Genomic DNA, 57,671 nt, shown 5'->3' on the forward strand with positions numbered 1-57,671 from the left:
ATCGTGGCTCACGACAACCAGTGCTGCGCGCGTCTCGGCGACAAATCGCTCCAACTGCTCGAGACCGCGTAGGTCGAGATCGTTGGTGGGCTCGTCCAACAAGAGAATGTCGTAGCGCGAAAGCAACAGTGACGCGAGGCCGGCGCGCGCGGCCTGACCGCCGGACAATGCCGTCATATGTGCATCGAGTGGAACTCCGAGACCGAGTTCTTCGACCACCTTCTCGGCGCGCTCGAGCAGGTCGGCGCCGCCGAGAGCGAGCCAGCGTTCCAGTGCCGGGGAGTACAGATCCTCTTCGGCTTCGGCCAGGGTTTCGGCTGCGGCGTTCATGACTTCCTCGGCGTGGGCGACGCCGGTGCGGCGGCCGAGGAACTCGAGGACGGTCTCACCCTCGATGCGATCGGGTTCCTGCGCGAGGTAACCGACCGCAGCATCCGGCGGGCTGAGGATGATCGAACCTTCGACGTCGGCGGTTCCGATTCCGGCCAGTGCGGTGAGAAGCGTCGACTTGCCGGCGCCGTTCGCGCCGACGAGGCCGATGACGTCGCCGGGGGCAACGGTGAGGTCGAGGTCGGAGAACAGGGTGCGTTCTCCCCGGGAAGCAGAGAGGCCGCTGATGCGCAGTGTTGCAGTCACCTGAGAAGTATCCCCGGTGCTGTGCGCCTTTATTAACCGCGGGCGGTTAATAAAGGCGCACAGCAGTCAGCCACGGACCAGGTGATACCAGCACGGATGTGCCGCACGGACCGGAAGTGGCGATTCACTCACGTCCGCGGCCATGCTCGAGGCCATCGACCAACCGTCGAATGCTCGCATGACGTCCTCCTCCGAGACGCCGTGTGGCATCGGCCAACGGTGCCCCGGTCCGAATGCGAACATCACCATGGACGCCCCGGGTGCGGTGATCGCGTTTACGGATCTCCCGTAGTCCCGCCGTTGATGATCGGTGAGCCCGTGAAAACAGCCGATGTCGAGCACCAGCATGTGCCCGCCGTCGACGGCAATGTGCAGGTCTGCCGCGTCCTCGTGGAGGAACCGGACGTCGACGTGTGCTTCACGCGCGTGTATGCGCGCTTTGTCCAGCGGTTCCTGTTCGGCGTCGACGCCGGTGACGTGCCACCCGCGTTGCGCCAGCTCGATGGAATGGCGTCCGGTGCCGCAACCGATATCGAGTGCACGGCCACCTTCCGGGACGGGAATCGCATCCAGAAGGCCGGACAGTTGAGCGTCGAACCCGTGCCCGGTGTGCTCCCACGGAGTGACGCCGACCTTGTAGGCGAGACGATATCCGAGATTCATCGCTCTCTCTTTTCTCGAGGCGATTCGATTACTTGTATTCCAAGGTAGACCGGCATTTCGGGTGCGACAAGGGTGCGAAGAGGAGGTTCGGTGGGGAATGCCTCCTGGCACCCGTGCGTTGGATCCACATATGACCGAGACCAACGATGTGACCTCTGTACCGACCATTGTTCTGAACGACGGTAAGACGATCCCCGCACTCGGATTCGGTGTGTTCCAGGTTCCGGACGACGAGACGCAGGAAGCCGTCTCCACAGCCCTGAAGACCGGCTACCGCAGTATCGACACCGCCAAGATCTATGGCAACGAGGTGGGCGTCGGCCGCGCGATCGCCGAATCCGGCATCGCCCGCGAAGACCTCTACATCACGACAAAACTGTGGAACGACGACCAAGGCTACGACTCGACGCTTGCGGCATTCGACGCGAGCCTCGACAAGTTGGGTCTCGAGTACCTCGACCTGTACCTGATCCACTGGCCGGTTCCGTCCAAGGACCTGTACGTCGAGACGTTCAAGGCATTCCAGAAGCTCAAGGCCGACGGACGGGTTCGATCCATCGGCGTCTCCAACTTCACCATCGAGAACCTCGAGCGCGTCATCGGCGAAACCGGTGAGGTGCCGGTCCTCAATCAGATCGAGCTTCACCCCAAGTTCAACCAGGCAGAACTGCGCGCCTTTCACACCGGCAAGGGAATCGCGACGGAAGCGTGGAGCCCGCTCGGACAGGGAACCGTTCTCGGCGACCCCGTCATCACCGCTATCGCCGACGCTCATAGCGTCACCGCGGCTCAGGTGATCATTCGCTGGCACCTGCAGATCGGAAACGTGGTGATTCCGAAGTCGGTGACCCCCGAACGTATCGCCGCCAACTTCGATGTCTTCGGATTCGAACTGACACCGGAACAGATCAACGCAATCGGTGCTCTCGACGACCCGGCCGGCCGCATCGGCCCCGACCCGGTCACGCTCGGCAGCTAGTACTTCCGGCAGACCCACAAACGGCACTCCCACAATTGCGGGAGTGCCGTTTTGTCGTGCGAGGTCAGTTCAGGTGTGTGCGATGTTCTGCGGTGAATGCGATGTGCTCGTCCGCGCGTCCGGTGCGGAGCTTCTCGACCCACTCGGGATCGGCGAGCAGCGCGCGCCCGATGGCAACCATGTCGAATTCACCCCTCTCGTACTGAGCTTCGAGACGCTCCAGTCCGGTGACAGCAGATGCAGCTTCGCCGGTGAATGCCGTCGTGAACACGGAATCGAGTCCGACCGAACCGACGGTGATGGTCGGCAACCCGGTCAGCTTCTTCGTCCAACCGGCGAGGCCGAGTGTGCCGTCTTCACCGTCGAGTTCAGCGAATGCCGGTTCCCAATGACGCCTCGTGGACGGATGCAGAACGTCGACGCCGGCGTCGACCAGGGGAGTGAGGATGCGGCCGAGTTCTGCCGGGCTCTGGGCGATACGAGCGTCGTAATGGCCGGACTTCCACTGCGAGAATCGGTAGACGATCGCGAACTCGTCCCCGACGGCCTCTCGGATTGCGGCGACGACCTCGGCCGGGAAACGGGTGCGGGCCTCGAGTGATCCGCCGTATCCGTCGGTTCGGACATTGGTTCCCGCCCAGAGAAATTCGTCGAGCAGGTAGCCATGTGCTCCGTGCAACTCGAGACCGTCGAAGCCGGTGTTCTTCGCGTTGAGTGCGGCGTCGACCCACGATTGCTTCAAGTCGTCGAGGTCAGAGGTGGTGAATTCTCGTCCCAGGCGGGTGCCGTCCAGTGCCAGGCCGGAGGGGCTGACGGTTTCGACCTCGGGGTTCAGGCGCGAGTTCTCGCCGCGTTCGACTCCGAGGTGCCACAGCTGAGGAATGATCGATCCGCCTTCGGCGTGGACGGCGTCGACAACCGACTTCCAGCCACCCAGGCTCGAATCGCCGTAGATGCGCGGTACGCGGGTGTGCGGGCCGGCTGCCGGGTCCGGGATGTACGTGCCTTCGGTGATGATCAAGCCGACACCACCTGCTGCGCGACGACGGTAGTACTCGGCTACGTCGGCGCCGGGGATTCCGTCCGGCGAGAAGGCGCGCGTCATCGGGGCCATGGCGAAACGGTTACGCAACGAGAGTGATTTGACCTCGAAAGGCTCGAAGAGGCCGCGCAACGCGGAGGCCTCGGGTGCTGTCGATGTGTCGGGAAGAGTCACGGGTTTGTTCAACGCGGCGGACCCTCGACCTATTCCGCCGCCTGACTTTATCTCACCGAAATCTGCAAAAGGTTGCGTACGTTCGGTTTTCGATAGATGCTCACGTCGACCACACTTAGTTTGTGCATTAACTATTAACATGCGATATGGTCGTGCGGAAAGTTCTTGAGGCGGTATCGAGCACGAAAGAGGACGCGCGAGCATGACGACAACGGTGCCGGACGAGCGGACCGGAGAGTTGGAGCCGATTCCGGAGCGGCCGTACCCGAAGCGCCGTGATCCCAAGGGGTCGTGGATGTTCGACATGATCAAGACCACCGATCACAAGAAGATCGGGATCATGTACATGATCACGGCTTTCGTGTTCTTCCTGATCGGCGGCCTGATGGCCCTGTTCATGCGTGCGGAACTGGCTGTCCCCGGGATGCAGTTCCTCTCGAACGAGCAGTTCAACCAGTTGTTCACCATGCACGGCACGATCATGTTGCTGCTGTACGCGACGCCCGTCGTTTTCGGCTTCGCGAACTACATACTTCCGCTGCAGATCGGTGCCCCGGACGTGGCGTTCCCGCGTCTGAACGCATTCGGGTTCTGGCTCTTCACTTTTGGTGGTCTCATCGTTCTCGGCGGATTCCTCACGCCGGGCGGCGCTGCCGACTTCGGTTGGACCGCGTACACCCCGTTGTCGGGTGCGGTGCACAGTCCCGGCGTCGGCGCCGACCTGTGGGTCTTCGGTCTGACGGTCGGTGGCCTCGGCACCATTCTCGGTGCGGTCAACATGATCACCACCGTGATCTGCCTGCGCGCACCAGGTATGACGATGTTTCGGATGTCCATCTTCACGTGGAACATCTTCATCACCAGCATTCTGATCTTGATGGCGTTCCCGTTGCTGACCGCTGCGTTCATGGGTCTGTTCGTCGACCGTCACCTCGGTGGACACATCTTCGACCCTGCGTCGGGTGGAGTTCTGTTGTGGCAGCACCTGTTCTGGTTCTTCGGTCACCCCGAGGTGTACATCATCGCGCTGCCGTTCTTCGGCATCGTCTCGGAGATCTTCCCGGTCTTCAGCCGTAAGCCGATCTTCGGGTACACCGGATTGGTCTATGCGACACTGGCGATTTCAGCTCTGTCGATCGCGGTGTGGGCTCACCACATGTACGCGACGGGTGCTGTTCTCCTGCCGTACTTCTCGTTCATGACGTTCCTGATCGCCGTGCCGACAGGTGTGAAGATCTTCAACTGGATCGGCACGATGTGGAAGGGGCAGTTGACCTTCGAGTCGCCGATGCTGTTCTCGGTCGGCTTCCTGATCACCTTCCTCTTCGGTGGTCTGTCGGGTGTCATTCTCGCGAGCCCGCCGATCGACTTCCATGTCACCGACACGTATTTTGTCGTCGCCCACTTCCACTACGTGGTCTTCGGTACGGTCGTGTTCGCCACGTACGCCGGTATCTACTTCTGGTTCCCGAAGATGACCGGTCGCATGATGGACGAGCGTCTCGGCAAGTGGCACTTCTGGACCACGTTCGTCGGTTTCCACGGCACGTTCCTCGTTCAGCACTGGCTCGGCGGCGAGGGGATGCCGCGTCGCTATGCCGACTACCTGCCCTCGGACGGGTTCACGGTGCTGAACTCGGTGTCCACGATCTTTGCCTTCGTGCTCGGTGCCTCGACGCTTCCGTTCATCTGGAACGTTTTCAAGAGCTACCGCTACGGCGAAGTTGTCACCGTCGACGATCCGTGGGGTTACGGAAACTCGCTGGAGTGGGCAACCACCTGCCCGCCGCCGCGTCACAACTTCACCGAGTTGCCGCGCATCCGCAGTGAGCGCCCGGCGTTCGAGCTGCACTACCCGCACATGGTGGAGCGAATGAGGGCGGAAGCGCACGTGGGTCTCACCGGGCAACCCACGTCGACGTTGGAGAAGAGTGACGATCATCGCCAGATTGATTAGTGCAATAATAGTTGCTGCACTAATTAATCTGATAACATCGGATTCATGACGACGAAGGCTCCGCAGACGCAGATGGATGATCCGCTGGCTCTCGACCGGCAGGTGTGCTTTGCACTTGCGGTCGCGAACCGGGCGGTGCTGTCCGTCTACCGGCCACTGCTCGAGCCGATGGGCCTCACGCATCCCCAGTACCTGGTGATGCTGGCACTGTGGGGAAAGTCGCCGATGGCGGTCAAGGAAATCGGGCAGGCACTGCAACTCGATTCGCCGACGCTGTCGCCGCTCCTCAAGCGACTCGAGGCGTCCGGGCTGATCACGCGAACCCGTAGCCGCGCCGACGAACGGCAACTGGACGTGGACCTCACCGAAGCCGGTGTGGCACTGCGCGCGGAGGCGGAGAAGATCCCGCCGGCGGTTGTCGCGAAGCTCGGCGTCAGCCTCGCCGAACTCGAAGAACTCCACAATGTTCTGACGCGGGTCAACGAGGCCGCGCTCCGCGCCGGAGCCTTGGACCAATGAGAGAAATGTGATGACTGCATCCGAAAGAAACGTGATGACTGCGTCAGTACCGTCGATGCGTACCGAACAGGTGACTTCCGTGACTTCCAAAAAGCAACGTACGAGCCCGAATCCTCTTCAGTGGTTGGGTTATTCAGTGGGGCGCAAACTGCCCGATTCGATGCAGGACTGGGTACGAAACGACCTGATCGGTGACTGGGCCGTGCCGCGTCACCTGATCCGAAGCATGGTGCCGTTCATTCCAGTGTTCGCGGCCTTCATGCTCTTCCCCGGACCGTGGGCCCTGCGGGCATCGATGGTGCTGCTCGGAGTGCTTCTGGCACTGTTCTATTCGGTCTCCTACATGGCTCAGAACAGGTCGCGCCGCCTCGAGCGTCACGGTTTGCCTTCCGACCTCGAGAACCCGAAGAAGATCTCGCGCCACGACGCCGAGAAGGCCGCCTACGAGAAGTTGCACGGCGGCCCCGCGACGTAGACACCTCGGTCACATGCCGTGGAGGGTGCTGCCGCCGTTCATCTCACAGACGCGTTGCTCCACGGTCGCCGAGAAGCCCCCTTCTGGCTCGGTCGAACGAAGAGCCGATTCGACATTTTGCTCGACCAGATATCCGTTGATCGCGATTGCCGCGGTCGAACCTGCCGCCGCAGCATTGATTACCTGAGCGCGAGGGTCGACGACGTTGCCGGCGCCCCAGACGCCCGGAACGCTGGTGGCGCCGGAACGATCGACAGCCACGAATCCCGTGGGGCTGGTTTTGCAGCCGAGTCGCGTCAGATGTGCGTCGTTCGGAACGAAACGTGGCGCAACGAACAATGCTGAGCGAGGGACCAACTGGCCGTTGTCGAGTTCGACGGCCCTCAGTTCGCCTCTCTCACCGATCAATCCAGATACCGATCCGTCGGCAACCGTCACCCCACGCGCAGCCAGTCGCGCGCGTTCGTCGGGGGTGAGCGAGATCTTGTGGGGGAAGAACGTCACATCCGACGACCACTGTCGGAGTAGAAGCGCCTGGTGAAGTGACATCTCCCGAGCGTCTGCGCCGAGAATGCCGATCGGTTGGTCGCTGATCTCGTACGCATGGCAGTACGGGCAATGGAGCACGCTTTGTCCCCAAAGCTCCTGGATGCCTGGTATTTCCGGGAGTGAATCCCGTAGACCGGTGGCAACCAGCACAGTACGAGTTTCGAGCGTCGTGCCTCCTGAAAGTTCGACGACAAAGCCGGGTTCGATACCGCGCCAGGAGATGTCGACTACGTCATCTTGTGTCAATTCCACTCCGTACGTCTGCAATTCGCTGCGTCCGACGGCGAGCAACTCACGTGGCGCCATGCCGTCGCGCGAGAGGAAGCCGTGCATGTGTGCTGCCGGTGCGTTGCGCGGTTTGCCGGAATCGATGACGGCGACCGAGCGCCGAGCACGACCCAACACCAGGGCTGCGCTGAGTCCGGCGGCGCCACCGCCGACGATCACGGCGTCGAGGATCTCAGTTTCAGTGTGTGTTCGCATGAGCACAGATTGCTCGCGGAGGGGGTTCTTCAGCAACTAATGTTGCCATTTCTGGGAATCGCCGTCAGACTCGGCACCATGAATGTCAACGGTCCGCACATCGATGCCGCCATCTCGCAGATCGGCGCGCGCCTCAAACGCATTCGTACACAGAGGAACGTCACACTCACAGCGCTGTCCGAGTCCACCGGTATTTCGAAGAGCACCCTGTCGAGGCTCGAAGCGGGGGAGCGTCGCCCGAGCTTGGAGTTGCTGCTTCCGATCGCGCTTGCCCACCAAGTGCCGTTGGACCAACTGGTGGCGGCACCGCAGGTCGCCGATCCACGCATCCAGAGTGCGCCTCGAAGCGTCAGTGGGCGAACGGTATTGCCGCTGACTCGGCAACCGGGTGGGTTGCAGGCATTCAAGATGACCATCCCGGCAAGCCAGACGGAACCGGATCCCCAAGTGCACGACGGCTACGAATGGCTGTACGTGTTGTCGGGGAGGTTGCGGTTGGTGTTGGCCGATCACGACATCGTGATGGGTACGGGTGAAGCTGCTGAATTCGACACCCGAAACCCGCATTGGTTCGGCAGTGACGGGCGCGGCCCGGTCGAGGTACTGAGTCTGTTCGGCCCCCAAGGAGAACGCATCCACGTTCGGGCCAGGCCTTCGGCGAAGTGACGGACAGTCATACTTTCATTCGATGCTGCCGGAAGCGAAGAGGATAGTGAGGGTCTGTGCGAATCGAAATTGACGACCTGAGTCGGGATGCGGTCCGTGCTCTACTCACCGAACATCTCGCCGACATGCACGCGACCTCGCCCTCGGACAGCGTTCACGCGCTGGACGTCACGGGGCTGATGGATATCTCTGTGACCATGTGGACGCTGTGGAGCGAAGGTGACGAGCTACTCGGTTGCGTCGCACTCAAGGAACGGTCGTCGGCGGGCGGCGAGATCAAGTCGATGCGAACGTCATCGGCAGCAAGGGGGCGTGGCGTGGGAACGCGACTTCTTCAACACGTCGTGGACGAGTCGAGACAACGAGGTTACCGGCAACTCGAATTGGAGACCGGTACGCAAGAGTTCTTCGATCCAGCTCGCCGGTTGTACGCGAAATTCGGGTTCGTGCCTTGTCCACCGTTCGGGAACTACCGCGAAGACCCGAACAGCGCATTCTTCGTTCTCACCTTGTGAGCAGCTCGCACGCTACAGCATCTTGGCTGTGATGCGTCGTACTGCACTGTCGGAGTCCATGATTGCGGTGTCGAGCACCAGCCGTTCCGTAGTCCACGGCTCGTAGTCTCGATCCAGAATTTCCTGCCACGTCGGTAGTACGAGATCCGGGATGTCGACGACTCGCCGTTCAGCGCGTCTGCGATGCTCGTCGGGATCCGAACAGATGACCTCGACACCGAGCAGGCGCGCCGAATTATGTTGTGCGGTAGCGGACCAGGCGTTTCGTGTCGCCTCGACGGGGTTGACGCATTCGACCACGACCGAAAGTCCCAGTCGCAATTGTTCGGCGGCGAGCGCGTACCCGGTGATGTATCCGGCGGTCCCGGACCCGTCAGCGATACCGCTGCGGATCAGCGCCTGTTCGATGGTATCGATCCGCACGAAGGGGATTTGGTGACGCTGCGCAAGCGCCCGCGCGATCGTCGACTTGCCGGTGGCCGGCAAACCACCGATCACGACCAGCGTTGCGCGAGTCGATGGCTGGGGGTTGTGTCCGGCATCCACCATCCCCGAAATGTACGGGGCGTTGTCGATTTACGTGAACTCGCCCCGTACTCTGCTCAGTTCGAGATCGCGAACTCTCGTGCTTCGAACGCCAGATCGTCGGCGGCGGATTCCATTCGTGCCGTCGCGCGGTTGGGTGCTGTCAGCACTGCGACAATCGGAACTGCCAACGCCAGCAGGCCGAGAACGAAGACAGGGAAGAGGAACGAGAACACTTCGAGTCCCTGTGGCGCCGGGGCTGCCGCGTCGTGAACAACCTCGACAGCGGCCATTCCGGTGTAGTGCATACCGACGACAGCGATGCCCATGATGATTCCGGCGACAAAACGCAGAATCGTGGACTCGAGCACCATGGTGAACCACAGTGCAGCGGTTCCGGCGACGACTGCGATGAGAACCGACAGTGCAACGAAGAGCAGGTCGTAGTGGATCTCGCCCTGAAAGCGCAAGGCGCGCATGCCCGTGTAATGCATGATGTTCACGGCGAGACCGGTTACCACGCCCCCGATCAGAAGCCGCGTCCAGCGAAATTCGGTCCCGATGATCAGCAGGCCGACAAACACGGCCCCTACTGAGATGATCGCGGAGATCACGGTCCATCCGAGGTTGTATCGAATGGGACTGCCGGGGACCGCGAAGCCGAGCATGGCGATGAAATGCATGAGCCAGATGGCGACGCCACCGATCGACAAGGCAGCCATGGCGAGCCATCGCATGCGTGTGGCGGTTGTCGTCGCCGACGCTGAATGCCTGGTGCACGCCAGGCCGACTACCGACCCGACCACGGACACGACGTAGGCGAGTCCGAGCAGCCAGATTCCCATCGAGAAATGGTGCATTTCATCCGACATGCCAGTTCCTTTCGGCGACGATTCGCATCTGGTGATTCATCTAGACGACTGCTTCAGCTGCAAGTCGTTCGAGGGAGTATTCGGTGACGGCGATCAGCGCGCGTTTGGCTGATTCGCGGTTTCGGGCGTCGATCTCGATCATGGGAACCCGGTTGGGTAGAGCCAACGCCTGGCGGAGATCGCTCGCCGAATGGATTGGTGCGCCGTCGAAACGGTTGACCGCCACGATGAACGGGAGGCCTCGCGCCTCGAAGAAGTCGACTGCGGCGAAGCTGTCTTCCAGGCGACGCGTGTCGACCAGAATGACCGCACCGATCGCACCGGTGATCAGGTCGTCCCACATGAACCAGAAGCGGCGCTGTCCCGGGGTTCCGAACAGATAGAGGACCAGGTCGTCGGCGAGAGTGATGCGCCCGAAGTCCATCGCGACGGTCGTGGTGCTCTTGTCGGGAGTGGATCCGAGATTGTCGATACCGTCGCTGGCGTCGGTGACCATGGCCTCCGTGCGAAGGGGGACGATTTCGGAGACGGTCCCCACAAGTGTTGTCTTGCCAACACCGAAACCCCCGGCGATCACGATTTTTGTCGATTTCACGCGAGACGATGAGTCAGAGTGCCCGAAGTCCACTGAGGGTCCTTTCGATCAGTTCGCGTCGCTCGACTCGAGATGCGTCGCTTCGCAGAGTGGCATGTATTTCCAGTGATCCGGCTACTACGAGGTCGGCGACCAGTACCCGCACGACTCCGATCGGAACACCCAGGTGGGCAGCGATCTCGGCAACCGAGATCCGCTGCTCGCAGAGTGCGACGATCGATGCACGAATATCCTGCGGTGCAAGATTGTTCGAGACCGCGTCTTCGATCGTCGCGATGATCGCTTCGAGTGGGAGGTCGATGGACGGCAGGGTCCGACCTTCGGTGAGCGCGTACGGCCGGACCAAGCTCGGTTCGGCGTCGTCGTACTCGGATTGATGGTGAGGCATCGAACTCAAATACCCTGCGATGTTCTCGGGGCAATGTCCATGGTGGTGCCGACGCGATCGACGAGAGTCGCCATTTCGTAACCGATCTGGCCGATGTCGCATCCGGCGACAGCGAGAGCAGCAAGGTAAGCGCCACTACCGACGCCCATGAGAAGCAGGTAGCCGTTCTCCATCTCGACGACGGACTGCATGACGGCTCCACCGTCGAAGAGGCGTGACGCCCCCGCGGACAGGCTGGCGAGTCCGGAAGTGACAGCGGCTAATTGATCGGCCCGGTCGAGCGGAAGATGCGTGCTCGAGGCCGTCAACAACCCGTCGGCTGAGACGATGATCGCGTGACTCACACCCGGCACGTCTCGGGCAAAAGCCGATACCAGCCAGTCGAGTGCGCGGGGAGTCTCTTGGGCTCCGACAGTGTTCACTGTTCTCCTTCATCGTTGTGCAACATCGTGGACGATTCGAAAGACTGTCCGCCATCGGGCTCATGGTCGGCGGCGCGCCGACGCCCTCGTTGTACGCCGGATTGGTAACTGCTCCAACCACGTTGGACGTCCGCCGGATTGGATGCATGGCGCTGTGTCGTTCCGCCTCTCCCGACGGCACCGGGAACCAGGCGGGCTCCGCGGTCTCGAATGGGAAGTCCGGAATCGGCGATCTTGGTGACCGGCATCTCGAACGAGGTCCGAGCGGCCAGCCAGCCTTGATCCGCGTCGGTGGTCCAAGCACTGCCGGTGGAAGCAGCTGACGTCTCCGCCGTCGGGTCCACGAGCCACTCGGACACCATCCGGGCGAAAATCGGCATCGTGGTCGGGGCAGCGAGTACGCCGTTCGAGTTGCCCTCTCCCGCGCCGTCAGCGCGCGCCGATGCGCGAGCAGAGAGCCCGTCACGGGTGCGCGAGGAGAAGAACGCCGCAGTATTTGTCGGCGTCGGGGCTGAGAGCCGGTGCCGTGGCGGCGGGGTTGTCGACGGGTGTGGACCCACCGGGATCTCGGGACCCTGTGCCGGCGAGGTGAATTCCGGCGAAGGAGTACGCACGGGAAGGGACGTCGATGCGCTTGTGCCTTCGGGATCGGGCAGAGGAGCGAAGGACGACACGGAGGTGGCGGGTGCAGCAGTGGTCGGAGTCGAGGTACTGACCGCCGGTACTCCACTTGTGCCCGGAGTGCGACGTGGCAACCCCGAAGGCGCTGTTGTCGTGGGAATGGATTGCGGTGTGATCGGGGCGAACGTCTCAGTCCGGTCGGTGCTGTTGCTGGGCGTTCGACGCGGGAGATCTGCGAAACTTCTGGTCGCAGGCTGCGGGGGTGCCAATTCGGTCGGGACGGGCTTTGACCAGGACGGTTCAGACGGTGCGGGCGGCGGAGTCCGATCGAGCGTGGGCACGGGTCCGGTTCGCGGCGTGCGGATCTCGGGTCCCCGAGAAGAATCGAGTATCGACGTCGGTAGGAGCACCGTTGCGGTGATGCCGCTGTGCGTCGACGACGTTGCCGTCGGGCGCAGGCGCACAGAGATGTTGTAGCGACGACTGATTCGGCTCACGACGAACAAACCCATGCGACGCGCTGTATCCGCGCTCATCTCGCCGCCGGCGGCGAGGCGCTCGTTGGCATCGAGGATTTCGGCAGGCGACATGCCGATACCGAGATCTGCGATCTCGACGATCATGGAGCCGTCGATGGTGCGGGCAGCGTTGATGGAGACGGTGGTCTCCGGCGGGGAGTACCGCAGAGAATTGTCGAGCAGTTCAGCGATGAGGTGAACGACGTCCGGGGCAGCATGACCGGTGACGACTCCGGGCGGTATCTGCCCGAGTTCGACGCGTCGATATTCCTCGACGCCTGATACCGCCGCACGAAGGATATCGCCGAGAGCGACGGGGGCGGTTCTGGCGCGGCGTACATCGGTTCCGGCGAGAACCAACAAGTTGTCGCCGTTTCTACGCATTCTCGCGGCGATGTGGTCGAGCCGGAACAGATTCTCGAGGCGACGAGGGTCGTCTTCGTCCTGCTCCAACTGTTCGATCAAACCGAGTTGCTGGTCGACGAGGGACTTGTTACGCCTCGACAGCGTTTCGAACATGTCGTTGACCTGGCGCCGCAGGGTGGCCTGCTCGCCGGCCAGCGTGATGGCCTGACCGTGCATGTCGTCCACCGCGCGTGCAAGCTCGCCGATTTCCTCGTGGGTGCGGATCGGTACACGGGCGAAGTCGACGTCGTCGATACTGGCACCTGCGCGAATTCGTTCGATCGCGTCGGGGAGTCCGCGTCGTGCTGCTTGCAATGCGGCAAATCGCAGCCGACGGATCGGATCGATGAGCGATCGGCTGATGACGAGGGCGATGGCCAGTGCCAGCAGGACCGCGCCGAGCACGATTGCAGTGTCACGAAGTGCTGCGGTTCGTGCTGCATTGGATTCAGCGGTGACGGTATCGCCGAACTCGGTGACGGTGGTGTCGGTCAGGCTGTTGTACTGGTCGTTTCCGGATTTCAGATCGGTACCGACGCGGCTCCCCAGAGGAGAGGTCGACGGGGTTGATCCGAGTGCGTTGATCCGGTTCTGAGCGGAGTTGCTGAGGGTCCGGACGGTGTCGTTGCTCCCGTCGATGGCGAGAATGTTGTTCAGAGCGACCAGTTCGGCACCGGCGGCACTGACCATCGAGGTACGAGCCTGCTGGTCCGGATCACCTGAGCCGAAGAGGATTCGTTGTTCGGCCAGTGCTCGTCGCGCATCCCAGAGTGCTGAGAGTCGGCCACCCTCTTCGCGCAGCGCCGGACGCTGAGAATGCTCGACGACGCTGGTGAAGGTGCTCGAGAGTGCGCGAGAGACTTCGCCGACCCGCGAAACCAAGCGTGCGGGAGCCACCGCGCCGGCGGCGACCTCTTCCATGATGGAACGGCTCTCTGCGAGCGCCGAAGTCACTTGGTCGTTGAGGTCGTCGTCGGACTGGAACGCGCGCGCGGCGTCGACCAGTTGATCCATTGCGTCCGAAACCGCTTGTGTGGCGGGGCCGGTGTCAGTGCGTGCCGATGCGGCTTCGGCGAGCTCGTACAGCGCGGATTCGAGATTGATCGCGGCGGGCACAGCGAGGGCGCGCTCGGACGAGGAACTCAGCTGTGCGGCTTCTTCGAGTTCCGTCTGAACGCGAAGGGCTCCGAGGACGACGGCGACGATCATCGGCAATGCGAGAACGGCGATGACCTTCCATCCCAGGCGCCATTCGCCGATCGACCACCAAGAGGTTGTCGTGTGTGAATCGTGTTTCATGCGGAACATGGCCCCTTCACGTCAACCCCCCGTGGGTCATTGCCCGAACCCCTTCGATCCGGTTTGACCAGAAGGGGTAGTTAGCTGAACGGTAACAGACTGTTCGCTGGCTCGCTACATCCCAGTTGGCTTCTTGGATCGCCGATGACTATATCCGGATTGTAAGGCCAGGTGAAAGGGTAAACGGACAAGTGCGGCGAATGGGATAGCCGGAAAGTCCAATTTGGTAGCTCGGCGAGCGGTGTTGCCCGGGAATTCGTGGAACTCACGGCAAGCATCTGGCTCGTGTCCCGACATCGAGGACACGTCCGAACGAGGCGCACACGCATGTCAGAATGTGGAAACCGCACCGATGACCGAATTGAACTTGGAGCCATAGTGAGTGGAACTGCTCGCGACGCGTTGCGCGCGATCGCCGAACTGCTCGCCCCTGACAGCGCTGTTGTCATCGATCGTGTGACTCTCGCGATCGACCAGCCGGAACGGTATGTCGAAGTACAGAACGAGTTGTACTCACAGACGCTCGAGAAGCCGCACCCGGAAATGGCGTGGTTTGCTCTCGTCGACGCATTGCACGAACAAGAACGCCTGGTCTGGGTGGATTGGAACGAGGGCGCTGCCGAGGTTCTGGGTCAGCTGCGAGTGCTCACGTCGGCGCCGGCAGGATCGTGGGAGTGGGCGGACAGTCTTGCCATGGGCTTCGATCGAGCTGCTGGACTCGAATCGCTTCTCGCCCGTATCGTCGACAACATCACCGATACGGGCGTTTCACTTGCCTGGCTCGACAGCGACAGCGATACGTTTCTCCTCGCGCTCGTCCCGAGTGTTCACGGTGCAACGCTCGTCGAACTCGCGCTGGCAACCGGGCACTGCGTGCGCGTGTTCTAGAGTCTCAGCGTTTGCCGAGCAGGCGGCGCAATCCTTCGATTCGATCGCTCAGTCTGGGTGGCGTGCGCTCGGGATCCATCAGTGCATTTTCAGCGAGCACGTGGTCTTCGCCGTCGACTGTGTTCCGGTCGAATTCGCGCAGACTGCGAGCGTCGGAGGTCGCGAGAGCGCGAACCGTCGACAACAGTGACTGCTCGCCCAACGCGTCGTCGACTTCTTCCTCGGTGACGTCGAGGTGCTCGCTGAGTAGGCGGCGCCTCAATCCGATGATCGAGGCGCGCAACTCGACATCTGCGTCGTCGTCGGATTCGACGGCGATGTCGCACTCGGTGTCGAAGCCCATCGAACGGTTGTTGAGATTCGACGACCCGATTCGCAGGAGGCGATCGTCCATCACGAGAACCTTGGCGTGGACGTAAATAGGTGCGCCAGAAGAGGTCACGGGATAAAACGCCCCGAACCGGTCGTGGATATCGGCGGACCACAGCAGATGCAACAGGTCGTGGCGCGCCCCGTCCATCGCCTTTTGTTCCAGCCAACCGTCGGCGTTGCGCGGAATGACCAGAACGATCTCCGGTCCGTCGTCCTCACGCAGGCGCGCGGCAATCGCCTCGGCCAGAGTGCGTGAGGCGAGGTACTGGCTTTCGATGTACAGCGTGTGCTCGGCCCCGGCGATGGCCGCGAGATACAGCGCCTCGATCTCACGCACCTCCGTGCGTTCGCCGAGCTCCGGCAATGTTCTGGCGACGGCTACGTCGACAACCCGCAAGGTGGGCGCCAGATTGACGGGCCACGGAGTCGCGGTGCTCTCGACCGGTGTGAGATCCTCGCCGGTTGCGGATTTCCAACGTGCCCGCGCCAATTCGCCGATGGCCGCCGCCGCATTGCCGTCGACCGCCGTGGTCGCGTCATGCCAAGGGCCGTAACGCCTTCCACTCGGAGTGATTCGGTAATCGTTTCGGTCGACGTGATCCGAGGTGTCCCAGCGGTCCACAGTCATGTCGATGCCGCCGCAGAACGCCAGGGCGTCGTCGATGACGATGATCTTCTGATGGTGCGCCGCGCCCACCGGATGGGCGCCGTCGATCTCGAACCGAAGGCGCTCGTCGGTCAACCAGTTGGACACGAAGACGGGAGTCATACCGCGGCCGATTGCGGTGAACGCGCCGATGTTCCATTTGAGTACGAGGATTTCGAGGTCGGGTTTCTCGCGGACGAGCCAGCGGAGGAACATTCCCAACCGGTTGGGGCCGTCGAGAGTCTGCTTGCCTGGTTCGAGTTTGATGCGCGTGTCGAAGTCCCAGCCGATCAACATGATTCGCTTCTCAGCTTGCAGCATTGCGGACTTCGCATGATGAAAGTAGTCAGCGGCGTCGACGATGCAGGCAAGATTGTCCGCCGGTTCGATGCGCCAGCAGGTTTCGCCCGGAACAAGGATTCTGTTCATTCGCCGATTCCCAGGTACGCGGTCAGTTCGCGCGCTGCCGCTTGGCCAGCGCGGTTGGCTCCGATCGTCGACGACGACGGTCCGTATCCCACCAGGTGCACGCGAGGGTCGGCTTCGACCTGCGTGGCGAGGCGCCCGGTCATCGGGATTCCGCCACCCGGTCCGCGCAGGTGCAACGGCGCCAGGTGATCGAGTGAGCTACGAAAACCGGTGCACCACAAGATGACATCGGCGTCGGCGACGGTACCGTCGGCCCACTTCACGCCGTTCGGAAGAATTTCGGAGAACATCGGCAGTCGATTCATCACACCACGCTCTCGCGCTGCCCGGATGGCAGGCGTTACCGGGAGGCCGGTCACCGAGACAACGGATCCCGGTGGCAGGCCGCGTCGTACACGATCTTCGACCATGGCAACCGCAGCGCGGCCGATGTCCGGCGTGAACGGCTCGTCGCGGAACTCGGGTTCGCGCCGCGTCACCCAGGTAGTGGTCGTGACGCGTGAGATCTCGTCGAGCAGTTGGACGGCCGAGATCCCGCCGCCGACCACGACGACATGTTTGCCTTCGAACTCGGCAGCGGTTCGATAGTCCTTCGTGTGCAGTTGTCGGCCACGGAACGACTCGGCCCCGCGATAGTGGGGGATGAAGGGCCGCTCCCAGGTCCCCGTCGCGTTGATCAAGCCTCGCGCCGCGAATACTCCCTGGTCGGTCTCGATCCGCAGGCGCTCTTCCCTCGGACACACCACTCGCGTGTGTACCGGGCGGTGGACGGGAAGTTCGAATTGCTTTTCGTACAGTTCGAAGTAGTGGGGGACCGCCACCGATGCAGGCACCTGTTCGGCGTCTGTACCGGTGGTTTCCGCGAAGGACATTCCCGGGAGGTCATGGACGCCGTTGACGGTGCTCAGTGTCAGGCTCGGCCAACGGAACTGCCACGCCCCGCCCGGCCCCGACGCATGATCGAGCACCACGAACCCCGATTCGGGCTCGATTCCGAACTTGCGCAGGTAGTAGGCGGCGGAGAGTCCGGCCTGTCCGGCGCCGATCACCACCACGTCAACCGGGTGTGGTTGCTGTGCGGCAAGGTCGTCTGTACTCATCGGTAATCTAACCTCCTGATGTACAGAACTTAGCTGCAGAGAAGTATGCGGACGGTATCGGCGCCTCGGAACATCCCTGTGTCGAGCCTTCCAGAAACGAAAGTGAGCGGACATGATCGGGTTCTCCCGTGACGGCAACGTCGTGACCATCGAGTTGCAGCGTCACGAGCGTCGTAATGCGCTCAGCGCGGAACTCTGCATCGCAATACGGGACGCGATGAACGCGGCGGTAGCCGAGCACGCGCACGTCGTCGTCATCACCGGTGAGGGATCGGCGTTCTGTGCAGGCGCGGACCTCTCCGGCGACGTCTACATGGAGGGCTTCACCGATCGCCTGTTCGAGATGCTTCGCTCTATCGACACGGCGCCCATCCCCGTCATCGCTGCCGTCAACGGTCCGGCTATAGGCGCGGGCACGCAACTGGCCATCGCGTCGGATCTTCGCGTCGTGGCGCCGAGCGCTCGCTTCGGAATCCCGGCCGCCACCCTCGGTGTCTCGGTGGACAAGTGGACGATGCGTCGGCTCGCGTCGCTGGTCGGCGGCGGTCCCGCGCGCACCATTTTGCTCGGCATCGAACAGATCGGCGCCGAAGAAGCCTTCACTCGCGGCCTCGCCAACAAAATCGGAACCCTCGACGACGCTCAAGAATGGGCACACCGCATCGCGAATCTCGCACCGCTGTCGTTGCGGCACATGAAGATGGTTCTCAACGACGACGGCACCATGGAGGAGCAGTCTCCCGAGCAGCTCGACGCGCTTCACGCCGCCTGGCTCAGCGAGGACGTCCAGGAAGCCCGCGCTGCCCGCATCGAGAACCGCCCTCCCGTATTCAAGGGTAAGTAAAGCTGGTTGCAGGGAAAACAGGCGCCGGGCACGCAGGGCAGATAGTGGCTACGCTCGTCTGAATGAAGAAGACGACGGTTCTCGGAGTTGCTGCTGTTGCCGCGGCGACGGGGTGGGTGGCGCGAGCCGCATGGGGCATCCCGACGCAGATCGGGGCCTCGCGAAACACGGTGCAACCGTATGCGGCGATGTCCCCGCGATACCGGGACCGCCAGTTCCACAACTCGGAGCCCAGCAGCACACTGGTTCCGGGCACCGATGTCGGAATGTTCAAGTCGATGGCCACGCGAGGGTCGACGGGTCGGCCGCGTCGGCCGATTCCGTTGGCCACTCCGCTGGCACCGGCGGCAGCCGGCGACGCGGCGGTGACGTGGTACGGCCATTCGAGCGTTCTCGTCGAGGTCGACGGCTACCGCGTTCTCGCCGATCCGGTGTGGAGTGAACGCGTATCACCCTCGGCCACAGTAGGTCCCGCGCGCATGCACCCCACTCCGGTGGCTTTGACCGAACTGCCTGCAGTGGATGCGATAGTCATCTCTCACGATCACTACGACCATCTCGACATGGCTACGGTCAAGACCCTGACTCGTACACAGACCGCTCCGTTCGTCGTGCCGATCGGTATCGGGGCTCACCTGCGGCACTGGAAGGTGCCCGAGAACCGGATCGTGGAATTGGACTGGGACGAGTCGACAAAAATCGACGACCTGGTCCTCACGTGCACGGAGGCTCGTCACTTCTCCGGTCGTGGCCTCGTCCGGAACACGACGCAGTGGGCGTCGTGGGTATTCGCCGGGCCGAAGCACCGGGTCTTCTTCGGTGGTGACAGCGGATACACATCGCGTTTCGAACAGCTGGGTGAAACCTATGGGCCTTTCGATCTGACGCTTCTCCCCGTCGGTGCGTACGACGTGCGCTGGCCGGACATCCACATGAATCCGGAAGAGGCAGTGCAGACGCACATCGACCTCAACAAGGGCGACGGGTCGCGCGGTGTCTTCGTCCCGATTCACTGGGCGACGTTCAACCTCGCGTTTCACTCGTGGTCGGAGCCGATCATTCGCCTCGACGAGTCGGCTGCAGATGCGGGCACAACAGTGTCGGTCCCGATGCCGGGCGGCAGGATCGACGCGTTGTCACCGACACCGCCGTCGAAGTGGTGGATACCGCTGGGCTGAGCGGCGAAGTGTCGCGGACGTGGTTGCCTGTCGAGTCGCACCCTGATTAGTTGCTCCGGGTGCGTAATCTTTGACCATGGCTCACGAGCACACCAGTTCAGAAGAGACAGCAGTGGCGGTAGCGCCTGAGCGATTGCCGGACGACGTCGACGTCGCCCGCGGTCTGACCGCCGATCAGGTTGCAGCAAGGATCGCGTCGGGACAAACCAACGATGTACCGGACCGGGCGTCCCGCTCGGTCAAGGACATCATTCGCGGCAACGTCTTCACTCGCATCAACGCGATCCTGACCGTGTTGTTGGTGATCGTGCTCGCGACGGGTTCGATCATCGACGGCATGTTCGGACTGCTGATCATCGCGAACAGCGGTATCGGCATCATCCAGGAGATCCGCGCCAAGCGCACGCTCGACGCTCTGGCCATCGTGAGTCAGGCCAAGCCCATGGTCAGGCGTGACGGCGTCGCCGTGGCGATGGCGCCCAAAGATGTTGTGCTCGACGACATTATCGAACTCGGATCCGGTGACCAGATAGTAGTCGACGGTGAGGTGGTCAGTTCGGCTGCACTCGAGGTCGACGAATCGCTGCTCACCGGTGAGGCCGATCCGGTTCACAAGGCGAGTGGCCAGCAAGTGTTGTCGGGCAGTTTTGTTGCCGCGGGCAGCGGTGCATACCGCGCCACCAAGGTCGGCGGCGATGCATACGCGGCCAAGCTGGCCGAAGAGGCGAGCAAGTTCACCCTCGTGCATTCCGAACTGCGTAGCGGCATCGACAAGATCCTGAAGTTCATCACCTACCTGATGATTCCGGCGGGTGCGCTGATCATCTTCAATCAGCTCTTCACGATCGGCCTGCCGATCCGACCGGCACTCAACGGCATGGTGGCAGCTCTGGTTCCGATGGTTCCCGAAGGCCTTGTGCTCATGACGTCCATTGCATTTGCGGTCGGTGTGATCCGGTTGGGCAAGCGCCAGTGCCTCGTTCAGGAGTTGCCGGCGATCGAGGGTCTGGCTCGTGTCGACGTGGTGTGCGCGGACAAGACCGGAACGCTGACCGAGAACGGTATGCGGCTGTCCGAGGTCGACGTCGCACCGGGTGGATCGGGGGAGACTGCGGTCAAGTCCGCGTTGAGCGCGATGGCCGCGTCCGACCCTCGCCCCAACGCGAGTGTCCTGGCGATTCGCGAGTCTCTCTCCGACGACTCCGGGTGGGGCGAAGCGACAGCGGTGGCGCCGTTCTCCTCGGCGAAGAAGTGGAGCGGCCAGTCGTACGGCAGTCACGGCAACTGGGTACTCGGTGCCCCGGACGTGCTGCTCGATCCCGACTCGGAAATGGCCCGCAAGGCCGAGGAAGTGGGTTCGAGCGGACTTCGTGTCCTCATGCTCGGCAGCAGCGACCTCCCCGTCGACGACGCCGACGCCCCTGGCACCGTCACCCCCGAAGCTCTGGTCGTGCTCGAGCAGAAAGTGCGCCCGGACGCCCAGGAGACGTTGGAGTACTTCGCCAGCCAGAAGGTCGCGGTCAAGGTCATTTCCGGCGACAACGCGGTTTCCGTCGGCGCCGTTGCCGGATCCCTCGGACTCGAAGGCGGCGACCGTCCCATCGACGCGCGAGAGCTGCCGAGCGATCAGGAAAAGCTGGCGGACACTCTCGACGGAGCAACGACGTTCGGTCGAGTGCGACCGGATCAGAAGCGGGAAATGGTCGCGGCCTTGCAGTCTCGCGGACATACCGTCGCGATGACCGGTGACGGCGTCAACGACGTGCTCGCCCTCAAGGACGCCGACATCGGAGTCTCGATGGGTTCGGGCAGCCCGGCTACCCGAGCCGTGGCCCAGATCGTGCTGCTGGACAACAAGTTCGCGACGCTCCCGTACGTCGTCGCGGAAGGCCGCCGAGTGATCGGCAACATCGAGCGTGTGTCGAATCTGTTCCTGACCAAGACCGTCTACTCGGTGGTGCTTGCGTTCCTGATCGGCATCACCGGCGTCCTGTCCCAGGTCTTCGACTTCGAACCGCTGCCGTACCCGTTCCTGCCCCGCCACGTCACGATCGCAGCGTGGTTCACGATCGGTATCCCGGCCTTCATCTTGTCTCTGGCACCCAACAACGAGCGCGCGCGAACCGGTTTCGTCTCGCGCGTGATGCGTCTGGCGTTGCCGTCGGGCCTGATCATCGGCATCACCACGTTCATCTCCTACGTATTGGCTTACCAAGGCCCGGACCAGACGGAAACCCAGAAGATCCAGGCCGGAACCAGTGCGCTCATCACGTTGATCATGATCGCCGTGTGGGTTCTGGCCGTCGTGGCTCGGCCGTACGTCTGGTGGAAGCTCGTTCTGATCGGCGGGTCGGTGGCCGGATACCTCATCCTGTTCGCGCTGCCGTTCACCCGCGAGTTCTTCAAACTGGATCCGAGCAACGTCGCTGCGACGACGCTCGCGATCACCCTCGGCGCGATCGGCGTTGTACTCGTGGAACTCTCGTGGTGGATCAGCGCACGCCTGCACGGGGAGAAACGAAAGATGTTCGCGACACCCGACGACCTGCCCGGCGAGCATCACCATGCCCACAGTGAGTGAGTAGTTTCAGCGCCTGAACATCTGCACCCAGGCAATGCGATCGCCGCCGCGCTTCTTGGCTCGGTACATCGCATTGTCTGCGTGCTCGATCAGTTCGTTTACAGCTCGATCCGGTAAGTCCGTCTCGGGACTCAGATAGACGCTGACGCCGGTACTGGCGGACACAGGATAGGGATCGGAGTCGGACGAGACCGCCGAATGTATCTCGGTGGCGACCCGCTCGATATCTCCTCGATCGACTCCGCGCAGGACGACGAACTCGTCTCCACCGATTCGAGCCACCACCGCATCGGGTCCGGCGGCAGCGAGGAGGCGGTCGGCGACAGCGGTCAACGCGTCGTCGCCCGCGACGTGGCCGTGTGTGTCGTTGAGGTTTTTGAACGAGTCGACGTCGATGAGTAGTGCGATCAGAGCCTGCGTTCGATCACTGCGCAGCAGATGCTGTGCCTCGTCCTGGAGTCCGCGGCGATTGAGTGTCGCGGTGAGGTAGTCCCGGTGGGCGTTGCGTGCGTCGTCGGTCAGGCGCAGCCAGACGATCTGCAGAATCCATGCGGTGGAGAAAACCACACCGGCAACCATCAGATAGAGATTCACGACCACCCAGTCGTCGTTGACCGGCTCGGACATCGCCATGGCAGCGAGCGTCGTGCAGACAGCAAGAGCCCAACCGATGTGGCTGATGGCAACGCGAGGGCTGTGAACTATCGCCGCATAGAAGCCGATCATGATGAACAAGATGCAGCCGATGGTTCCGACGAAAGCGGTGCGCACGGCGAAGAAGAGAGTGACGGCGAGCCACAGGTCGGCCCAGACGACAAAGGCCACGGATTGTCGCCAAGTTGGCCACGATTCATTACGCGCCCAGCGGTAGCCCGCATAGGCGCCACTGATAGTTCCGAGGGCGAAGATCGACCGCGCCAGGGCGGTGTCGGAACCGAAGCGGCTCAACTGCATGGTCGCCGCGATCAGGGCGAAGAGAAAACACCACACCGCGACTAATTTGCGTCCGGGAACGGTCAGCCCGCGAGTGTCGAGGAATCGGGGGAGCCAGGTGTAATCGGTGCGATCCGACCACCACCGGGACAGCAGTTCACGCGTGGGGTAGGGGTCGCTCCCCGTCCCGCGCAGTCCTGCATTCAAACCGGGCACCTGTCGATGTCGATGGGTGGTCAATCAGCTATTGGCGGGTTAACGCTACCTCGAGTTGCGCACGGCTCGAACGCACGGACCTGCTTTCTGGCGCAGAGGCCGTCGACCTGTGAGAATCGAAGGGCGCGGAGGAACGATTCCGCCGAAGGATGTGCGTCAGCACCGGGAGAGGACACGGACATGGGTTTCTTGGACAACGTCAAGGGATTGGTCGAAAAGGGCCAGGAGCTCGCAGCGGAGAACTCCGACAAGGTTCACGACGCTATCGACAAGGTCGCCGACATCGCCGACGACAAGACCGGCAACAAGTACGGCGATCAGATCGACAAGGCAGCTGAGGCCGCCAAGAAGGCTGTTCCCGAAAAGCAGTAATATCGGATTCGGCATACCGTTTTTCGGTAGCACCGTTGCTCAGGGGCCCGTCACCGAAAAGGTTGCGGGCTTCTGTGCGTCCGCTGGGTGAACTCCCAGGGTCGGCGGGCAGAATGAACGCGTGAACTTCACCTGGATTCTGCTGGTCGTCATTGCCGCCATCGCAGTCACCGGGCTGTCCAATCGACGAAACCTGCAGGCTCCGCTGGTTTTGGTGACGGTAGGTTCGGTCGCATCCTTCATACCCGGTATGCCGCGGCCGGAACTCGATCCCCACGTCATTCTCGGTGTGGTCCTGCCGCCGCTTCTCTACTCGGCCGCTCTGAAATTCTCGGTGGCGACCTTCAAACGCAACTTGGCCCCGATCTTGCGCCTCGGCGTCGGAATGGTGTTGGTGACGGCGTTCGTGGTTGCCTTCTTCTCCGAATGGATGGTGCCCGAGTTCACGATCGGCGCCGCCCTGGTGCTCGGGGCCGTGATCGCGCCGACCGACGCCGTCAGCGCGGTGGCGGTCGGTCAGAAGCTCGGGCTCCCGAAACGGGTGATCGCCATCCTGACGGGCGAGGGGCTCGTCAACGACGCCACCGCGCTCACGCTCTTCACCGTCGCCGTCGCAGCAGTGACCGGAACGCGAATTGCCACCGATTCGCCCCTGTTGTTCTTCGCGTACGAAGTGATCGGCGGCGTTGTCGTCGGCTTGGTGCTCGCGTTTGTCGTCAAGTTCGTTCGTGCCCGCATGTACGACTCTCCACTGGAAACCGGCTTGGGGTTGGTGCTTCCGTTCGCTGCCTACCTGGCCGCCGAAGAACTACACGCGTCCGGTGTTCTGGCCGTTGTGGTCGCTGGTCTGGTGATCGGGCACTATTCGACGGACGCGTCGATCATGACGCGATTGCAGGAGCGCTCGGTGTGGTCGAGCCTGGACACTCTTCTCGAGATGTTCGTCTTCGCATACATGGGGCTCCAGCTGAGCTTTGTGATCGACGATGTTGTCGCCGACGGACTTCCGGTGCTTCACGTGTTCGCGTACGGTCTCGCAGTCCTGGCCGTTGTCATCGTGATTCGGCCGGTGTGGCTGTTCCTGAGCTACTCGCGTGTGCGATTCGGTGTAACCCTGCGCCGTGATCGCGAGAATCAACTGACGTGGAAACAGAATCTGGTGGTCTCGTGGGCGGGAATGCGCGGCGTCGTCACTCTTGCTGCGGCCGGCGGTATCCCGTTTGCACTCTCGTCAGGCGAGCCGTTCCCCGGACGCGGCGTCATCCAGGCGATCGCGTTCATCGTCGCGGTCGGGACATTGCTCATCCAGGGATCTACCTTGCCGTTCATGATCCGTCGCCTCGACGTCGCGGATCCTTACGAGCAGTTGCGCACGCAGGAACAGATGGAGTTGGCCCGCAACATTTCTCGCAAGGCGGGAGAGAAGGCGTTGGCAGACGCGGCCGCGCACCCTCCGCCGGGGATCGACGGGAAGGAACTGCAGGCGATCGTCGAACGCGTACGACGCTCGATGCAGGCGAGGCTTCAACTCCAGGAGGTCGACGAGGACGCCGATCGCGAGGCCGCCTTGTGGAATGCGGGAGCTCTGTTCGACAAGTTCCGGCATCAGTCACTGCGCTCGCAACGAGTTGCGCTGATCGCCGCACGTGACGACGGAGATCTCGACGACGAGGTATTGCGTACCGTATTGGAAGGACTCGACATCGAAGAGGCCGCAGCAGAGGAACGTGTCAGGCGTCGCCGAGCAGGTAGCGGTGCGGGCAAATAGAGGGGAACACTGCGTATGACTGTTCGGAGTTCGAGGGTTCGCGCAGTCTGGGGAGTCGTGGTGGCGAGCGCACTTCTCGTGAGCGTCGGCTGCGGATCGGATGCCTCGCCGGATGTCTCCGTCACCGACACCTCGACCACGACAACCCCGTCGGTCGAGAGCAGTGCGCAACGTGGCGTCGTGTTCGACAGTGAACCCTTCACCAGCACAGCCGAAGTGGCGGCGTCCGGAGCAAGCGCGGTGAAAATCCTGTACGGCTCCACCTCCGGTATCGACGGCCGAGAGACTCAGGTGTCGGGAACGGTGTTCACGCCGCCTGGAACTCCGCCGGAGGGCGGTTGGCCGATCGTCTCCATCGGCCATGGCACGACGGGTATTTCGGACGACTGCGCGCCGTCGGCCTCGCCGACCCTGTTCGGCACGATCGGCCTGGTCGCGCCGTTCCTCGACTCGGGATACGTGGTCGCTGTCTCCGACTTCGAGGGCCTCGGCACTCCGGACCCGCATCCTTACCTGCAACCGGACACCGCGGCGTTCAACGTCATCGACGCGGTTCGAGCGGCGCGCAACGTCGTTCCGGACACCTCGACTCGTTGGGCAACTCTGGGGCTGTCCCAAGGCGGGCAGGCATCCTGGGCAGCAGCCGAGGAAGCCGACACCTACGGCGACGGACTCGAATTCGTCGGTGCAGCAAACCTGTCCCCGGCAGCGGACATCTCGCCGATCATCTCGAGTGATTCCGAGGTGAATCTGTCACTGCCTCAGCAACTGCTGCTGCCCTATGTACTCGAAGGGCTGTCCCTCACCCATCCGGACCTCGAACGAACCGACTACGTGCGCGGCGCATTCGAGCAGAACTACGACCTGCTCACCTCGTGCCTGACCGCTCGGGCGACGGAGAAGTTGGGTCTGGTCGGAAAGGTGACGCCCGCCGACACGCGGCCGGCCACCGCCGAGGATGCGGACCGAATTCACGCGTGGCTCAGCGATGTTGCTCTTCCCCGTCAACGCGCGAGCGGTCCGATGTACGTAGTCGTCGGTACCAACGACAACCTGATCCGTCCGGAATGGACCGAGGCGGCAGTCGAACGCGCCTGCGCCGACGGTGACGTCATCGAATTCCAGGCGCGACCGGGTGAAGGTCATGCGGACGGCGCCGCTGTGCCGGGAGCTGTCGCGTGGGTGAAGGATCGATTTGCAGGTGTTCCGGCACCGAATACCTGCGGGTCGTGAATCGATGACGCCGTTGGAGCGAATCCGCGCTCTTGCACTGGCATTGCCGGAGGCGACCGAGCGGGTCAGCCACGGTGAAGCGTCGTGGTTCGTGCGCAAGGCGCCGCAGTTCGTCACCATGGCAGATCACCACCACGACGATCGCGTCGCGATCTGGGCCGCGGCCCCACCTGGGGCGCAGGCAGATTGGGTCAGTCGTGACCCGTCGAGGTTCTTCGTCCCTCCGTACGTGGGTGGCCGGGGATGGATCGGCGTGTACCTCGACGTTCCGAGTGCCGACGAGACCGAGGACGAGAAATTCTGGAACGACGTAGCCGACGTCGTCGAAGATGCGTACCGCACGGTGGCTCCGAAAACACTGATACGGAAACTGGACGAGGACTCGCGGTGAGTCCGGCCGTGGTCGCGCTTCTCAGCGTGCTGATTCTCGCAGTGGCCGGGGCGCTGACGGCTGTGTGGATGCGCACCAGACGTGAGGTGACCACCCCCACCGAACGTGCCGTCCATGCCGCTCTCCATACGGCTTCGCTTGCCGCGCGGCCACTTCGGCGTGGACTCGACGAGAATTCGGCCGCCGAGGCGGCGCCTCACCTACGTGAGCTGACCGGCGGCTCCGGTCTGGGCCTGGCAGACGCGTCGGGAAACCTGTTGGCGTGGGACGGCCGTCACGAAGCGTTGTCCGAACAATTCCACGACGCCGCCATTCGTGCGATCGAAGGCGAACGCCGGGTACTCGTCACGCACTCGGACCTGGTGCGCGGACCGAGCGATCACCATGTGCGAGCGCTGATCGCTCAGCCCCTGCTGATCGAGGACATCGGCGTGGTCGGCGTACTGGGAATCGTCACCAGCGAGGACCCGTGGCCGGGAATGCTCGGAGCGGTCACCGAGGTGGCACGATATGCCTGCAGTCAGATCGAACTCGCCGACCTCGACGCGTCCAGAGCCCTGTTGGATCGAGCCGAAGTGCGTGCCCTGCGCGCACAGATCAGTCCTCATTTCATCTACAACGCGCTCAACACGGTCGCATCGTTTGTTCGAACCGATCCGGCGCGGGCCAGAGAACTGATCCTCGAGTTCGCGGACTTCACGCGGTACTCGTTCCGATCTGCGGGTGAGTTCACCCTGCTTGCCGACGAGCTGCGCAACATCGATCGTTACCTGACCCTCGAACGCGCGCGATTCGGGGAGGCTCTGAACGTCCGCCTTCAGATAGCACCCGAAGTGCTCAACGTGGTTCTTCCTTTCCTTGCCCTCCAGCCGCTGGTCGAGAACGCGGTTCGTCACGGCATTTCGAGTAAGCCGGAGGGCGGGACCGTGAGCATCGTGGCTGCGGACGAGGGACCGGACTGCATCATCAGCGTCGAGGACGACGGTGTGGGGATGGACCCCGAACTACTGCGCTCCGGTTCGCTCGACGCCATCGAGTCGGGATCGGGGCGACCCAGCGCACGAGAAGCTGCTCACGTCGGTTTGGCCAACGTCGACGACAGACTTCGTGCCGCGTTCGGCAACGACTACGGACTCGTGGTGGAGACAGCGCCGGGTGCCGGTACGAAGGTCAGCATGCGTGTTCCCAAGTTCAAGCAGGGTATTCACGTCTGATTCTCGCCTTCGATGATCAGGCTGAAACCGTCGTGGGAACATGGACCTGTTGTGAACGAGACTGACACTGATGCCCAGCTGACCGTCCTTGCCGTCGACGACGAGAAACCAGCCCTCGACGAGCTGGCCTTCTTGCTGCGCGCCGAGGACTCGGTGGCGCACGTTCACACGGCATCGGATGCGACGACAGCGTTGCGGATACTGCGCGGTGGAAGCATCGACGCGGTGTTTCTCGACATCAACATGCCCGGACTCGACGGTCTCGAACTGGCAGGCATCCTCTCCAATTTCGCGACGCCACCGCCCGTGGTGTTCGTGACAGCGCACGACGATCGAGCGGTTGACGCATTCGATCTCGGCGCCGTCGACTACCTACTCAAACCGCTCCGGGAGGAGCGTCTCGCTCAGGCCGTTCAGCGGATCGTGGGGCTGGCCGGGCGCACCAAGAGTGAGAGCAAACCCGAAGCTGCGCCCACGGACGAGGTGATCCCGGTGGAACTGGGCGGTGTCACGACGCTCGTTCAGCGTTCCTCGGTGGAGTGGGTGGAAGCCGACGGGGACTACGCGCGTTTGCACACCGCTGGAAAGTCGCACCTGGTGCGCATCCCGATCTCGACGCTCGAATCACGCTGGGCCGACGCGGGCTTCTTGCGTGTGCACCGCTCCTACCTGGTATCTCTGGCGCTGGTCACCGGCATCCGAACAGTAGGCAGTGGATTGGTGGTCTGTTTGCGCCCGCACGGTGACAAACCTCCCGTCGAGCTTCCAGTCAGTCGCAGACACACCCGTGAACTCAAGGATCGACTGGTTCGTGCGCCCAAGCAGAGTTGGTTGTCGCGGTGACGTCGCAGTCCGATCCTCCGCAGCGTGAGCGCGTTGTGTTGGCGCAACGTAGTGGCGCACGGATCGTGCGAACACGGGTGGAGGTGCAGGAACAGACCGAAGTCGGTGACGCCATGATCCGCGGTCTCGTTCGCGCGCAGTTGGGACTGGCGATTCGCCTTGCCGTCGTGGCAGCCGGGCTCCTGTGTGCGGTGCCGCTGCTGACGCATCTCTTCCCGACGCTGTCGGAGGTCGCGGTCCTTGGCATCCGGTTGCCCTGGCTCGTGATGGGCGGCGCCGTGTATCCCTTGCTGTTGACGACCGGTTGGGTGTTCGTGCGTCGTGCGGAGCGAAACGAGCAGGACTTCAACGACATCGTGGACGACTGAGCGCGGCACTGTGGGAGGACAACCTATCCCGGTGTTGACGGTGCTCGGCATCGTGGCAGCAGCTGTCGCGACGGTGGCTATCGGAATCTACGGCGTTCGGCTCGCTCGTACCACCTCGGACTTTCTCGTCGCGTCCAGAACCGTCAGTGCGCGGTGGAATGCGACGGCCATCTCCGGCGAGTACCTCTCTGCTGCTTCGTTTCTCGGTGTTGCGGGGCTGGTCGCCAAGTACGGCGCCGACGCACTCTGGTATCCCATCGGCTTCACCGCCGGATACCTCGCCCTGCTGCTGTTCGTCGCAGCGCCGCTTCGGCGTTCCGGTGCGTATACCGTCCCCGATTTCGCCGAGTTCCGTCTCGGCTCACCGCGATTGCGCAAGCTCGCGATGCTCGTGGTCGCGATGGTGTGCATCCTGTATTTGATTCCACAGTTCCAAGGCGCGGGACTGACGCTCAATATCTTGCTCGGGGTTCCCAGTTGGATCGGCGGCGTAGCGGTCGGGGTCATCGTCATCGCCAACGTCGTCGGCGGCGGGATGCGCTCGATCACCTTCGTTCAGGCCTTCCAGTACTGGCTGAAACTGACTGCCGTCGCGATTCCCGCTGTGGCACTGACCTTCTACTTCTTCGGCGATCACCACGACGTCGGCGCGTCGATGCCGCCGACGGTCACCACTGCGACGACCGTCGACATCACCACCGACGTCGTCGTCCAGGTGTCCGAGCCGGTGACGGTCAGCGGCGGCGCAGTCGACGGGCGAGCGGTCGAAGGCACGATGACCCTGGGGCCGGGGGAGCACACTCTCGGTGAAGGCATGTCCATGGTCCTCGACGCGGGAGCCGCTGTCCCTGTCGTCGCCGGAGCGCCCGCGCAGAACTCTGACTGGATCACCCCGGGTTGGGGTTTCGGTGGGCCGCACCCGATGTACCAGGTGTACTCGCTGATGCTCGCGACCTTCCTCGGAACGCTCGGCCTTCCTCATGTTCTCGTCCGGTTCTACACCAACCCCGACGGCCGGGCAGCCCGTCTGACGTCGCTCGCCGTTGTCGGTCTGGTCAGCGTGTTCTACCTGTTTCCGACACTCCTCGGCGTCTTCGCTCGTCTGTACGTCCCGCAACTTCTGATCACCGGCACCTCTGACGCGGCGGTGCTGCTGTTGCCGGGCTCGGTGTTCTCGGGGTGGGGCGGACAACTGCTGGCAGCCCTCGTGGCGTCCGGTGCCATCGCCGCTTTCCTGTCGACGTCGTCCGGATTGCTCGTCAGCATCGCCGGCGTCGTCAGTACCGATGTTCTCCGTGGTCGAGTTCGAGACTTCCGTATTGCAGCGCTACTGGCCGGGGTCGTTCCTCTCGTGCTGTCGCTGGCGGTGGTGTCGGTCGACCTCTCGAGAACCGTCGGTTTGGTGTTCGCAGTCGCTGCGTCGACGCTCTGCCCACTGCTCGTATTGGGTATCTGGTGGCGCGGTCTGACTGCCGTCGGCGCGGGGGCGGGGATGGTTGTCGGTGGATGTGTTGCGGGCACTGCCGCTACTGTCGCCGTCCTGGGTGGTTTGTCGGAGGACGTCCTCGGTGGCTGGCCGGCAGCCATTTTCGCGTTCCCGGCCGCGGTGAGCGTGCCGCTGGCGTTCCTCACGATGATCGTCGTGAGCAAGGTGTCGTCGAAGCAGATACCGGCAGATATTGCGCGAATCTTCACGCGGATGCACGCCCCGGAACGTCTCGGAATGGGCTCCGATCGCGAAGACGATCTCCGCCAACCCTGACTTTCACCGCCCGAACCCTCTGCCGTTGGTCGCGCCTGCCTGACCGTTCGGCGCAGCGCGCGACTGCTCACCGTGTGACTGGCGCCACAGCGTCTTCATGTGACTCCGATCTCACTAACGTCTGTGCGTAGTTCACTTCACACGCGAGGCGAGGAGCCGGCAGTGTCCACAGCAGAAATCAGTGAGGGGTCGCCGCAAGAGCGACGCACCCCGGATGCCCAGGCATTCATAGACATGCAAGCGAGTCCCGAATTCCAGGAACTCCGAACGCGTCTGCGCAAGTTCGTTTTCCCCATCACTGCATTCTTCCTGCTCTGGTATGCGGTGTACGTCGTCCTGGCTACCTATGCCCACGACTTCATGGCCACCAAGGTCCTCGGCAACATCAATCTCGGCATCATCCTCGGCCTCGGGCAATTCGTCACGACCTTCGCCATCACCGCGTGGTACGTGAAGTTCGCCGGTCGTGAGCTCGATCCCCGCTCCGCCGCCATCCGTGAAGAACTGGAAGGTCCCGCACAGTGATCACCACACTCGCCGCGTCCGGAACGGACGTAGGAAACCCAGCCTTCAACATCGCGATCTTCCTCGCTTTTGTCGTCGTGACCATGACGCTGGTGATCCGCGCCAGCCGGACCACCAAGAAGGCGTCCGACTTCTACACCGGCGGTGGGCAGTTCACCGGCCCGCAGAACGGGTTCGCCATCGCCGGTGACTACCTCTCGGCGGCATCGTTCCTCGGTATCGCAGGTGCGATCGCCGTGTACGGCTACGACGGCTTCCTGTACTCCATCGGCTTCCTTGTCGCCTGGTTGGTTGCACTGCTCCTGGTCGCCGAATTGCTCAGGAACACAGGAAGATTCACGATGGCCGACGTCCTGAGCTTCAGGCTCAAGCAGCGTCCGGTGCGCATGGCGGCAGCCCTGTCCACTCTGGCCGTTTCCCTCTTCTATCTTCTTGCCCAGATGGCCGGCGCCGGTGGACTTGTCGCGCTGCTGCTCAACATCGACGGCAAGGTGGGACAGTCGATCGTCGTCGCGATCGTGGGTGTGCTGATGATCGTGTACGTCTTGGTCGGCGGCATGAAGGGCACCACCTACGTACAGATGGTCAAGGCAGTTCTGCTGGTTGCCGGAGCCGGAATCATGTTCGTACTCGTTCTGTGGGCAGTGCGCGGCAACTTCTCTCAGTTGCTCGCCAATGCGCAGGACATGGTCAACAGTTCCACCACCAAGGGTGTGCAGGGACGCGACATCCTCGGCCCCGGTGCCAAGTACGGTCTTTCCGGAATGACGAAGCTCGACTTCATCTCTCTCGGAATCGCTTTGGTGCTCGGCACCGCGGGCCTGCCGCACGTACTGATGCGTTTCTACACGGTGCCCACTGCCAAGGAAGCTCGCCGCTCGGTGACCTGGGCGATCGCGCTCATCGGTGCCTTCTACCTGTTCACACTGGTTCTCGGCTACGGCGCGGCCAGCATGGTCGGACCGGACAAGATCTTGGCAGCTCCTGGTAAGGAGAACGCGGCCGCTCCGCTACTCGCCTTCGAGCTCGGTGGCACCATCTTCCTCGGCATCATCTCCGCGGTGGCGTTCGCGACCATCCTCGCCGTCGTTGCCGGTCTCGCGATCACTGCTTCTGCGTCGTTCGCTCACGACATCTACGCCAGTGTCATCAAGCGCGGCAACGCAACCGAGGAGCAGCAGGTTCGAGTTTCTCGAATCACCGTCGTGGTCATCGGACTCGTCTCCATCGTTCTCGGCATCATGGCGATGGGGCAGAACATCGCCTTCCTGGTGGCCCTCGCCTTCGCAGTGGCGGCCTCGGCGAACCTGCCCACCCTGCTGTACTCGCTGTTCTGGAAGAAGTTCAACACCACCGGTGCGCTCTTCAGCATCTACGGCGGTTTGGTCAGCTGCTTGACGCTGATCGTGTTCTCCCCGGCAGTGTCGGGCAAGCCGTCGTCGATGTTCCCGAACTCCGACTTCGCCTGGTTCCCGCTCTCGAACCCCGGCATCGTCTCGATTCCGCTGGCATTCGTCCTCGGCATCGTCGGTACGTACATCGGACGCAACAAGATCGAAGATCCGGCAAAGCAGGCGGAGATGGAAGTTCGCTCCCTCACCGGCGTCGGCGTCGAAAAGGCTGTCAGCCACTAAGAGGGGCAAAGCCCCGTGCGTCTTTCTGGTACCTCTGGTTACGGAAAAGGCGCACGGGGCTTATTGTTCTGCCATGGCAAAGCTCACAGTGAAAATCGACGTTCCGCTTCCTCCTCAGGAAGTGTGGGACAAGGCGTCCGATCTCAGTGGATACGAAAACTGGCTCGTGGTTCACGACGGATGGCGCAGTGAACTTCCCGAACAACTGGGTGTCGGCACCGAGATCAGCTCGGTCGTGACCGTGAAGGGCCTGCGCAACCGCGTTCGGTGGACCATCAAGAAGTACGACGTTCCGAAGGCGATCTCGCTCAAGGGAGACGGCAAGGGCGGGGTCAAGCTCGGTCTCGAACTCGACGTGAAGGCAAAGGGCGACGGGTCGGAACTCGCGCTGACAGTCGAGTTGGGCGGCGCGCCGTTGTTCGGCCCGATCGGTTCGAGTGTGGCGCGGGCGCTCAAAGGCGATGTGGAGAAGTCGCTGGCCCAGTTTGTCCAGATCTACACCTAGTTGTGGAGATTTCCACATCGAGCTACTTCACCGCTAACGTGAGTTAGGATTCTTTTCGGCGGGATAAACCGGGCATCGGTTGGTTATTGATGCGGGTCCCGCCGGAAAGGATTCGATCAATGTCGTCTCGTCATGGGTACGGCGCACCACCTGCGTCCATGCCTCGATCCGTGCAGGTTCTGATCGGACTCTTGGCAGTAGTCGCAGTCGGTGGAACCGCAGCATTCGCCGTGACGTTCAAAAGCGTCAGCGACAAGGGAGAACTCGGTGCGAGTGCTGTCACAGCTGCGACGGCAACCAGCTGTGAGAACCCGGAAACCGTGACCGTGGCCGCCGATCCGTCGATCGCCTCGGGACTCGAAGCTGTCGCCGCTGCCATCCCCGCTACGGAACTCGGGTGCAGCTCGCTCAGTGTGACGCCGCAAGATCCCGTGCTCACCGTCGCGGCGATCGCCGACGGTTCGGCGCCCGCATTATGGATCCCTGATTCGAGCGAATGGTTGGACAAGGTTTCGGCTAGCGGGCAGGAGATTCGCCGGATCAGCAACTCGGTCGCGTCCACCCCTGTTGTCACTGTCTCGGCGCCGGGTAGCGAGGCACCCACCGCTTGGACGGATGTCCTCGGCGCTCCAGCACTGCACATCGGCGATCCCCTCACCAGTGCCGTCTCCAGCGCACCGATCGTGGCAGCCTTTGCCGAGGCCCAGTCGCGGGGCGGGGACCTCACGTCCATTTCGGCAGCCCTGGTCCCGGTGGCGCAAGCGCAGTACGGAAATCTGAAGGAAACCGGTTCGACCGGACGCATCCAAACCGTGGACGCGTCCGGCGGGACCGCGGTGACGACCGAGCAGACCTTCGAGGCTTATCTTGCCGCACATGCGGACAGTCGACTCACCGCGTCGGTACCGTCGTCCGGTTCGGTCTTCATGGACTACCCGATGGCAAGTGTGGGTGCAGACTCGTCGGCGGCGGTCGACGCCGGCAAACTGCTGGCGGCAGCGCTGACATCGGACACCGGGCGCTCCGTACTTGCCGGCCTCGGGTTCCGCGGCGCGGATCAGGCCCCGCCGGTCGCCGGTGGAGTGGGAAAAGTTGGCTCGCTGGTGCCGTCCGATCCGACTGTGGTCACCAAAGCGCTTGCGCGGTACGAGATTCTGTCCAGGCCTTCCCGTGCACTGGCAGTTGTCGACGTCTCGGGGTCCATGGACTACATGCAGGACGGGGTCACTCGAATGGCCGCGACTGCACAGGCTGGTGACATTGCGATCCGAATGTTTCCCGCCAACGCACAATTGGGTCTCTGGGCATTCTCCGTAGACCTCGGCGAGGGCACGGACTACCGCGAACTCGAACCTGTCGCCCGTATGGATGCAACTGAAGGCGACACGGATCATCGGAGCAAACTGCTGTCTCGGATCGACAGCCTCTCTTCGATCGTCGGCGGCGGAACAGGTTTGTACGACAGCGTTCTCGCCGCGTATCGGTCCATGCAACAGACTTACGATCCGGCCTCGATCAATTCGGTGATTCTACTGACCGACGGTGCCAACGACGATCCGTCGGGTATCGCCCTGCAGGAACTTCTCGACACCCTGACTCGCGAGCAGGACCCGACGCGGCCGGTACCGATCATCACCATCGGTGTCACCGATGACGCCGATACCGATGTGCTCGAGCAGATTTCGGCTCTCACCGGCGGCAACAGCCACTTCGCTCCGACACCGGCAGACATCCCGAAGGTCTTCGTCGGCGCGATCAGTGGGCGCGCCGGCTGAACTACTCGAGGACTGGCGCGTCGGCGCTGTCCGTGATCCATTCGGTTGCGAGTCTCTCGAGGGTGCCGTCGGCGTAGAGCGCATCCACGGCGGCAGAGACGCACGCCGTCAGAGGACTGTTCTTCTCGAGCACGAACCCGAAGAATTCGGTGACCGCGTTGGGCCGCGGAAACTGACCCACGATGACCGACCCGGGCAGTTCGTTCTCGGTGATGTGGAATCCGGTCGGGATGTCGACGACCAATGCGTCGATCTCGCCCGCGGCCAGCGCAGCTTTCGCGTCGTCCGTGGTCGCGAACTCGCGTGGCGCAGTGGTCGGAACAATCGTGTCGGTGATCGCCGCGAGGCTGGTGGAACCGGTCTGAGCGCCCAAACGGTAGCCGGCCAGATCCGCAAGATTCCTTGCCTCAGCGGCTGTGCTCCCGCGCGAGGCGATCACCGACTGCGCCACTGCGTAATACGGCGAGCTGAAGTCGACGTTCTCGCGGCGATCCCCGGAAACCGTGAACTGATTGACGTCGAAGTCGAAATCCTTGGGGCCTGGTTTCAGTGCGTCGTTGAAGGCGACCGTGGTGAAGCGAACCTGATCGGCGTTGTACCCGAGTTTGTCGACGACGGCCCGGGCCACCGCTCCCTCGAAGCCCTTGCCGTTGGACGGAGTGTTGTCGACGAACCACGGCGCGTACGCCGGCGAATCGGTGGCGATGGTCAAGACACCGTCTTCGAGGGTGGTCCCGCTCTGGGGTCCGCACTTGTCCACGGCGGTGGTCGAGGGCAGTTTGGTGAATGCCTCGGGAACCGTGGTCGTGGTGTCCGCTGCCGCAGGTGCCTCCGGCTGCGACGAACACGAGCCCAACAAGATCGAGCAAGCGAAGATCGCGGTCACGGCAACAGCGCGTCGTGTCATAGGCACAAGGCCATCTTGCCTGTTTGTCCGGTACGGACGTGACGGGGGTCTCGTGTGAGCGGAGTTCACGCAGCTGAGCGTCGTAGTGCAAGGCGCTCCGACGGTGTCGTCCCACCCCATACTCCGTGTGGTTCAGCGGTGTCGAGTGCAAAGGTCAGGCAGTCCCGAATGACCGGGCAGCGGAAGCACACCTGCTTCGCGGAACTCTCCCGTGCAGCCCGATTGCGTCCGCGTTCTTCACCCGGCGAATAGAACACCGCCGGGTCCACTGTTTTACAGGTGGCGAACATCCGCCAGTTGTTGTCCACCAACGGCTCCACGGAACTGCGAACTGTCATCGTGGTCTCCTCTCCCCTCGAGAATCCAGTCTTGCCCGTGGACTGGCGCAGCGGCAGGTTTCCGATCCACCAGATTTCTACTGCCAGATGCAGCACTATCCAGCACAATGAGGAGATGGCAACGACGGATCGGGGTCAGATCACGCTCGACGGCACAACGGTGTCCGTGACCAATCTGGGCAAGATCCTCTACCCCGAGAGCGGCACCACGAAGGCCGAAGTCATCGACTACTACACCCGTATCGCCGCAGTCATGCTTCCGCATGTCGTCGGTAGACCGGGCACTCGTAAGCGTTGGCCCAATGGCGTGGACGGTCAGTCCTTCTTCGAGAAGAACCTTGCGTCGTCTGCCCCGCAGTGGCTCACGCGTGCGTCGCTGCAACATTCTGATCGTGTCGTCACTTACCCGGTCTTCGATTCCGTTGCATCCCTGGCGTGGCTGGGGCAGCAGGCCGCACTCGAATTGCACGTTCCCCAATGGCGATTCGACGGTTCCGAGCGTGGTCCGGCGACACGACTGGTATTCGATCTCGACCCGGGCGAAGGCGTCGGATTGACCGAGTGCGCCGAGGTGGCGAGGTCGATTCGAGATCTGGTCGCAACTCTGGGGTGGACTGCCTATCCGGTAACCAGTGGTAGCAAGGGAATTCACCTCTACGTTCCACTGGATCGAGCCTTGGACGGCAGCGGTGCGTCGACTGTCGCCAAGCAGATCGCCACCGGACTCGAGAAGCTTCACCCGGATCTCGTCACCGCGACGATGGCTCGAAATGTGCGGGCAGGCAAGATTTTCGTGGACTGGAGTCAGAACAACGCAGCCAAGACAACCATTGCGCCGTACTCGATGCGTGGTCGCGATCAACCCTATGTTGCCGCGCCGCGCAGTTGGGACGAACTCGACGATCCGAAACTACGGCATCTGTTGTTCGACGAGGTTCTGGAGCGCGTCGAATCCGATGGTGATCTGCTGGGCGATCTGGATCCGCCGGTCTCGGCGGCTGTAGCCGACACGTTGACGCACTATCGCAACAAGCGGTCGGCCGACCGGACGCCGGAGCCGATCCCTGCTGCGGTGACCAAGGAGACAGCGGGCAATACCTTTGTGATTCAGGAACATCACGCCAGACGATTGCATTACGACGTTCGGCTGGAGCGGGATGGTGTGCTCGTGTCCTGGGCTGTTCCGAAGGGCGTACCGACCAGTGCCGGAGAGAATCGGTTGGCCGTGCACACCGAGGATCACCCGCTCGAGTACGCCACGTTCTCGGGCACGATTCCGAAGGGGGAGTACGGCGGCGGTTCGATGACGATCTGGGATTCCGGGACGTACGAGACCGAGAAGTGGCGTGAAGACGAGGTGATCGTGCGCCTCAGTGGGAAACGGGTGCAGGGACGCTTCGCGCTGATCCGGACGAAGGGTGACCAGTGGTTGATGCATCTGATGAAGGATCAGAACGCGAGTTTCGGAACGGAGTTTCCCAAGAATCTCGAGCCGATGCTTGCCACCGCTGGAACGCTCGAAGGTCTCGACTCGCAGGAGTGGGCTTTCGAAGGTAAGTGGGACGGGATTCGAGTGATTCTCGAATATCATTCGGGCACAATGTCACTTCGCAGTCGCGCGGGTAACGACAAGACCGGGGACTATCCCGCCCTTGCCGGGTTGGCCGAGGTGCTGGACGGTCATGACGTGGTTCTCGACGGGGAAGTGGTGGCGTACAACGACGCGGGGGTCACCGATTTCGGTCTTCTCCAGCGAGGTGGGGAGCCGGTGTTCCTGGCCTTCGATCTTCTGTACCTCGACGGAGTGTCTTTGCTGCGGAAATCCTACTCGGACCGGCGCACCGTGTTGAATGCGTTGGCGGGCAAGGTCGGTGAGCTCGAGGTACCTCCACAGATCGAGGGCACGGCGGAGAACGCGTTGGAGGTGAGTACCGATGCCGGATGGGAAGGGATTGTCGCCAAACGTCGTGCATCGGTCTACCTTCCGGGGCGGCGTGGGTCGAGTTGGATCAAGGTGAAGAACTGGCGCACTCAAGAGGTGGTGATCGGAGGGTGGCGCACTGGGCAGGGCAATCGAGCACAGGGGATCGGGGCGCTGCTCATGGGAATTCCGGGTGAGGATGGATTGACCTACGTGGGGCGCGTCGGTACCGGCTTCAGTGATCGCGACTTGGAGTCTTTACTTGCGACACTGGAACCGCTGCGTCAGAAGGAAAGTCCGTTTGGGGAGGAACTGCCCGCCGACGACCGCAAGGGAGCAGTGTGGGTGAAACCGGAACTCGTCGGTGAGGTGCGGTTCATGGATTGGACGGCGACCGGACGCCTTCGTCATCCGAGTTGGCGGGGTCTGCGGGAGGACAAGAAACCGGGCGACGTGGTGCGGGAAACAGTGCAATGACGGCCAACGCACCGACGAACGCGACTGCGGCACAGATTTGGATTCCGGTACTCATCGCCGAGGTGTAAGCCTGGTTCGCTGCGTCGGTCAAGGCACTCGCGGGGGGAGCGCCGGCATGGATCTGCGCCGGATCGGCTGTGGAAGTGTCGACTCCGGGTTCGAAGCGGGACCGGAAATCGGTGGCTACGACCGTCCCGATGACGGCGACGCCCAGAACTCCACCCAACTCTCGCACGACGCTGTTGATCGAACTGGCCATCGAAGCCTGCTGGGGCGCAACCGAAGACATCGACGTGGTTGTGGCCGGAGCCATGACCAACCCCATCCCCGCGCCGACCAGTGCCATGATCGCAGCCAGGATTCCGAACGGTGCGTACCTATCTGCTGCGATCGACAGGACCAACAGTCCCGCGGACATGACTGCGAGACCGGTCGCGATCGAACTGCGCACGCCGAATCGGCCGACCATACGATCGCTGCTGGAGGCGACAGTCGCCATCACTATCGCAAACGGAACTGCACCGACGCCGGCGACCAATGGACCGTAACCACGAACTAATTGGAGGTATTGCGTGTACGTGAAGAGAACTCCGAAAAGGGCGAAGAATGTTACGGCCAAGATGGCATTGGAGGTGCTGAACACTCGACTGGTGAAGATGCGCACGTCGGTCATCGGCGCCGAGGCCCGCAGCTCCCACCAGACGAATCCGGCGAGAAGTGCTGTTGCGCTGACGATCTCCAGCACCGTGACGGGCGACGACCATCCGCGAAGGCTTGCCTGGGTGAGGGCATCCACGATCAAAGCCAGTCCGCCGGCGGACAGCAGGAGTCCGGGGATGTCGAACGAACCCTTCGTGATCCCTCTTGCCGGGGGCACAAGAAAAACCGTCGCGGCGATCACACCGGCGACCAGTGGGACGTTTATCCAGAAGACGCTTCCCCAACTGAAATGTTCGAGAAGTACGCCACCGGCCACGGGGCCGATCGCGATTCCCAGTCCGGCGGTTGCAGACCAGATTCCTATCGCCCGGCCTCTCTCGTGCGGGGCGAACATCGAGACGACAAGTGACAGCGTCGCCGGCATGACCAGTGCGGCGGCTGCCCCCATCACTGTTCTCCATCCGATCAGCTGCAACGACGTGTGAGAGAGGGCAGCGAAGGCTGACCCGAGGGCGAACAAGGTGAGGCCGGTCAGAAGTATCCGACGGTGACCGAATCTCGCGCCGAGTCCACCTGCCGTGATGAGCAAGGCGGCGAACGCCAATGTGTATGCGTTGGTGATCCATTGCAGGTCGACGGTGGTCGCTTGCAGTTCGCGGGCAAGGGTCGGGATAGCGGTGTTGAGGATGGTGTTGTCGATCGTGACTACGACGAGGGATGTGCAGAGGGCGCCCAATGCTGCCCATCGTCGCCGGTCAGTGGGTTCGAGGGAATTCATCATGTCCTTACGAATGTAACCTTACGAATGTTTAGTGATGAGAACGTACCCCCTCGCCTTACATGTGTAAAGTTTGTCGGGTGAGTGATGTTTCCGAAGATGCCGATGAAACTGGGACGAGTGGTTCTCGGAGTACTCGCGCCCGAAATCCGAGAGGAAGCGGCGCACGGCTCCGCGGAGAGATCGTCGCCGCAGCGGCGACGCTCATCGCCCGCACCGGATCGGATCAGGCGGTGACGCTCCGATCGGTCGCTCGCGAAGTCGGGATATCCGCACCATCTATCTACGGACACTTTTCCGATCGCGATGCCATTGTCGAAGCGGTGGTCTCCGAATCGCTGGAGCAGTTGCATCTCGCCGTGGCCGACGCCGTTTCCGCACACCCCGACCCGGTCGAGGGTCTGTATGCCGGGTGCTCGGCATACGTCGAGTTCGGCATTTCCGAGCCCGCTCGGTATCGGGTCTTGTTCGGGTGGTCCAGGCCGAAAGGTCAGTCACCACAATCGGATACGCGAGGACTGGCCGCCTTCAACACGCTGGTGACCAACCTCGACGCGTGCGTCGCCGCTGGGAGGTCGGCCAGCACAGACACTTTTGTCGATGCGGTATCGATCTGGACTTCGCTGCACGGACAGGTGATGTTGCGGGCCGATCTTCCGGAATTCCCGTGGCCGTCGACCGACACCGTCGGTGAGATGGTGAGGAGCCTTGCGCGGCTTGTGAACTGACGCCTCAACCGTTTGCTGATCGGCAACCAGGCGAGGTCTGATCCAGCATCGTGAGATAGGCATCGAGCTGAGCTGCGCCGGCGAGAAGGTTGCGACTGCGTGTGGCCAGCCGGTCTTGCCAGGATTCGAGGAACGCTGACAATGCGTCTGCTCCGCCGGCCTCGCGCAGCGAATCGAGAAACTGAGCGACTTGCGACAGCCGATAGCCACCGCGCCGCAGCTGCCGTGCGATCTCGGCGTCGCGCACACACTCCGAACCGTATTCGCGATAACCCGTTGCCTGTTCGCGCTCGGGGCGCAGGATGCCGTGCTCTTCCCATGTGCGCAGTGTCGCCGGGTGAACGCCGAGACGGCGCGCCAGCTCACCCACCGTCAGCGCTGGACCGTGCACCAGTGCCGGTGCCATGGTGGACAGAGTCCCCAGCGCTGTGGCTACCTCGGTGCGAGTTTTTCGCTCGGCGAGCAGCGTCACGTGCGCACTGTCGATCAGGCGGTAGGCGGACTCGGTGTCGCCCAGGTTGGTCGCCCGCATGATTTCCGTGGCCCGCTGGTGCCCGTGACCGCCGCGCAATGCGAGGAAAGTGCGCAGGGCTTGCGCGTGCACTGGGGTGTATCGCCGGTAGCCGTAAGTGCTGCGCTCGCTCGGAGGGAGGATGCCGGCATCGTCGTAGTTGCGGATCGCCTGTGCGGACAACCCGTGTTCACGGGCAAGGTCTATGGGCCGCACTGATCACCTCCGATTGAGGCTTTTCACGGTATACCCCAGGTAATTGCCGGTGAAAGTTTCACTCGAATCTTCAACGATACTGTCGAAGGCAGTCCACCTTCGAAAGGGATGATCATGTCCACTGCCCCAGCGCTGAGTGAGTTCGGCCGCCAACTCGAAGACGCGGCAAGTCTTGGTCGTGCCGTCGACGAACTGCTCGCAGCGCGAACCGAGGTGCCGGCTCTGCTCGCTCTCGGCGAGCCGACTCATGGGATCAAGGCTTTTCCGTTGCTGCGCAACGAACTTCTCGGCCAACTGGTCGAACGAGGATATCGGTCGATCGTGCTCGAAACAGATGTCTTTGCGGCTTTGCTCGTGAACGACTACGTGAACGGGGGAGAGGCGGACATCGAGAAGGTGCTCGCCACAGGCTTCAGCCACGGATTCGGTGCGGTACCGGGTAACCGCGAACTCGTCGAATGGCTACGCGAGTACAACCACGGCCGCGCTCCGGCCGACCGAGTTCGCTTCTACGGCTTCGACGCTCCGGTGGAGTATTCCGGTGCACCGAGCCCACGTGGCGCGCTGTCTGCAGCAGGTGACTTCCTGCCCGCTGCGATGCGGCCGCACTCGTTCGACGGCATCGACCTTCTGCTCGGGCAGGACACCGACTGGACCAACCCGGCGGCGATGTTCGAACCGGCTGCGTCCGTCGGCAACTCCGATCAGGCTCGTGCCCTGCGCATCATTGCGGACGACCTCGCCAGCGTCCTGCGGCGCGCCGCACCTGTGCTGCGGCCCGCCGACCCGGCCGGGTACGACCTGGCCCTTGCACATTCACGCACCGCTCTGGGGCTCTTGCGCTATCACTCCGCGATGGCGAGTTCCGCTCCTGATCGCATCGGCACTCTGCTCAGTCTGCGTGCCGAGATGATGGCCGAGAACCTGTTGGCGGTCGTCGCCCAGGAGCAGCGACGCGGGCCGATCCTGCTCTTCGCACACAATGCCCATCTCCTGCGAGTGCCGTCCGACATGCCCGTCAACGGCGACGTGGTCAGCTGGGGGAGCGCCGGCTCACTTGTCGGACTTGTCCTCGGGGAGCGCTACGTATTTTTGGCAACCGACGCCAACCCCGACAGTGATCCGGGCACTCTGCAGGGAGCGTTGGCCGATGCGACCAGTCGGCGTGCCCTGTTTCCGGCGCCCGCACTTCGCGCAGCACTTGACCCGTCCGTCACCGCGGGAGAGGCGATCCTGCCCGGCCACCTGCCGCTGAAACCTTCGGAGTTGGACGGCGCCGACGCGGTCATCTTCGTCGCGGATGCCGACGGGCAGCGTCATCAGTACTGGTAACAGCGTCAGGGGCAGAGCGCGTGAGAGAGTATCGCGACGGTGTCCGGCTGGTCCTTCGGCGTCGACGTCAGCGTCACGGTGAACGCACGATCCGGCGTCGCGCCGGACAGTGTGTAGTACCCGTAGATCCCGCCACTGTGGCCGGTATAGGTGACGCCGCAGGGAAGTTCGGTGGCGCCGACGCCCATCCCGTACCCGAGTCCCTCGGCTTCGGTGGCGGCGACCTGAGGGGTGGTCATCTCGGCAAGCTGCTCGGCCGGCACCACCTGCCCGTCGAGTAGTGCACGCCAGAAGGTGTTCAGGTCTGTGCCCGTCGAGACCATCGCTCCGGCAGACCAGGGGATCGACGGTTCCGTGCGGGAAACGTCGGTCAGGCCACCGTCGAGATCCTGATAGCCCGTCAGGTGATCGCCCCTGATGTCGAGCTCACCGGCCGGCGGGAGGTACGTGTCTTCCAAGTCCAGCGGATCGAGTATCCGAGACCGGAGTTCATCGGCGTAGCTGCGGCCACTCACGGATTCGACGAGCATTCCGAGAACGATGTAGTTGGTGTTGGTGTAGACGAACGACGTTCCGGGGACGAATTGCGCCGGTTTGCCGAGGGCGATGGCGACCGCGGCGGACGGCGTCAGCGTTCGGTTCTCGTTTGCTGCAATCCATTCGTCGGCGCCGGGTTCTCCGGCGAACTCGGGAAGGCCGCTGCGATGTTGCAGCAGTTGCCGCACGGTGATCGCGCTACCGTCGATGCCACTGCCGTCCATGTCACTGCTGTGCAGTAGGCCCGGGAGATACTGCTCGATCGGTGCGTCGAGGTCGACCTTGCCCTCGGCGACCAACTGCAGAACGAGCGAAGCTGTGAATGTCTTTGTCACACTTCCGATCCGGACGCGATCATTCTTGCCGATCGAATCGCCGTTGGTCCGGTTGGGCACGCCGCTGGTCATGACAGCCGTCGTGGTGCCGTCGTCGAGTGTTGCGATCGACCCGACGACACCCGACCTGGTGAGTCCGTCGAGATCCGATTGAATCTCCACTGCGCGCTGGAGCGTCGAGCAACCGACGAGTGCCGTGGTGGCTCCGATGATGACCGCGGCGACGAGCAGGTATGGGCGCATGAGTCGAATCTATGGACCTTGTCGTGCCGCGGGATCCAGGAAATCCCCCATCATTCCCTGATCTTCTGCCAGCCCGGGACGTAAGGCCCGTTTGTTCAAAACCGACAAATCGGATCAATCATTCCTGTCCGAACACCACGTCCACGCCGTTAACATCCGAACGAAGTGTTTGTTTTCACGTGTCTTACCAGTTCACGGCTATCGAGGTGCGCTGCCGCGCGCCGAAACGACTCCCACGAAGGACGGATGCATGAAGAAGTCGACACTCCGCACGGGAACGGTCGCGGCTTTGCTGACCGGAAGTGTCCTGTTGCTCTCCGCTGCCCCCGCCTCAGCCGACCCGGGAAGCCTCGGTAGCGGTGGCAGTAGCGGGAGTTCCGGAAGCTTGGGAAGCACGGGCAGCATCAGCAGCGGATCAGCCGCCCTTCCGATTCCGAGTCCGGCAGGGCTGATCGCGCTGGCAGCGGCGAGCACTCAGACCGGAAAGCCCTACCAGTGGGGCGGCGTCGGGCCGAACTCGTGGGACTGCTCCGGGCTGGTGCAATGGGCGTTTCGGCAGGCCGGCGTGAATCTGCCACGGACCAGCCAACAGCAGGCCAACGTCGGACAGCCGGTTCCCCGGTGGGCCCTCGCCCCCGGCGACGTCATCACCTTCTACCCCGGTGCGACGCACGTCGGCATCTACGCTGGGTTCGGAATGGTGTTCAACGCCTACGGAGTTGGTGTTCCGACCGGACTGACGCCGCTGGCGGATCTGCCGATCAACAACATCCGCAGGTTCTAGAACCTGCACAGAACCTTCACAAGTCCTCCCAGGTTCATCCACGAGGGCCGAATACAGTCAGTTCCATGAGTCAGCGAAGAGTGCTCGTGGTCGACGACGAGGTCAGCATCTGCGAGTCCATCGCGGCGAGGCTGCGTGCCGAGGGCTACGACGTCGAGCTGGCGTTCGACGGTCCCAGCGCGGTGGCCCGCTGCGAGCAGATGGACGCAGACCTGGTGGTACTCGACGTGATGATGCCGGGATTCGACGGACTCGAAGTCTGCCGCCGCATCCAGGCCGTGCGCCCGGTGCCTGTGCTGATGCTGACCGCTCGCGCCGATGAAACGGACATGCTGATCGGTCTCGGCGTCGGGGCCGACGACTATCTGAGCAAGCCGTTCAGCATGCGTGTGCTCGTCGCCCGGGTGCAGGCTCTGCTTCGGCGTGCGGATCGCGCGGAGCACGCTGCTCGCCCGGTGGCCGACCTCCTCGAGTTCGGTGACGTCGTGATCGACCTGACCGAACGTCGAGTGCGCCGTGATGCGCAAGAAGTTCACCTGACTCGCACCGAATTCGATCTCATCGCCTATCTGGCGGAGCGGCCGCGAGCCGCGATCCCGCGGGAGTCGCTGCTCGAGGAGATCTGGGGCTGGGGTGAGGGAGCGGGCAGTCGGACCGTCGACAGCCACGTCAAGGCACTGCGACGCAAGCTCGGACCTTCCGTGATCCGGACCGTTCACGGCGTCGGGTACGCCTGGGACGTGCCGCGATGAGCGGCGTCGACCGACTCTTTGCACGGTGGCCGCGGCCGCTGGACCCGATGCGGTCCTTCAAGGTGAAGGTCGGCCTCCTGGTTGTCGCAGCACTGGTGTTCGCCGCGGGTGGTTTCTGGCTGACGTCGCAACAACCGTTTCGTTTTGCTCTACTGACGGCGTTGGTTGTCGCTCTCGGCGTTACGCAGGTGCTCGCACACGGGATGACGTCACCGCTTCGCGAGATGACGGCCGCGGCGAAGGCGATGGCGCGCGGCGACTATTCGCGGCGAGTACGAGCGACTTCCAGAGACGAAGTAGGCGAACTCGCCCATGCGTTCAATCGGATGGCCGAGGACCTCGGGGCCGACGACCGGTACCGCCGCGAGTTGATCGGCAACGTCTCCCACGAATTACGGACGCCCATCACCGCTTTGCAAGCCATGCTCGAGAACGTCGTCGACGGTGTCGAAGAACCGGATCCGGCGATGATGAAATCGGCGCTGCGGCAGACGGAACGACTGGGCGCGCTGGTAGCCGACCTTCTCGATCTCTCGAAACTCGAGGGTGGCGCTATGCCGTTGAAACGCCGCCGTTTCGAGGTCGAGCCGTTCCTACGCGAGCTGTCGAGTGTGAGTGCGGGCGACATCGAGATAGACGTCAAGCCTCCGCAATTGTCCGTGGTCGCCGATCCGGATCGCCTCCATCAGGTGGTGACCAACCTGGTGGACAACGCGGTTCAGCACGGGAACGTCGACACCAAAGTTGTGATCCGAGTACGTACCGGCAGCGCGGGGGAGTTGGTGCTCGACGTCCACGACGACGGCCCCGGCATCGAACCACAGGCCCGTGAGCGAGTGTTCGACCGCTTCATCCGCGGCGGCTCGACCGACGGGGGCACCGGACTCGGCCTCGCGATCGCGAAGTGGGCGGTCGAATTACATGACGGCAGGATTGCCGTCGTCGATGCCCCGTCGGGTTGTTGCATTCGAGTAGTGCTGCCGCAGAACTGAATCAAAGTCCCTGACGAGATCGAGAGATCTCGCGATGGCGCATGTCTTCATCGGCATTCGTCTGTACTTCCGACCCTGAAAAATTGAACCAGACACATAGGAGATCACATGAGCGCTCCGATAGTAATTCCACCGAAACCGCCGATGCCGGCCGTAAAACCCAAGCGTTCCAGCCGGTTCTGGCGTCCCGATCGCACTTCGATGGCCACCCGCTCGATGCTCCTCGGCGCGGCCGCAGTAGGGGTGCTTGCGGCCCTGATCCTCGACCCAGGGTTCGCGAGTATCGCGTACGTGATCGTGGGTGCCGGTGTGGTGATCGTCTTCGGGATTCTGACGCCGCCGCGGATGACCGTGACGCAGTGGGTCGCCGCCATCGGGATGCTCGCACTGCTGGGTGTTGCCGCCGTTCGCGGTGCGGAGTGGTTGGTGTTCCTCTGCGTCGTAGCTGCGTGGGTTCTGTTCACGTGGACTCTGATCGGCGGGCGGACGTGGACCGGAATACTTCTGGGAACGGTCGCTCCCTGGCGGGCACCGCACCGGACGGTCAACTTCGTTCGTCGTCGAAAACTTGCTACCCGCTCTGCTCCGCGGGTGCCGGCGGCGCGAGTTGTCGTCGTAAGCGCAGTATCGATTATTCTCCTGCTGATTTTCGGATCTTTGTTCGTGAGTGCGGATCCGGAGTTCGCGAAGATCTTCGACGGCTTCGCTCCTGCCATCTCGGTGTCGAACCCGGGAGCACGGATCTTTGCCGGCGTCGTGATGGCGTTCGGCACGCTGGTTGCGGTGTATCTGCGCCGCAGAACGCCGACGGTGGACGCGTTTGCACCTGCGCAGGCGATGCCGTTGCCGATGTGGGAGTGGGCGGTCCCGCTCGGAGTACTCAACGTGCTGTTCCTCGGTTTTGTTGCAGTACAGACGAAGACGCTGTTCGGGGGAGACGAGCACGTACAGGTGACCGATGGACTGACCTATGCGGACTATGCGCGTGAGGGTTTCTGGCAGCTCATGGCGGTTACCGTGCTGACGCTGCTCGTCATCGCCGTCGCAGTGCGGTACATCGACCGCCGCGACGCTGGATCGAGGCGTCTTGCCCGCGGACTGCTGGGTGCCCTGTGTGTTTTCAGCCTGGTGATCGTGGCGTCCGCTGTGCACCGGATGTGGTTGTACGAGAATCAGTACGGTTTCACGGTGCTCCGGGTCAGCGTCTTCGCGACAGAGCTGCTTCTTGGCTTCGTGTTCGTGTTGTTGCTCGTCGCAGGTATTCGGATGTCCGGGAAGTGGCTGCCCACAGCTGTTCTCGCCACTTCGGCCGTCGCGCTGCTGGCCTTCGCGGTGTTCAACCCCGACGCGTACATCGCGCAAAAGAACATGGAACGGTTCGAGGGCGGCAAGAGCATCGACGTTTCCTACTTACGCGGGCTCTCCGTCGACGCGGTACCTGCCTTGGATCGTCTACCGGAACCGCAGCGTTCATGTGCCTTGAGCAGATATCGATTCGGAGTGCCGGGCACCACTGCACCCTGGGAGTTCAACGCAGCGCGTGAGAAGGCCCGCGACATCCTGGAAGCTCGCCCGGTGGGGCCGTGCCTGCAGATGTACACGGTCGGATAGACGCAGGGCGATTGTGCAGCCGCGCGGCAGATGGCCTGCGCGGCTGCATAATCGGCGAGCGCCGCCTGGTCGATCAGTGCACGGCGAGTGAGATTTTCTCCCGTTCCTCTGCGGACACCAAGTCTCGGGTGGATCGTAAGTCGACGGTCACGCTGTGGAGTTTGCCGCCGTAGCGGAACGTGCCCTTGTCCGCGAACTCTTCCGCGACCGGGCTTCCCCGGTTGATGCCGACGTCGAGCTGTTCGTTCATGCTGAAGATCGCCCGAGTGGTCTTCTCGATCCGGCCTTCGGAGACCACCTCGTCGTCGACGCTCAGGGTTGCGGTTCCACCCTTGCCGATTCCGCCGCCGTCGTACTCGAAGTGGACGGACACCTCGCGTGCATTGGGTGCCAGCGGGTTGCGCCCACGCACGAAGGTCCGACCACCGCCGCTGAAGTTGTAGCAGTAGACGGGGACGGAATCGAGTATGTACAAAGCGAATCCGCCGAACCGGCCACCGAGGCTGACCAGCATGCCGTCGGCGACGCTACCCAGACTTGCGGTCAACGTGTACGAGCGGTTGAAGAACGTCGGCGCGGCTTTCTCGACCAGACCGTTCATGTGTGGGTACAGCGTGAGGGTCTTGCGGCCCATCATCGGATGCGGGGGTCGTGATTCCGCGGTGGCGTGGCGACCGACCGTTCTGTCGTCCAGCGGCAGCACCTGATATTTGGCCGCCTCGACGAGGAACTTTTCCTTGAGCCGGGCGAGGATCTCGGGATGCTCGTCCGCGAGATCGCGGGCCTGCGACCAGTCGACCGAGGTGTCGTACAGCTCCCAACGGTCCTCGCTCATCGGTGTGAGCTCGAGGCCGTGAGTGGCCATCAGCCAGGGTGCGCGGTGGGCCGTGACTGCGGTCCAACCGTGATCGTAAATTCCGCGGTTGCCGAAGATCTCGAAATACTGTGTGGTGTGGCGCTCTTCGGCATCGGGCTCGGCGAAGGTGTAGTTCATCGCCACGCCTTCCATCGGTTTCTGGGTGACCCCGTCGACGCTGGTCGGTGCCGGAATACCGGCAGCTTCCAGGATTGTCGGCGTGATGTCGACGCAGTGATGCCACTGCTCCCTGATTCCTGGCTTGTCGATCCCCTTGGGCCAGTGGGTGATCAGACCGTTTCGGGTACCGCCGTAATGGGACGCAACCTGCTTGGCCCACTGGTAAGGGGTGTCGAGAGCCAGAGCCCACGACGCCGGATAGTGCGGGTAGCTGGTTTCGGTCCCCAATTCGTCGTAGCGCGCCAGTACGTCGGATGTCGCACTCTTGTAACCGTTGAGGCCGGCGAGGTAGTTGAACGAGCCCTCCATTCCGCCTTCCGCGGAAGCGCCGTTGTCACCCATCATGTAGAGCACCAGAGTGTTGTCGAGTACACCCATGTCCTGCAACCGGTCGACGAGCCTGCCTACCTCGTCGTCGGTGTGCTCGAGAAACGCCGCGTACAACTCCATCAAACGGGCCGAGACCCTCTTCTGGTCGTCGTCGAGTTCGTCCCAGTGTGGGAGCCCTGGAGCCCACGGGGCCAATTCGGTATCAGGAGCGACGACGCCCAGTTCCTTCTGCTTTTGGAGGGTGATCTCGCGTTGGCGATCCCACCCGTGATCGAATTCGCCGACGTACTTGTTCAGGTATCGGTCCGGAACCTGGAGTGGAGCGTGGCACGCGCCGAAGGGGAGATAGCAGAACCACGGCTTGTCGGGGTCCATCGTGTTGACGCCCTCGACCCATTCGATCGCGTGGTCGACGAGATCCTCTGACAGGTGGTAACCCTCCTGTGGTGTCTTGGGTAAGTCGACCATCGTGAAGTCCTCGTAGAGAACCGGGGTGAACTGGTCGGACTCGGCACCGAGGAAACCGTAGAACTTGTCGAAACCCTCACGGACCGGCCACCGATCGAACGGCCCGGCAGCGGTGGTCTCCCACGTCGGGGTCTGGTGCATCTTGCCGAAAGCACCTGTCGCATAGCCGTTTCCCTGTAGGACGCGTGCGACCGTGGCGGCAGAGGCGGGGCGGGTCCCGTTGTATCCCGGTGCCGCGTTGGCCATTTCGGAGATGACACCCATACCGACACTGTGGTGGTTGCGCCCGGTCAGTGTGGCGGCACGCGTCGGCGAGCACAGAGCCGTGGTGTGGAATCGGCTGTATTTCACGCCGGTTTCGGCCAAACGCTCGGCGGTGGGGGTGCGGCACGGGCCACCGAACGCGGAGGGTGCGCCGAATCCGACGTCGTCGATCATGATCAGCAGCACGTTCGGGGCCCCGGCCGGCGGGCGAAGCGGTTCCGGGCGGGTGTACGGGGGATTCTGATCGGGGTAGTACACGGCGGCCGCGACGTTCGGCGTCTCGGGAATGATCGGAATGGAATGGCGATTCACCAGCAGGCTCCTTGGCGTGTGCAAAACCGGGCGGATTAAGCTGTCGTCTTAATCTGGAGCGTATCGATCGGAATTCAGTTGGCGGCGTATGTCTCGTTGACTGGGACAACTACCCCCGTGAGTGGTTAAGGAGTCCCTGCACTCCCTAACCGCGCACAGGGGATGGGGCTTGCGGAATTAAGACAGTGACTTATATGGTCGGTGTATGCCCGCCTCGTTGGATGCCAAGAACGCCATGATCGCCGTCGCCGAGCGGATGTTCGCCGAGCAAGGTATTCACGAAGTGTCCATGCGGGACGTGGCGACTGCGGCCGGGCAGCGCAACAACTCTGCAGTTCAGTATCACTTCGGTGGGCGAGACGGTCTGGTGCTGGCCGTATTCCGGCATCGGATGGATCAGATCAACGCAGCGCGACTGACGTATCTCGACGACATCGACGCCAGTGGGCGGACCGACTTGGTCCGTGCTTTGGTCGAAGCCTTTCTGTACCCGCTGGCAGATTTTCTGGCGACGGTCGACGGTTCCAACTATGCGAGGTTCATTGCCCGAATCTCACCTTCGGTGGATACGCAGAGTGCTGAGTTCCGCGAGGTCAGCGAGGGGATCAACGAAGTTGTCGTCAGGTTGACGCGGGCGTTGCCGCATCTATCTCGCCGCGTCGCGGTCGAACGGATCGATCTGACGTTCAACATGAGCGTCTCCGCTCTGGCAATCTTCGAGCAGCGCCGCGAAGACGAAAACCCGGTTGTGCAGGCAGATTTCGATACGACAGTGGATCATCTGGTCGATCTCGCGGTAGGAGCACTGACCGCGCCCCAAAGCGCACACAAACGCACACGAGCAAAGCGGGTGCACGCGTCGACTGACGTGTGACCCCGCGACACGACACGACAGGACGGAGTCATTCGATGGCTACCCTTACATCCTCACGAACAGTCCAAATCGGCAATCACACAATCGAATTCGGACCACGCGGAATGAGGCGAAACCCGGAAGGCGTTGAATCGAGGCCGTACGAGCGGTTCACTCTGACACCCGTCACACCATTCATCGGTGCCGAGATCAGCGATATCGACTTGCGTGACCCGTCGGAGGAGCAGATCGAGGACGTGCGTCGGGCCCTCCTCGAATGGAAGGTCGTGTTCTTTCGGGACCAGCCGATTTCGAGCGTGAATCATCGTGACTTCGCGGCCCATTGGGGTGAACTCGAGGTTCATCCACTTCTCCCGCAGGGAGAGGTCCCGGCAGTCGTCAGATTCGAACGCGGAGAGGACAGTCCAGGAACCGAGAACATCTGGCACGTCGACGTCACCTGGACGAAGACGCCGCCGCTCGGTTCAGTACTTCGGGCGATCGACGTACCGCCTGCCGGTGGTGACACGCTCTGGGCTGATATGGGTAACGCCTTCGACTGCCTCCCCGACGAGATCAAGGACTTGATCGACGGCAAGGACGCCATCCACGATTTCGTGCCGTCCTTCGGACGCGGCATGAGCCCGGAGAAGTTGGAACAGATGAAGGAGCAGTACCCGCCGGTCCTGCACCCGATGGTGCGTAAGCATCCGGAGACCGGGCGTAAGACTCTGTTCGTCAACAGCCTTTTCACCACCCACATTCCGGACATGGATCCTGTCGAAGGCAACGATCTGCTCAACCTGCTGTTCGCGCAGGTCAAGGTCCCGGACTTTCAGTGCCGCTTCAAGTGGGCGCCGAATTCCATTGCCTTCTGGGACAACCGGGCTACCCAGCACTACGCAGCGAGTGATTACTTCCCTCATCGCCGCGTCATGGAGCGGGTGGCCATCCTGGGGGACGTGCCCTTCTGATCTACTCCTGCGGAATGCGGATGATGCACCGGAAGCCGACGTGGCAGGTTGAGGACTCCTCGGATTCGCCCTGCCGCGCGGCGGGGCGGTAGCGCAAGCAGTAGTTCGGTGCACACAGATGTGAGCCGCCTTTGATCACCCGTCGTGCGTAGGGTTCGCCCACCAACGCCTCCGTGGCGAACTCCGCTCGGGGATTACGAGGAATGCAGCACGACGAGGCCGGCGCGACGTTCTTGGAACTGCGGGCGTGGTCCGATGTGTAGTGATCGGCCGTCCATTCCCACACGTTCCCGGCCATGTCGAACAGTCCGTAGCCGTTGGGCCGGAACTTTCCGACCGGAGCGGTGCGCTCGTAACCGTCCTCGAGCAGATTCTCCCAGGGGAACTGGCCCTGCCACACGTTGCCACCGGGCCGCCCGCCCGGAGAGTCGTGATCGCCCCACACGTACGCCTGGCGATCGAGTCCACCGCGGGCGGCAAACTCCCACTCGGCCTCGGTCGGGAGTTCCTTGCCGGCCCACGCGGCGTAGGCCTGGGCGTCGAAGTACGACACGTGGGTGACGGGGTGCCGTTCACGTCCCCCGACGTTGCTGTGGGCGCCCTCGGGATGGCGCCAATCGGCGCCGGGAGTGAACGACCACCACTGGGTGTAGTCGTCAAGTGAAACCGGGCCGGGTGGCGAAGTGAAGACCAACGATCCCGGAACGAGGAGGGCTGGATCGGCGTCGGGATAGTCGGCGGCATCCGGGGCGATTTCAGCAGTGGTGACGTGGCCGGTTGCCTTCACGAAGCGTCGGAACTCGGCGACCGTCACCGCCGTCGTGTCCATCCAGAATCCGTCGACGGTGACCTGGTGAACTGGGCGTTCTTCCGGATAGAAATCTTCGGAGCCCATCCAGTACGTCCCACCCGGGATCAAAGACATGTTCTTCGGGGGAGTAGCCGTGGAGTGAGGCGTCGTCATGAATTCAAGAATGGCACGTTGGTCGCGCCGATGTGGGGAGAGTCCCACCTGGTGCCCTCGGCAGGATTCGAACCTGCGACCCTTCCTTTAGGAGAGGAATGCTCTATCCCCTGAGCTACGAGGGCGGGGAGCGTACCGACAAGCGCTGAAAACCCTGTGCTGCCGGGGTTTTCGCTTCCCGATACTGCTGTTGCGTCCGCTCGACCTGTCGGCACGAAGCCTCGGGCGTCACAGCTGCGCTAGTCAGTGTAGCGGCCCGCCGACGAGGTCGCGAAGTCGACGGTATCGCCGGGTGCAAGCAGGAGCCGAACCGATCGCACTGATCGCAATGGTGTTCACCGCGGAGCAGGCACGGCATCGTGCGGGAATGCCCCGCAGAATCCGATTCAACGCCTTTGCCATGAACTGCGTCGCCCACCAATCACCAGGTCTGTGGCGCCACCCGGAGGACCAGTCGTCCAGGTACACGGATCTGAGGTACTGGACGGAATTGGCGAAGCTCCTCGAGCGTGGACGATTCGACGGGCTGTTCCTGGCCGACGTGTTGGGAACGTACGACGTGTACGGCGGCAATCACGACGCAGCGCTGCGGCAGGGCGCGCAGGTACCGGTCTCGGACCCGCTACTGCTGGCGTCGGCGATGGCTGCCGTGACCGAGCACTTGGGCTTCGGGATCACCGCAGGTACAGCTTTCGAGCATCCCTACCCGTTCGCTCGGCGCTTGAGCACCCTCGACCACCTGACGAACGGGCGAATCGGGTGGAACGTGGTCACCGGATACCTCCCCTCGGCCGCACGGAACATGGGCGAGGACGACCAACTCCAGCACGACGATCGCTACGACCACGCGGACGAGTACCTCGAAGTTCTCTACAAGTTGTGGGAAACGTCGTGGGAAGACGACGCGGTGGTGCGTGACAGAACCACCGGGGTCTACACGGACCCCGCCAAGGTTCATCCGATCGAGCACGAAGGCAAGCACTTCACGGTTCCGGGCATCCACATCTCCGAACCTTCTCCGCAGCGGACGCCGGTCATCTTCCAGGCCGGCGCGTCGCCTCGTGGGGTGCGGTTCGCCGCTGCGAATGCCGAGGCGATCTTTGTGGGTGCACCGACAAAGGCGATTCTCAAAGACACCGTTGCCCGAATCCGAAACGAACTGACGAAGGTCGGGCGAGATCCGTACTCGGCCCGCATCTACACACTGTTGACGATCATCACCGACCGAACCCCCGAGTTGGCCCAGGCGAAGCTCGAGGACTACCGCAGCTACGCGAGTAGTGAAGGCGCGCTCGTTTTCACCTCGGGGTGGATGGGAATCGACCTCTCCGGATACCGAGCGGACGAGCCGATCGGGAACGTCGAGAGCAATGCCATTCAATCCGCGGTCGCATCGTTTCGTCAGGCCGACGAGAAGGGCGGCGAATGGACGGTGGGGGACATCGCGGAGTGGGCGGGCATCGGCGGGCTCGGCCCGATCGTTGTCGGTTCCGGCGCGGAGGTCGCCGACGAGTTGCAGGAGTGGGTGTCCGAGACCGACGTCGACGGTTTCAATCTCGCGTACGCGGTGACTCCCGGAACCTTCGAAGACATTGTTGAGCATGTGATTCCGGAGCTGATCAAACGAGGTGCCTACCAGGACGACTACGATGAGGGAACGCTGCGCAACAAACTGTTCGGGCGAGGGGACAGGCTGCCGCTCGAACACCGAGGCCGGAGCTTCGACCGGATCCGCACTGCCGGCTGAGCGGGGACCTCAGGACCAACCGGACCCGGGTACGTGAACCGAGGTGGTGAGGTCGACGGCCTCGATGTCCGAAGACCTCAACTCTTCACCGCACACACTGCAACCCAAGCGTGCTTCGAACCGTTTACCGCAGGCCTTGTGATGGAGAACGATGTCCGGGCCGTCCGCGGATCTGAACCAACGCTGACCCCAGGAGATCATGCACATCACCACGGGGAAATACGCCGTGCCCTTGGCGGTGAGTCGATACTCCGACCACTGTGGGCGATCCGGAAGCGGACGCGTTTCCATCACACCGATCTCGGTGAGGTGCTTCAAGCGATCCGCGACTATCGCCGGTGGTGCACCGGTGATCTCGGCGAACTCTCCGTAACGGCGAGCGCCTCGGAAAGCTGCACCGATGATCGCCGCTGACCAGCGATTGCCGACAAGTTCCATCGTGTGAGCCAGAATCTCCGGACGGCGTTCGGACTTGGTGGAGCGTCGCCGCGATGTTGCTTCCGGGACACTGCGTGAGAAGTCCCCACTCGGACCCATTTGGGAGTCCAGGGATCGTACGTCCACGTCCTCGCCGCACTCCTTGCAGCGCAGGATCGGGGTGAAGTCGTTTCCGCAGGTGCTGTGCCGCAGTGGTGGAAGCGGCTGGGTTTCATTGGGCGCCCACTGCTTCTCCCACGACCACATGGTGATGAGGACGGGCCAGATCGACTGCCCTTTGCGGGTGACCGAGTATTCGTGCCTGGGCGGGTTCTGCTGATACTCACGACGCTCGAGCATTCCGCCGGCCGTCAGGACCGCCAACCGTGAGGACAATACGGAGTTGGAGATTCCCCCGAGGGCGAGCCAGTCGTTGTATCGCCGCGACCCCAACAGGGCGAATCGCAGAATCCAGAGGTTCCACTCGTCCCCCAACAACCCGAGCGTGACGGCCAGTGCGTTCGGACCGCCGGCAGGCAACTCGGTGACGCCCGCCGACGCGGTGGGTGTCGAAGATCCGGCTGCATTCACTCGTACCACCCCGAAATCATAGGCCGCGAACCCTGCGGCACCGCGAGACCGTACCGAATGGTCTGCAGAAAGAGTCGGGAATCACTCGGTGCGGGCAATGAGTAACGCTTCCTGAGTGATCTGGCAGATCTGGAGTCCGGACTGATCGAAGACCGCGGCATTCACTACTGCTCTGCCGGTGTGAGCTGTGGGGGTCGAGTGCTCGAAGAGCAGCCACTCGTCCGCCCGCACAGGGCGTTGAAACCACATCGTGTGATCGAGGGACACACCAGTCCAGTCCGTGTCGAGCGAGTGCTCCTGCCCGATGTCGTAGCCGTGCGGAGTCAGTGCGGTTGCCATCAGCATCAGATCACTGGCATAAGCGAGAGCAGCCACGTGAATCAGTGGATCGTCGCTCAGCCGCTGAGCCGAACGCATCCAGATGTTGCGCGGAGGCGCCGCCGAATGCGCGGTGGGGGAGTGCGAATCAAGGGGGGAAACACGAATCTCGATGGCGGAGAACTCCTCCCACACCTCACCCAACCCGCCGTCTGCCTCGGCCAACTCTTGCAACGTCACGCACTCAGTGGGCGGGAGTGCGGTAGGTACTGCGCGACTGTGAGTGATGCCCTCGTCGATCGAGGAGGCAGAGACCGTCGAACGGCAGACGAGTCGTCCGTCCTGGTGGACGTCGACGCCTCTGGTGGACAGGCGTTTTCCGTCCCGAAGGCGAT

General features: G+C 62.8%; 54 protein-coding genes and 1 tRNA gene (2 of these 55 running past the window's edge). 32 read left to right on the plus strand and 23 right to left on the minus strand.

The window, feature by feature from the left end:
- Both QM609_RS14580 and QM609_RS14585 read right to left on the minus strand, forming a co-directional pair.
- Positions 1 to 636: the 5' end (the start) of an ABC-F family ATP-binding cassette domain-containing protein gene (locus QM609_RS14580; protein ID WP_030535395.1), read on the minus strand. It extends 996 nt beyond the left edge of the window; only the first 636 of its 1,632 coding nucleotides appear in the window; the start codon lies at positions 634 to 636; its stop codon lies off the left edge, out of view.
- A 66-nt stretch (positions 637 to 702) separates the two neighbouring features.
- The gene (locus tag QM609_RS14585) at positions 703 to 1,299 is read right to left on the minus strand and encodes a class I SAM-dependent methyltransferase (RefSeq protein WP_050654692.1); all 597 of its coding nucleotides are present in this window, start codon (positions 1,297 to 1,299) and stop codon (positions 703 to 705) included.
- Between the two features lie 130 nt (positions 1,300 to 1,429).
- On the opposite strand from QM609_RS14585, the gene QM609_RS14590 reads away from it, so the two are divergent.
- Positions 1,430 to 2,278: an aldo/keto reductase gene (locus tag QM609_RS14590; protein WP_050654691.1), complete on the plus strand. Its 849-nt coding sequence runs from the start codon at positions 1,430 to 1,432 to the stop codon at positions 2,276 to 2,278.
- A gap of 64 nt (positions 2,279 to 2,342) precedes the next feature.
- Here QM609_RS14590 and QM609_RS14595 read toward each other — a convergent pair whose 3' ends face one another.
- Entirely contained in the window at positions 2,343 to 3,494 is a 1,152-nt protein-coding gene (locus QM609_RS14595) for an NADH:flavin oxidoreductase (protein ID WP_007733403.1), read from the minus strand.
- A 202-nt stretch (positions 3,495 to 3,696) separates the two neighbouring features.
- On the opposite strand from QM609_RS14595, the gene ctaD reads away from it, so the two are divergent.
- Genes ctaD through QM609_RS14610 form a run of 3 tightly spaced genes read left to right on the plus strand, consistent with a single transcriptional unit; the run spans position 3,697 to position 6,445 of the window.
- Positions 3,697 to 5,451: an aa3-type cytochrome oxidase subunit I gene (ctaD, locus tag QM609_RS14600; protein WP_020970441.1), complete on the plus strand. Its 1,755-nt coding sequence runs from the start codon at positions 3,697 to 3,699 to the stop codon at positions 5,449 to 5,451.
- A 45-nt stretch (positions 5,452 to 5,496) separates the two neighbouring features.
- Positions 5,497 to 5,970 carry a MarR family winged helix-turn-helix transcriptional regulator gene (locus QM609_RS14605; protein ID WP_003939892.1) on the plus strand — a complete coding sequence of 158 codons (474 nt, stop codon included), beginning with the start codon at positions 5,497 to 5,499 and terminating at the stop codon, positions 5,968 to 5,970.
- A 55-nt stretch (positions 5,971 to 6,025) separates the two neighbouring features.
- A complete protein-coding gene (locus tag QM609_RS14610; protein ID WP_042451127.1) occupies positions 6,026 to 6,445 on the plus strand; it encodes a DUF5313 family protein in 420 nt (139 codons plus the stop codon).
- Positions 6,446 to 6,454: 9 nt separating this feature from the next.
- On the opposite strand, the gene QM609_RS14615 is transcribed toward QM609_RS14610, so the two are convergent.
- Positions 6,455 to 7,483, minus strand: a complete 1,029-nt coding sequence (locus QM609_RS14615) for an NAD(P)/FAD-dependent oxidoreductase (RefSeq protein ID WP_076948411.1) — start codon at positions 7,481 to 7,483, stop codon at positions 6,455 to 6,457.
- A gap of 33 nt (positions 7,484 to 7,516) precedes the next feature.
- On the opposite strand from QM609_RS14615, the gene QM609_RS14620 reads away from it, so the two are divergent.
- On the plus strand, positions 7,517 to 8,143 hold the full coding sequence (locus tag QM609_RS14620) for a helix-turn-helix domain-containing protein (protein WP_081377535.1): 627 nt from the start codon (positions 7,517 to 7,519) through the stop codon (positions 8,141 to 8,143).
- 56 nt (positions 8,144 to 8,199) lie between these two features.
- Positions 8,200 to 8,658 (plus strand): GNAT family N-acetyltransferase, encoded by a 459-nt coding sequence (locus QM609_RS14625; protein WP_007727787.1) that lies wholly within the window; start codon positions 8,200 to 8,202, stop codon positions 8,656 to 8,658.
- Positions 8,659 to 8,670: 12 nt separating this feature from the next.
- Here the strand turns inward: QM609_RS14625 and QM609_RS14630 are convergent, their stop codons facing one another.
- The 6 genes from QM609_RS14630 to QM609_RS14655 are packed head-to-tail and all read right to left on the minus strand — an operon-like array spanning position 8,671 to position 14,303.
- A complete protein-coding gene (locus QM609_RS14630; RefSeq protein ID WP_050654689.1) occupies positions 8,671 to 9,207 on the minus strand; it encodes a P-loop nucleotide/nucleoside kinase family protein in 537 nt (178 codons plus the stop codon).
- Positions 9,208 to 9,260: 53 nt separating this feature from the next.
- Entirely contained in the window at positions 9,261 to 10,055 is a 795-nt protein-coding gene (locus tag QM609_RS14635; protein ID WP_003939865.1) for an MHYT domain-containing protein, read from the minus strand.
- A gap of 40 nt (positions 10,056 to 10,095) precedes the next feature.
- Positions 10,096 to 10,683 (minus strand): GTP-binding protein, encoded by a 588-nt coding sequence (locus QM609_RS14640; RefSeq protein WP_003940118.1) that lies wholly within the window; start codon positions 10,681 to 10,683, stop codon positions 10,096 to 10,098.
- On the minus strand, positions 10,664 to 11,038 hold the full coding sequence (locus tag QM609_RS14645) for a DUF742 domain-containing protein (RefSeq protein ID WP_007727785.1): 375 nt from the start codon (positions 11,036 to 11,038) through the stop codon (positions 10,664 to 10,666). Before QM609_RS14645 ends, QM609_RS14640 begins: the two co-directional genes overlap by 20 nt.
- A gap of 5 nt (positions 11,039 to 11,043) precedes the next feature.
- Complete coding sequence (locus QM609_RS14650) at positions 11,044 to 11,460, minus strand: roadblock/LC7 domain-containing protein (RefSeq protein ID WP_003940329.1); 417 nt, start codon at positions 11,458 to 11,460, stop codon at positions 11,044 to 11,046.
- Positions 11,457 to 14,303 (minus strand): sensor histidine kinase, encoded by a 2,847-nt coding sequence (locus tag QM609_RS14655; RefSeq protein ID WP_228232223.1) that lies wholly within the window; start codon positions 14,301 to 14,303, stop codon positions 11,457 to 11,459. The genes QM609_RS14650 and QM609_RS14655 overlap by 4 nt, the downstream gene beginning before the upstream one ends.
- Positions 14,304 to 14,681: 378 nt before the next feature.
- Here QM609_RS14655 and QM609_RS14660 point away from each other — a divergent pair, with 378 nt between their 5' ends.
- Entirely contained in the window at positions 14,682 to 15,191 is a 510-nt protein-coding gene (locus QM609_RS14660) for a DUF6630 family protein (RefSeq protein ID WP_042451123.1), read from the plus strand.
- Between the two features lie 4 nt (positions 15,192 to 15,195).
- Here the strand turns inward: QM609_RS14660 and QM609_RS14665 are convergent, their stop codons facing one another.
- Positions 15,196 to 16,638 carry a phospholipase D-like domain-containing protein gene (locus tag QM609_RS14665; protein ID WP_042451121.1) on the minus strand — a complete coding sequence of 481 codons (1,443 nt, stop codon included), beginning with the start codon at positions 16,636 to 16,638 and terminating at the stop codon, positions 15,196 to 15,198.
- The gene (locus QM609_RS14670; RefSeq protein WP_042451119.1) at positions 16,635 to 17,738 is read right to left on the minus strand and encodes an NAD(P)-binding domain-containing protein; all 1,104 of its coding nucleotides are present in this window, start codon (positions 17,736 to 17,738) and stop codon (positions 16,635 to 16,637) included. Before QM609_RS14670 ends, QM609_RS14665 begins: the two co-directional genes overlap by 4 nt.
- Positions 17,739 to 17,850: 112 nt before the next feature.
- On the opposite strand from QM609_RS14670, the gene QM609_RS14675 reads away from it, so the two are divergent.
- From QM609_RS14675 to QM609_RS14685, 3 genes are all read left to right on the plus strand, one after another.
- The gene (locus QM609_RS14675; RefSeq protein ID WP_003940192.1) at positions 17,851 to 18,582 is read left to right on the plus strand and encodes an enoyl-CoA hydratase; all 732 of its coding nucleotides are present in this window, start codon (positions 17,851 to 17,853) and stop codon (positions 18,580 to 18,582) included.
- A 62-nt stretch (positions 18,583 to 18,644) separates the two neighbouring features.
- On the plus strand, positions 18,645 to 19,760 hold the full coding sequence (locus QM609_RS14680; protein WP_007727770.1) for an MBL fold metallo-hydrolase: 1,116 nt from the start codon (positions 18,645 to 18,647) through the stop codon (positions 19,758 to 19,760).
- Positions 19,761 to 19,836: 76 nt separating this feature from the next.
- On the plus strand, positions 19,837 to 22,341 hold the full coding sequence (locus QM609_RS14685) for a cation-translocating P-type ATPase (protein ID WP_003940410.1): 2,505 nt from the start codon (positions 19,837 to 19,839) through the stop codon (positions 22,339 to 22,341).
- 6 nt (positions 22,342 to 22,347) lie between these two features.
- Here the strand turns inward: QM609_RS14685 and QM609_RS14690 are convergent, their stop codons facing one another.
- Positions 22,348 to 23,490, minus strand: a complete 1,143-nt coding sequence (locus QM609_RS14690; RefSeq protein ID WP_042451115.1) for a GGDEF domain-containing protein — start codon at positions 23,488 to 23,490, stop codon at positions 22,348 to 22,350.
- Between the two features lie 180 nt (positions 23,491 to 23,670).
- Here QM609_RS14690 and QM609_RS14695 point away from each other — a divergent pair, with 180 nt between their 5' ends.
- The 12 genes from QM609_RS14695 (at position 23,671) to QM609_RS14750 (ending at position 35,880) form a co-directional block, all read left to right on the plus strand.
- The gene (locus tag QM609_RS14695) at positions 23,671 to 23,862 is read left to right on the plus strand and encodes an antitoxin (RefSeq protein ID WP_003940164.1); all 192 of its coding nucleotides are present in this window, start codon (positions 23,671 to 23,673) and stop codon (positions 23,860 to 23,862) included.
- 121 nt (positions 23,863 to 23,983) lie between these two features.
- Complete coding sequence (locus QM609_RS14700; protein WP_042451113.1) at positions 23,984 to 25,630, plus strand: Na+/H+ antiporter; 1,647 nt, start codon at positions 23,984 to 23,986, stop codon at positions 25,628 to 25,630.
- Between the two features lie 15 nt (positions 25,631 to 25,645).
- A complete protein-coding gene (locus tag QM609_RS14705; protein WP_050654687.1) occupies positions 25,646 to 26,863 on the plus strand; it encodes a lipase family protein in 1,218 nt (405 codons plus the stop codon).
- Between the two features lie 4 nt (positions 26,864 to 26,867).
- Positions 26,868 to 27,254 carry an MmcQ/YjbR family DNA-binding protein gene (locus QM609_RS14710; RefSeq protein WP_042921394.1) on the plus strand — a complete coding sequence of 129 codons (387 nt, stop codon included), beginning with the start codon at positions 26,868 to 26,870 and terminating at the stop codon, positions 27,252 to 27,254.
- A complete protein-coding gene (locus QM609_RS14715; RefSeq protein WP_030534943.1) occupies positions 27,251 to 28,468 on the plus strand; it encodes a sensor histidine kinase in 1,218 nt (405 codons plus the stop codon). Before QM609_RS14710 ends, QM609_RS14715 begins: the two co-directional genes overlap by 4 nt.
- A 51-nt stretch (positions 28,469 to 28,519) precedes the next feature.
- Positions 28,520 to 29,311, plus strand: a complete 792-nt coding sequence (locus QM609_RS14720; protein WP_003939723.1) for a LytR/AlgR family response regulator transcription factor — start codon at positions 28,520 to 28,522, stop codon at positions 29,309 to 29,311.
- Positions 29,308 to 29,679, plus strand: a complete 372-nt coding sequence (locus QM609_RS14725) for a membrane protein (protein ID WP_003939880.1) — start codon at positions 29,308 to 29,310, stop codon at positions 29,677 to 29,679. The genes QM609_RS14720 and QM609_RS14725 overlap by 4 nt, the downstream gene beginning before the upstream one ends.
- Before the next feature lie 10 nt (positions 29,680 to 29,689).
- Positions 29,690 to 31,441, plus strand: a complete 1,752-nt coding sequence (locus QM609_RS14730) for a sodium/solute symporter (RefSeq protein WP_050654686.1) — start codon at positions 29,690 to 29,692, stop codon at positions 31,439 to 31,441.
- Positions 31,442 to 31,603: 162 nt separating this feature from the next.
- Complete coding sequence (locus QM609_RS14735; protein WP_003939976.1) at positions 31,604 to 31,966, plus strand: DUF485 domain-containing protein; 363 nt, start codon at positions 31,604 to 31,606, stop codon at positions 31,964 to 31,966.
- Positions 31,963 to 33,600, plus strand: a complete 1,638-nt coding sequence (locus QM609_RS14740; protein ID WP_003939876.1) for a monocarboxylic acid transporter — start codon at positions 31,963 to 31,965, stop codon at positions 33,598 to 33,600. Before QM609_RS14735 ends, QM609_RS14740 begins: the two co-directional genes overlap by 4 nt.
- 73 nt (positions 33,601 to 33,673) lie before the next feature.
- On the plus strand, positions 33,674 to 34,105 hold the full coding sequence (locus QM609_RS14745; protein ID WP_003939735.1) for a type II toxin-antitoxin system Rv0910 family toxin: 432 nt from the start codon (positions 33,674 to 33,676) through the stop codon (positions 34,103 to 34,105).
- 119 nt (positions 34,106 to 34,224) lie between these two features.
- Positions 34,225 to 35,880, plus strand: a complete 1,656-nt coding sequence (locus QM609_RS14750) for a substrate-binding domain-containing protein (protein ID WP_050654685.1) — start codon at positions 34,225 to 34,227, stop codon at positions 35,878 to 35,880.
- Position 35,881: 1 nt separating this feature from the next.
- On the opposite strand, the gene QM609_RS14755 is transcribed toward QM609_RS14750, so the two are convergent.
- Complete coding sequence (locus QM609_RS14755) at positions 35,882 to 36,787, minus strand: ABC transporter substrate-binding protein (RefSeq protein ID WP_050654684.1); 906 nt, start codon at positions 36,785 to 36,787, stop codon at positions 35,882 to 35,884.
- Between the two features lie 65 nt (positions 36,788 to 36,852).
- Positions 36,853 to 37,125: a WhiB family transcriptional regulator gene (locus tag QM609_RS14760; protein WP_050654722.1), complete on the minus strand. Its 273-nt coding sequence runs from the start codon at positions 37,123 to 37,125 to the stop codon at positions 36,853 to 36,855.
- Positions 37,126 to 37,240: 115 nt separating this feature from the next.
- Here QM609_RS14760 and QM609_RS14765 point away from each other — a divergent pair, with 115 nt between their 5' ends.
- Entirely contained in the window at positions 37,241 to 39,523 is a 2,283-nt protein-coding gene (locus QM609_RS14765; protein WP_047272596.1) for an ATP-dependent DNA ligase, read from the plus strand.
- On the opposite strand, the gene QM609_RS14770 is transcribed toward QM609_RS14765, so the two are convergent.
- Complete coding sequence (locus tag QM609_RS14770) at positions 39,423 to 40,964, minus strand: MFS transporter (protein ID WP_050654683.1); 1,542 nt, start codon at positions 40,962 to 40,964, stop codon at positions 39,423 to 39,425. The genes QM609_RS14765 and QM609_RS14770 overlap by 101 nt on opposite strands.
- A gap of 77 nt (positions 40,965 to 41,041) precedes the next feature.
- On the opposite strand from QM609_RS14770, the gene QM609_RS14775 reads away from it, so the two are divergent.
- The gene (locus tag QM609_RS14775; protein ID WP_003940096.1) at positions 41,042 to 41,689 is read left to right on the plus strand and encodes a TetR/AcrR family transcriptional regulator; all 648 of its coding nucleotides are present in this window, start codon (positions 41,042 to 41,044) and stop codon (positions 41,687 to 41,689) included.
- Positions 41,690 to 41,693: 4 nt separating this feature from the next.
- Here QM609_RS14775 and QM609_RS14780 read toward each other — a convergent pair whose 3' ends face one another.
- Positions 41,694 to 42,416 (minus strand): MerR family transcriptional regulator, encoded by a 723-nt coding sequence (locus tag QM609_RS14780; RefSeq protein WP_050654682.1) that lies wholly within the window; start codon positions 42,414 to 42,416, stop codon positions 41,694 to 41,696.
- A gap of 108 nt (positions 42,417 to 42,524) precedes the next feature.
- Between QM609_RS14780 and QM609_RS14785 the strand changes: the two genes are divergently transcribed.
- Positions 42,525 to 43,748 carry an erythromycin esterase family protein gene (locus QM609_RS14785; protein WP_082238950.1) on the plus strand — a complete coding sequence of 408 codons (1,224 nt, stop codon included), beginning with the start codon at positions 42,525 to 42,527 and terminating at the stop codon, positions 43,746 to 43,748.
- A 5-nt stretch (positions 43,749 to 43,753) separates the two neighbouring features.
- Here QM609_RS14785 and QM609_RS14790 read toward each other — a convergent pair whose 3' ends face one another.
- Complete coding sequence (locus QM609_RS14790) at positions 43,754 to 44,863, minus strand: serine hydrolase domain-containing protein (protein WP_050654681.1); 1,110 nt, start codon at positions 44,861 to 44,863, stop codon at positions 43,754 to 43,756.
- A gap of 250 nt (positions 44,864 to 45,113) precedes the next feature.
- Here QM609_RS14790 and QM609_RS14795 point away from each other — a divergent pair, with 250 nt between their 5' ends.
- From QM609_RS14795 to QM609_RS14810, 4 genes are all read left to right on the plus strand, one after another.
- A complete protein-coding gene (locus QM609_RS14795) occupies positions 45,114 to 45,647 on the plus strand; it encodes an NlpC/P60 family protein (protein ID WP_020970417.1) in 534 nt (177 codons plus the stop codon).
- Positions 45,648 to 45,712: 65 nt separating this feature from the next.
- The gene (locus tag QM609_RS14800) at positions 45,713 to 46,399 is read left to right on the plus strand and encodes a response regulator transcription factor (protein WP_003940586.1); all 687 of its coding nucleotides are present in this window, start codon (positions 45,713 to 45,715) and stop codon (positions 46,397 to 46,399) included.
- Positions 46,396 to 47,391: a HAMP domain-containing sensor histidine kinase gene (locus QM609_RS14805; protein WP_050654680.1), complete on the plus strand. Its 996-nt coding sequence runs from the start codon at positions 46,396 to 46,398 to the stop codon at positions 47,389 to 47,391. The genes QM609_RS14800 and QM609_RS14805 overlap by 4 nt, the downstream gene beginning before the upstream one ends.
- A gap of 108 nt (positions 47,392 to 47,499) precedes the next feature.
- Positions 47,500 to 49,002: a DUF4153 domain-containing protein gene (locus QM609_RS14810; RefSeq protein ID WP_306170104.1), complete on the plus strand. Its 1,503-nt coding sequence runs from the start codon at positions 47,500 to 47,502 to the stop codon at positions 49,000 to 49,002.
- A gap of 73 nt (positions 49,003 to 49,075) precedes the next feature.
- On the opposite strand, the gene QM609_RS14815 is transcribed toward QM609_RS14810, so the two are convergent.
- The gene (locus QM609_RS14815; RefSeq protein ID WP_050654678.1) at positions 49,076 to 51,412 is read right to left on the minus strand and encodes an arylsulfatase; all 2,337 of its coding nucleotides are present in this window, start codon (positions 51,410 to 51,412) and stop codon (positions 49,076 to 49,078) included.
- Between the two features lie 205 nt (positions 51,413 to 51,617).
- On the opposite strand from QM609_RS14815, the gene QM609_RS14820 reads away from it, so the two are divergent.
- Positions 51,618 to 52,286, plus strand: a complete 669-nt coding sequence (locus QM609_RS14820) for a TetR family transcriptional regulator (RefSeq protein WP_030534932.1) — start codon at positions 51,618 to 51,620, stop codon at positions 52,284 to 52,286.
- A gap of 35 nt (positions 52,287 to 52,321) precedes the next feature.
- The gene (locus QM609_RS14825) at positions 52,322 to 53,239 is read left to right on the plus strand and encodes a TauD/TfdA dioxygenase family protein (RefSeq protein WP_050654720.1); all 918 of its coding nucleotides are present in this window, start codon (positions 52,322 to 52,324) and stop codon (positions 53,237 to 53,239) included.
- A 1-nt stretch (position 53,240) separates the two neighbouring features.
- On the opposite strand, the gene QM609_RS14830 is transcribed toward QM609_RS14825, so the two are convergent.
- Positions 53,241 to 54,203 carry a formylglycine-generating enzyme family protein gene (locus QM609_RS14830; protein WP_050654677.1) on the minus strand — a complete coding sequence of 321 codons (963 nt, stop codon included), beginning with the start codon at positions 54,201 to 54,203 and terminating at the stop codon, positions 53,241 to 53,243.
- A gap of 49 nt (positions 54,204 to 54,252) precedes the next feature.
- Positions 54,253 to 54,328 (minus strand) — tRNA-Arg (locus tag QM609_RS14835).
- Between the two features lie 242 nt (positions 54,329 to 54,570).
- On the opposite strand from QM609_RS14835, the gene QM609_RS14840 reads away from it, so the two are divergent.
- Positions 54,571 to 55,950: an LLM class flavin-dependent oxidoreductase gene (locus tag QM609_RS14840; RefSeq protein ID WP_050654719.1), complete on the plus strand. Its 1,380-nt coding sequence runs from the start codon at positions 54,571 to 54,573 to the stop codon at positions 55,948 to 55,950.
- Between the two features lie 9 nt (positions 55,951 to 55,959).
- Here the strand turns inward: QM609_RS14840 and QM609_RS14845 are convergent, their stop codons facing one another.
- Together QM609_RS14845 and QM609_RS14850 are read right to left on the minus strand one after the other, a co-directional pair.
- Positions 55,960 to 56,958: a winged helix-turn-helix transcriptional regulator gene (locus QM609_RS14845; RefSeq protein ID WP_003940366.1), complete on the minus strand. Its 999-nt coding sequence runs from the start codon at positions 56,956 to 56,958 to the stop codon at positions 55,960 to 55,962.
- A gap of 81 nt (positions 56,959 to 57,039) precedes the next feature.
- A protein-coding gene (locus tag QM609_RS14850; protein WP_050654676.1) for an acyl-CoA thioesterase crosses the window boundary here: on the minus strand, positions 57,040 to 57,671 show its 3' portion. It continues 235 nt past the right edge of the window; only the last 632 of its 867 coding nucleotides appear in the window; the start codon falls outside the window, past its right edge; its stop codon occupies positions 57,040 to 57,042.

The organism is Rhodococcus sp. IEGM 1302, assembly GCF_030056935.1.
GTDB lineage: Bacteria > Actinomycetota > Actinomycetes > Mycobacteriales > Mycobacteriaceae > Rhodococcus_F > Rhodococcus_F qingshengii.

Coding starts and splice junctions, on each gene's coding strand:
- QM609_RS14800 (WP_003940586.1), top strand. CDS start 45,713: ATGAGTCAGCGAAGAGTGCTCGTGGTCGACGACGAGGTCAGCATCTGC.
- QM609_RS14795 (WP_020970417.1), top strand. CDS start 45,114: ATGAAGAAGTCGACACTCCGCACGGGAACGGTCGCGGCTTTGCTGACC.
- QM609_RS14590 (WP_050654691.1), top strand. CDS start 1,430: ATGACCGAGACCAACGATGTGACCTCTGTACCGACCATTGTTCTGAAC.
- QM609_RS14810 (WP_306170104.1), top strand. CDS start 47,500: ATGAGCGCTCCGATAGTAATTCCACCGAAACCGCCGATGCCGGCCGTA.
- QM609_RS14745 (WP_003939735.1), top strand. CDS start 33,674: ATGGCAAAGCTCACAGTGAAAATCGACGTTCCGCTTCCTCCTCAGGAA.
- QM609_RS14820 (WP_030534932.1), top strand. CDS start 51,618: ATGCCCGCCTCGTTGGATGCCAAGAACGCCATGATCGCCGTCGCCGAG.
- QM609_RS14645 (WP_007727785.1), bottom strand. CDS start 11,038: ATGCCTCACCATCAATCCGAGTACGACGACGCCGAACCGAGCTTGGTC.
- QM609_RS14770 (WP_050654683.1), bottom strand. CDS start 40,964: ATGATGAATTCCCTCGAACCCACTGACCGGCGACGATGGGCAGCATTG.
- QM609_RS14670 (WP_042451119.1), bottom strand. CDS start 17,738: ATGAGTACAGACGACCTTGCCGCACAGCAACCACACCCGGTTGACGTG.
- QM609_RS14585 (WP_050654692.1), bottom strand. CDS start 1,299: ATGAATCTCGGATATCGTCTCGCCTACAAGGTCGGCGTCACTCCGTGG.
- QM609_RS14665 (WP_042451121.1), bottom strand. CDS start 16,638: ATGAACAGAATCCTTGTTCCGGGCGAAACCTGCTGGCGCATCGAACCG.
- QM609_RS14755 (WP_050654684.1), bottom strand. CDS start 36,787: ATGACACGACGCGCTGTTGCCGTGACCGCGATCTTCGCTTGCTCGATC.
- QM609_RS14790 (WP_050654681.1), bottom strand. CDS start 44,863: ATGCGCCCATACCTGCTCGTCGCCGCGGTCATCATCGGAGCCACCACG.
- QM609_RS14675 (WP_003940192.1), top strand. CDS start 17,851: ATGATCGGGTTCTCCCGTGACGGCAACGTCGTGACCATCGAGTTGCAG.
- QM609_RS14805 (WP_050654680.1), top strand. CDS start 46,396: ATGAGCGGCGTCGACCGACTCTTTGCACGGTGGCCGCGGCCGCTGGAC.
- QM609_RS14830 (WP_050654677.1), bottom strand. CDS start 54,203: ATGACGACGCCTCACTCCACGGCTACTCCCCCGAAGAACATGTCTTTG.
- QM609_RS14705 (WP_050654687.1), top strand. CDS start 25,646: ATGACTGTTCGGAGTTCGAGGGTTCGCGCAGTCTGGGGAGTCGTGGTG.
- QM609_RS14695 (WP_003940164.1), top strand. CDS start 23,671: ATGGGTTTCTTGGACAACGTCAAGGGATTGGTCGAAAAGGGCCAGGAG.
- QM609_RS14610 (WP_042451127.1), top strand. CDS start 6,026: ATGCGTACCGAACAGGTGACTTCCGTGACTTCCAAAAAGCAACGTACG.
- QM609_RS14620 (WP_081377535.1), top strand. CDS start 7,517: ATGTTGCCATTTCTGGGAATCGCCGTCAGACTCGGCACCATGAATGTC.
- QM609_RS14825 (WP_050654720.1), top strand. CDS start 52,322: ATGGCTACCCTTACATCCTCACGAACAGTCCAAATCGGCAATCACACA.
- QM609_RS14685 (WP_003940410.1), top strand. CDS start 19,837: ATGGCTCACGAGCACACCAGTTCAGAAGAGACAGCAGTGGCGGTAGCG.
- QM609_RS14635 (WP_003939865.1), bottom strand. CDS start 10,055: ATGTCGGATGAAATGCACCATTTCTCGATGGGAATCTGGCTGCTCGGA.
- QM609_RS14630 (WP_050654689.1), bottom strand. CDS start 9,207: ATGGTGGATGCCGGACACAACCCCCAGCCATCGACTCGCGCAACGCTG.
- QM609_RS14710 (WP_042921394.1), top strand. CDS start 26,868: ATGACGCCGTTGGAGCGAATCCGCGCTCTTGCACTGGCATTGCCGGAG.
- ctaD (WP_020970441.1), top strand. CDS start 3,697: ATGACGACAACGGTGCCGGACGAGCGGACCGGAGAGTTGGAGCCGATT.
- QM609_RS14605 (WP_003939892.1), top strand. CDS start 5,497: ATGACGACGAAGGCTCCGCAGACGCAGATGGATGATCCGCTGGCTCTC.
- QM609_RS14760 (WP_050654722.1), bottom strand. CDS start 37,125: ATGACAGTTCGCAGTTCCGTGGAGCCGTTGGTGGACAACAACTGGCGG.
- QM609_RS14680 (WP_007727770.1), top strand. CDS start 18,645: ATGAAGAAGACGACGGTTCTCGGAGTTGCTGCTGTTGCCGCGGCGACG.
- QM609_RS14765 (WP_047272596.1), top strand. CDS start 37,241: ATGGCAACGACGGATCGGGGTCAGATCACGCTCGACGGCACAACGGTG.
- QM609_RS14750 (WP_050654685.1), top strand. CDS start 34,225: ATGTCGTCTCGTCATGGGTACGGCGCACCACCTGCGTCCATGCCTCGA.
- QM609_RS14785 (WP_082238950.1), top strand. CDS start 42,525: ATGATCATGTCCACTGCCCCAGCGCTGAGTGAGTTCGGCCGCCAACTC.
- QM609_RS14840 (WP_050654719.1), top strand. CDS start 54,571: ATGCCCCGCAGAATCCGATTCAACGCCTTTGCCATGAACTGCGTCGCC.
- QM609_RS14655 (WP_228232223.1), bottom strand. CDS start 14,303: ATGAAACACGATTCACACACGACAACCTCTTGGTGGTCGATCGGCGAA.